Below are 56,421 nucleotides of genomic sequence, written 5' to 3'. Positions count from 1 at the left end.
CGTCTGCCGAAGAACAAGGCTCCGGTGCAGTGGTCCAAGAAGTCCGGAGTGGACGGACTTCACCGCAAAGCCTTCAAGGGGGCGGAGCGAGGACTGGCACAGCAGGCACTCGAAAACCTGATCACCGCCGGACAGGTCGTTTCCGACCCGGGGCGTACGCGGATCGGCCTCGCATGATTTCAGGACTGCACAGCCCGAAAGCTTTCCCCAGTTCCCCCACTGACCTGCGGGGGAACTGGGGGAACTGGGGGAACAGTTCCCCCGACCCCCTGCATGCGCTCTATAGGGACATGAAAGAAATCTATCTATTTATGCAGGTAGAGCGATTACACGCCTTCCGTGTGTTGTCCGAATTCTCAGAATCACACGCGGGCAGAGTTCCCCCGGTTCCCCGTTCCCCACCCACGGGCTGCGTGCCTTGTGCTGCGGGACGGGCGGACGGCTGCGCACTCACCCAGACCCCTCAACCAACTCACAGTGGCATGTCACATACGACTGATCGGAGCTGCGCAATGACCCTCACCGGGACCACGGCCGTACGTGCCCGGCTGGCAGCGGAGAGTGATGCTCTGCTGTCCGGCCCGAGTCTGATCGAGGAGGAGCTGCGGAACCGGCTGAGCGCGCTGGCGGCGCAGCTTCACCGGCCCCGGGCGGCGGCGCCCGTCCCCGGCTCTGTGCCTGCCGTCCAGCCCGTACGCGACCCGTTCGCCGCTACGCCCCGGATCGCAGTCTTCGTCCGGGATTCCCTGGCTGTGGAGTACGCCGTGCGGACCGCTGAGACACAGGCGCTGAGCCGGGTGATCCGGGGACTCACGAGCGACCCCACGGAGGCCCGGTGGTCGTCCCGCGATCAGTGCTGGCGGATCGCCTCCTACCTCTCCGGCCGGTTGGCGGAGCGGCTGCGCACGGACGGCTGGGTAGTCGCCGGTGATCGCACATGGTGAGCGAGCACCGGCCTCCGGGGCAGCGCCGTATCCGGATTCCCGGGACCCCGGAGGAACGCACGCGGGCCGTCGCGAAAGAGCGCGGGCTCTGGCCGCTGCTGAGCCCCGGGACCCCGTCGGAGAGCGACCCGGAGACCGAGCACCCCACCCCGTAACGCGAGTGGCCCCGGGCGCTGCGAATCGCCCGGGGCCGGAACCCACACCAGAAAAGGAACCCTGACCATGATGCCCTCTACCTACGCCCCGCCGGTCACCGAGCCGATCGACTTCGGAATCTGCTGGCTGCCGTCCTACTGCCCCGACTGCTTGCTGTACGGCTGCGGGTACAGGGAGGCGGCGACCTCCGAGTCCGCCATCACCTGGCGGCCGGGCGCGAAGCAGGTGATCTGCGACTACGAATGCCCGCGCTGCGGCCACACGTGGACCGACCGCTGGCCGTCTACCTGCGCTTTCCCGGCCGAAATTTCCTAGCCGAGACGTCAATCACATCTGTCAACCAATTGCACGAAGGGACACAACATGTTCACGAACGTCGATGAGCGCGGAGTGCCGACCACCGACCGGGCCGGATTCCCGATCCGCCGCCGCGCGGTGGATATCCGGCCCCACGACCATTCCGCGGATTCCCTCAAGACCCAGCGCGACCGCCGCCGCCGGGGCCTGAGCGTCGTCTATGACGAACGGCTCAGCCTGAGCGCGGAAGTGGCAGCGGCCCTCTCCGGAATCCCCGCGCAGATCACCGCCGACCCGAGCCCGGCGCGCTGGGCCGGGCGCGTACGGGAGGCCGGGCACGCCATTGCTGAGATTCTGGCCGCCGTCGCGCGGGAAGTCCGCCGCTCCGCACCGGATGTACCGGAGTCCGGCCCCGATTCGGTCCTGAGCGGCGCGTGGGCCGTGGCACTGGTAGATGCTGCCCGGACGCTGGATGAGGCGCTGAGCGGCGAGCTGGCACGGCCGAACCGAGTGGTGGCCGGTGACCCCATCGGCGTGTGGCTGGTGGACCGGCTGCGGGATATCGACCGGGAGGCGCGGGCCCTGCGTAATGCGCTGAAGGCTGCGCACACCACCGACCGGCCGGAACCGCCGAGCGATGAGGGCCGCGCGTTCGAGGCGCTGCGGGACCGGCACTCCGCCGAGCTGGCGGAGCTGCGGGAGCGGCACCGCGCGGAACTCGCAGCGTTCGCCGATGCACGGCAGGCCCGGAAGATCGGCGGCAACACGATGGAGGTTTCCCGATGAATCCGACCCGACGCCCCGGCCGTCCGGCGCAGAGCGCTGCCGAGATCGGGGCCGCACTTCAGCGGTTCCAGCAGAACCTCGGAAGGGGCAAGAGCACCATGTCCATGACCGCCGCTGCCGGACCGGTGAAGCCTCCCGCCGCCCCGCGCTCCGTGAAGCCTGCTGGCCCTCGCAGGCTGTCCGATCTGAGTGATGCCCAGTACGCACGGGTGGCGAACTGTGTGCATGAGGCAGGGCACGCGGTCATGGCGGTGCTGGCCGGTGCCCGGATCACCGAGTGCCTGGCATCGGCCGACGAGGGCCGCGTGGCCTTCACCGACGCCGAGCCGCAGCACCATGTCGGTATCGGCTGGGCCGGACCGTATGCCGAACTGCTGTTCGTGCACAGTGGCGAGCCGCCGCAGGACGCGGTCACGGCCACGCTGGCGGACCTGAGCACGGAGGACAAGGCCCTGATGGGCGGCCGGAGGCCGAGGGAGATCGAGAGCGCTGTCCGGTTCGCTATGCCTGCGATCCGGCGGCTGGCCGCGCACCTGTACCGCAACGGCTCCGCGCGGAACCTGGATATCCACCTGGCTCTCGGAGTCCGGCCCGGCGTCGATCTCGACTTGGTGCGCTGGGCTCACCGGCAGCGGATCGACCCGGCCACGATTCGGCCGGCAATCGGCGGACGGGCCTGCGGCGTGAGGTCCGCGCAGCCGGAGGACGAGGAGGTCTGACCATGGCCAAACCGGATATCGCGCAGCCGGAGGAGCGGACCCGGCAGACCGAAGCGCTGAGGCTGCGTCTCGCCGGGCTTGCGTATGACCAGATCGCGGAGCGTCTGGGGTACTCCGACAGGAGCGGCGCATTCCGGGCGGTGCAAGCCGTCCTCGACCGGCAAGAGTCCCATGCGGCGGAGGAGTTGCGGAAGATCGAGGATGCGCGGCTCGATCTGCTGTGGCTGAAGGCGTTCCCCGGCGTGATGGCCGGAGACGTGAAGTCCATTGAGGTCGCCGCCCGGCTGCACGACCGCAGGGCCCGTCTGCACGGCCTGTCCGCCCCGCAACGGGTTCAGGTCCAGGCCGAGGGCGTGACTCAGCTGGAGCTCACCACGCGCGTGCAGGCGGATATGCGCGAACTCGGCCTAGACCGGGCGTTCGCCGCACCGCCGCAGCCGGACGACCCGGCCGAACCGTGGGCGAACACCTGAAGCCGCAGAACACCCCGGCCCATCATCATCGGGCCGGGGTGTTCTGCTGTTGACCAGGGCCGATCCAAAACCTCAACCATCGTCTAACAACCGGTAAGGTTCACTTACCGGAGGCTAGGAATCCGTGCTTTAGGCCGCCGGATGCCGGGGCCGGTACGGCTGCGCCTGGACCTCCGGCCGGGCGGTATATCCCTGCCCTTGCGCTGCCCGGCGTGCGGCTTCTCCGGAGGCTAGACCTGTGGTTGAGGGTTGGCCGTTTTCGGCCCCCGGGGTCAGCCCCGGGCGATGAGGTGCAGGGAGAGCGTCGAGGGGATAGCCGGAGTGCCTAGGGTGGACGCTCCGATATTGCGGGCAGCCCCGGGCAGCGCGATAACGGAGATGCTGGACCCGGCCTCAAGGGGCAGTTCCCCCACGGCGATCGAGGACGGCCACACGATGCCGGAACTCTCCACATACCGGCCCGCGATCACGGTGACGCCATCGACCCGGATGCCGATGGTGGCGGCGATACTGCCTACTTCCCAGTGCACGGTGGAGGAGAGCTGGTAGACCCCGGAGATCGGCACCGTGATGGCTTCCACGACCTGAGTCCCGCTGCCGCCGGAGGTCCATTGCCCGATCTCGGACAGGCTGCCGTCCCACTGCACCAGTGCGCCCCCGGCCGGGATGGCTTGCAGTGCAGTGCGGGTCATCGTCACCTGCGCCACGTCGGTAGTGATGGCATCCGGGTCTGCGGTATCACTCGGCGCGGGCGGCTCGGCCAAGATCAGGCTTCCGCCGTTCACATTGCTCGCGATCAGTGCTCCGGTGTCCGGATGGGTAGAGATGGTCCATGCACCCACCCGCATGGAGGTCGGGTGCTCCGCCGAGTTCAGCCGCTTCTCGGTGTTCCGCGCCCACTCCGCGTTGTTCTTGGGCGGCTTCACTTTGGCTGTTCCCGTCATGGGCACAGCCTGGCGACCGACCCTGAACAGCCCGGCGTCCTTTCCGGGTATGGGGGTCGAAATCGCCGCCCCCGTTCCGCCGGACCACGACGCGGTAGCGCTTTCTCTCCGCGCTCAATTCTCGGATTCGATTCCGATCGCGGCCGGGTAACAGCAGAACGCCCCGGCCCTGATCATCAGGGCCGGGGCGCTTGGAGGGCGGTGGGTCAGCGGGTCAGGTCGATCACGCAGGTATCCGCGAGCTGGACCAGCTCGTCATTCGGGAGGATATCCAGCACGGCGGACACCTTCGGGAAGATCGAGCCGTGCCGCGCGCCGCCGGTGGAGGCGTATACCGCTCCGTCGCGGATTACCCATACATCGGACCGGTTCACCATCCGGCCGGAGGCCTCGACGGTCGTCGCGCCGAAGAAGGTCACGCCGCTGCCCTCCACCACGGTTCCGTTGGTCAGGCTGTGCCCGGCCTCGGTGAGCCCGTCCGCGACCAGGGCCACCACGGCATCACTCGCCGGAGCGCACCGGGGATCGGAGTACGTCCCGGGCACCGGGGCGGCGGTGACCGGCGGCGCCTTCGCCTCGAGCGGTGCCTCCGGGGCGGCGGATACCTCCGTGGCCGGTGCGGGCGGCTGCTCGGCCGCATCGGTCGGGCTGACCAGCGCGCCGAATCCGGCGCAGAGCAGGAGGGCGGCGAGCAGTACGCCGAGCACGATCAGGATGTTGCGGTTGGTCCGCCTGCGCCGGGCCAGCTTCGCGGCCTGCTTGTCGTTCATGGCGTGTGTCTCCTCTGTTGTCTGGTTAATCTCTGGTGGCGGAGACACGGCCGGATAGCTCCCGGCCGTGCCTCCGCTCTGTTTCCTGCACGGGCTGCACTACCTCCCTGGCGCGCGGCGTGCCGTGATGGGCCGCTCCGCGATGAGCCAGTTCCCGGCCGTGGTCCGGCGGGGTACGTCCGGCGCTCGCCGCGCCGCGCTGCCGGTCCCGTGGTACGGCATGACGGCGGACCACGCCAGGACCGCGACAGGGAGCGCAGCAGCGGTGGCCAGTGCGGCAATCAGGCTCAGCACGATCCGGCCTCCGCGACGGCACCGGCAATCGACCAGCGGGCGAAGGACAGGCGCGGGTGCACCGTCTCCACGTCGGCAATCTCCATGACCCGGCTCAGCTCCAGTGGCCCGAGGTGATCCGGCGCGGGCATCAGCACCGTGTCTGCCCCGAGGCTGTGGAGCTGCGCGGACACCGGCAGCACGGAGATTTCATCCGGCCACACCAGCCGGTACCCGAGCCGGTCGGCCAGCTGCTGTACCGCCGCCTTGTCCCGGTCCGGTGCGGCGCTCACGTCTGCGTTGATCCAGCCCAGCGCGGCGGGGCGCGTGTCCAGCGGATGGACTCCGCCCATGTCTTTGTCGGTCATCGGTGAAACTCCTGTCTCGATCGCATATCGAACACGTATGAGTATTCACCGGCGGATACGAATACGCACGGAATCCGTTACATATCAGGCGACGCACGTATAGATGCGTAGACCTCAAGCGACCGAATGGGCACAGTCAGATGCACCATGTCTGATCCCCTGCGCGTCATCGTCGGGCGCAACGTGCGCCGCATCCGGGTAGCGCGCGGCTTCAGCCAGGAGCGATTCGCCGATGAGGTTTTACGGGTCAATCGGACATATGCGAGCCGAATGGAGCGCGGCCTGACGAACCTCTCGCTTGACGCCCTGGAGCGGCTGGCGGAGACGTTGGACGTCGACCCGCGCACACTGCTGAGCGAGGGCATGACGGTCACGGTGACCGTCGCGGACGGCCGATAACCTTCACCGAATTCGGCCGGCAATCGCCCGGACCTACGGAGTCGGATCGATCTGCACGGCCATTACTGCGCATTCGTAGGCCACGGTGATGATGCGCTCCGAGAGCGCGTAGACGCTGTTGTTGAACTCCGGGGTACCGCTGCTGCCTACCGTCACCACGTGCTCGAACGGCGGATACCGCCAGACGAACAGCTGACCGGTGGCAATGAGGGTGTCCCCGAGCGCGTCCGCGTAGCCGCCGCCGAACACCCAGGTGTTCTGAAGGTTCGTGCGCATCAGCGCGCCGCTACCGGTCGCCTTCAGGTCGCCCGCTGCCGCTGCCCAGCGCCGTGCCGCGTGGATGTACCCGGTGTATCCCTGCTCGCCCAAGAACTCCTCGAGCACGCCGACAGCGGTCGCCAGATCGGGCACCACGGTGGGCGCTCCGGCGTCGGTCAACAGCCGGGCGGCGAAGGCGGATTCGACGAGCAAGGGCTCATGGAGGCGGCGGGTATGCGCGGCCCGGTCCATGACTTCCTGCTCCGTCTGATCCGGAGAGCACTCGGACGCGGCGTAGACCACCATCGGGTTGAACACCAGCGGTTCGCCGCGCTCCCCGGCAGCCTTCACCGCCGGATCGTCGTCACACAGGTCGGCGCTGTACGTCCCGGCCCCGGTGTCGCAGTTGTACGGCTCTACGCGCACGCCGCCCAGTAGCCGCGCGGGTTCGTTCAGGTCGAACACGGTGGCTGCGGCGTACAGCCCGTGCCCGGCGGGTGCGAGCGGCGGTGCCTCGAATCTCACGGCGGGCAACGGGTTCGTCATGGTGATGGCCTCCTGGTCTCTTGCCTGGAGGGTATGAGCGGATACCGCAGCCGCCGGAGGACGAGAACGGGCGCGGCCCCCGAGACAGAAGGAGAGGGATGGTAGGCCGCGCCCTGCACCGGACGGTACGGCCGGGCTGCGCAGAGACCCCGGGCACGCAAACGGCCTCCGGTCCGTGAAGGACTGGAGGCCGTTCGGGCTATCCGGCAGCGCTACCGATACATATCTGAACTCGGAGCAATCCTGAGTCTAGGCGGCGGGGGTGCGATGGCGGACGAACGAAGGCCCGGAACCCATCGTGGCGTCCCGGGCCTTCGCCCCTGTGTTCGATTTCGGAGAGCCGAGCCCTGCGGGCCGGTAGCGCTGTAGCTACAGAGACCTGCGTACTACCAGTTCAGCGCCATATTCGCTGACTACAACGTGACTACAAACTAGCCTCACACTGGCTAACACCGGCTCACACCTGTTCACATATTCGCCCTGGTAGAGAGGGTTTTGACACCGGGTCCGCAGCTCCCGAATCCAGGTGGACCGCTCTCCTAAAGCGGGTGTCGCAGGTTCGAATCCTGCCGAGGGCACAAACCTGCGACAGCGTTTCCGCAGGTCAACAGGATTTTCCGATCCTCAGCAGGCTTGTGAATAAACACCAACGAATTCGGCGAACTCCTCGACGCACGCACGCCCCCACCCCTGACCCGGGCCCGGCCCGGAAGTCACCTACCGGCCGGGGTCGGCGATATCGCGGTGGGCGGGGAAGCAGCACCGTGGCGGCCGCCGCCACCATCGCCACCGCGATCACGGGAACGCCCGGTTGTAGCCCTCCAGACCACCTGGGGCCCACCGTGATCAGCACCGCCAACCCCAGCGCCGCGCCGATCTGCTTGGTGGTGGTCATCAACCCCGCCGCCGGCAGCCTCGGGCTGCTCGAGCACGGCACCGGCCACCAACGGCAGGTCCAGAGAGAAGCTGACTGTTCAACCCACCTCCGGCACCGCCGGTATAGCCATTCGAGCACCGGATAAACGTCCCCCGGTCGGCGTCCACTTCCCGCGCGCCCGGCCACACGCCCGCTCCCGAAGCAGCATTCGGACGGGCTGCCGCGTGGGGCGAACTCGTGTAGCAGGGGTCTCCCGGATGTGTTCCCGGATCAGTGGTTCCGTGCACGCCCTGGCCGTCGCGCAGGTCGAGTGACCTCCCAGTACGAGCCGTCCAGGAAACGCAGAACATGGGCAACCGGGGAGTTCACCGCCGCTCCGGAAAAAGCCCGTTCATTGTTCCGAATGGTCCGCGACGGGGCGGACGGCGGCGCGCATCTGCGCTTCGGCGCGGGCCGCAGTTGTGGCGGGATCGATCACCAGCAATCGTAAGCACCGATCGTGCAGGCCGAATACGTACATCACCGTGGCCGGTTGGTCCGGCAGAGGTCCGGTGACCTCGATCCCGTCGGGCGCATCGATGCCCCGCTGGGACAGGCTCAGTGCATTCCAGTCGAAGGCGATCCGTGTGGTGACCCCCAGTCGTGTGGTGAGGGCGCTGATCAGATCGTGCAGTTCGGTGGTGAGGTTGTCGGTTCTGGGCCACCATGCACCGTCGACGCCTTCGGGACGTTGCGCGGGCGCGCCGAGCAGTAGACGCGGTGTGCGGGTGGGTGTGGCGAACGGTTGTCCGCCGCCTGTCGTGGCCTGGAATCGACCGGAACCTGTGGTCTGCGGGTCATATTTCATACCGACCTCCTCGGAGTCACCTGAGTGAAGGTGCTGCCCGCCGGGACCAGGACTCGGCCACCTTCGTCGTCCCAGCGGAGCAACGCGTCCGCGTTCTGCGTGTGCTCGAGCATCTGCCGACCGGTGTCCGCCACCAGTTCGCGGGCGGTGAGTTCGTTGCCGGGCCGGGACGCGGCGGACAGCAGCGCCTGCGCGGTCGCGGGCCCGGTGAGCGGGGGTATCACCAGCAGCACGAGGCGGGTCCGGTCCACACCGAGGACACAGACGGTATGCGCGGGTAGATGCCGATAGCCGGCCAGACGAACCGAACGTCCGCTGAGCGTCGTCCGCTTCGGCGCGGGTTGCCAATCGTCGGTGTTGTACATGATGCGATCGACCGGGCGAACTCGCCCGCGCTGTAGCGCCTCGACATCGAGAGCGGCCAGTTCGGCGACCAGATCGTCGGTGTGCGGCCACCAGGCACCGTGCACTGTCCCGCGTCGCGGTGTCGGTCGCCGCCGCGATGCCGGCTGCGGGCCGGTGCAGAGGGAGAAGCGGGTAGAGCGATCCAGACGGATCTGCTCGTGTTGCAGCGTCATCGCGACGCTCCTGACCGGGACCGAGGGGCCCCTGCTCATTGAAGGGTGGGTGAAGCTCCGAGGAAGATCACGCGAAGTGCCCGGCCTCGGATGAGATCTCGGTACGACGGGTGGCCGACGGGCCTCGGTGGCCGGGCTTCCGCGCCGCGCGGAGCGCCCCGGCTATCGAGTGCCTGCTCGACCGAAGATCTGGCTCAAACCGCGGCGGCGGTGTGCGGGCTGAGGACCGGAGTACGGTGCGGCGGCGTAACCGGGCCCCTCACCAGCGATATCGGTGGTACCGGTGTGGGTGTAGTAGGTGGGGGCTCCCCGCTCCGCGCCGATCGGTGGGCGCGCCTGGCCGGCAGAGTTGTCGCGACGCGCTGCTTCGAGTTCGCGGCGGGCGGCACGTCCACGGCGGGCGCTACGGCGAGCCCCGGCCAGCAGCAATGCCAGCCCGGCGATTCCGACACCGCCGACCACGATGCCATAGAGGAACAGCACCCCGGTGGAGCCGGTGACGTGGTAGCCGAACACCGCGAAGTTGTCGGTCAGTGTGTGCGCAGAGCCGCTGTTGGCGAACACTCCCGCGACACCGACGAGTACAGCGGCGACAAGGATGAGGAGTCCGATGATGACGATCATGGCGATCCCTCGGATCTGTTGGGTACTTCCAGTAGACTCCGCTCCGACCCTGGTGTCAACAGTGTAGGTCTACGGTGCGCAGCCGACCCCACCGCCCGTATGGGGTCCTGTGGACAGAACGCGGCTCACGCCGTCGTCCGCCGGCCGGCGCGACGCGGCGGGCCCGGCCGATCTCGACAGCGCCGGACACTGCCGCATACCGGCGCCGACGCCCGGAAGTCGGGCCGCCGCAGGGTCCGGCCAGCTCACGGGCCACTTTGCGGCGCAGCTTTCCGCCGCGCCCTCAGCCATCCCTCGATTTCGGGCCCTGCCCCGCTTCCGGAATCCCTAAGCGGCCGCCCCGCGCTCGTGGCGGCGACCGGAGTGATGAGCCGAAGGGTCAGCGTAGCGCCGTCCCCGACGATATCGAGAGTGCGCGCCTGCCGGCGCCGGTAGCCGTCGAGTCGAACACACCGGCCGCCGCTTTCCAGTTCACCTGGTGCGGTGGACCACTCGTCGATGTGATAGAGCACGCGCCGGACCGGCCCGAATCCGGGCTGCAGCGCCGCGAACAGACCCGCGAGTTCGGCGACGAGGTCGCGGCTGTGCGGCCACCAGACACCATCGGCTCTCTCGTCGGCGGCACCCAACTCCAGCCGTACGCGGCGGGTCGACCACTCCTGCCGACGAGCGTCGAACGCGTTCGGTTGTGACGTCATGATCGACACTCCTGTCGCGGCCGTGCTGCGGCCTGTCATGGTGATTCGGTTCGGGACCGGCGCGCGTCCGAGGCGTCTGATCGACAGGCGAGGGATTGCCGGTCCGCGCATCGGTTACGACGGCTCTGGCGCCAACCGCCGAGCTTGCTGCTGAGTAGAGAGCAGCGCGAGTGTCGCCTCGGCGCCCTGGTTTTCGTTGCGTCCCGTGCGCTCCAGCCCGTCGGAGCAGCCGTTGCTCTCCGGATCGAGCAACGAGATACCGATATCGTTCGCGCCACGAAACCACGCCTCACACAGCATGACGGCGGCCTTCCAGCGTTGGTCGCCCGTGGCGTCGTAGGCCCGGGCGCAGGCATCGGCCAGGCACGCGACCTCGACGGGCTGCTGATCGAAGCCGGGCCGGGGCTCCCTGGTCGCCCAGCCGTCGACCGGAGTCACGGAGAGGTGATCGCCGGCCGTCTCGGTCTCGAGCAACCAGCGCAACATCGCCAATCCATCCGCCTGTATACGTTCTCTGCCGGGTACCGAGCCGACCGCGAGCAACGCCTCTGCCAGTACGGCGTTGGCGTACTCCAGCCGCGGCTCGGGCCACCGCCAGTCGAACCTGCGAGTCGGCGCACCGATCAACATCGCCGTATCGTCCAAATAGTCACGGGCACAGTGGTTCACCGGATCAACACGCAAAACCTCGGCCGCACCCAATGCGCCGAACGCCATCGCACGAGCAGACGCGGGCCGCTGCCGGGCAGCGGCCGTGAAACGCGCCAGCGCGGTCCGCGCCAGATCGGGCCGGTTCGCGACGACCGTTCCCAGGGCCCACAATGCGCGGCCCCAGTGGTCGTCAAGGCTCGGTTCGTCCTGCCAGTGCCGGTCCGATCCGCGCCGATTGTGACAACGCCCGTCCGGAGTGAGCGCATCGACTACGAAGTCGAAGTACACCTTGGTGAGGTCGAGCAACTGTTGGGTGGGTTCGGTTTCGCGAACGGCGACGACGAGACCGCGGGCGACATCGTCGACACAGTAGCCGTATTCGACGAGGGGCTCGATGAGCCTCGCGTGCTCGAAGACCCCGCATTCGTCACTGAGCCGGAACAGATGGGCGTAGGAAACGGTGATCGTATTCATGCGTACTTCCTCACCCCGTCGCGCGATGAACACCACGGGCCACCGCAGGTTTCCGGGTAGGTACCGGGAGGTCCACCTGTTCGAAGCTGCGCCTTTCCGCCTTTCTTCGTCTGCCGGGCCTCGACTGCGCCGCCAACGCGCGCAGTGCCGAGCGCAGGCCACGTCGGCCGGTCGCACCGAGTTCGCTGCTGCCGGATCGGCCGTCCCCCCGGGCGTCGTGACCGTGGAACTTCTTCTCCGAGGCCGTTTCGGGCGCATCGTCGCTCGTTGCGGTCAGGAAGCTGTCCGGCAAAGCGAGTTTGAGGATGGTGCGCAGGGTGAGTAGATATTGGCGCAGCAGGGGGCCGGTGGTGTACGGGAGGTCGTACTCATCGCACAGCGCCCGCACCCGGTGACTCATCTCGGCGTAGCGATTGCTGGGCAGGTCCGGGAAGAGATGGTGTTCGATCTGATAGCAGAGGTTTCCGCTCAGGAACGCGAGCATCGGCCCGGCGTCGAAGTTGGCGGTACCCAGCATCTGTCGCAGATACCACTCCGCCTTCGACTCCGCCTCGACCACGGCGGGATCGAATTTCTCCGCACCGTCGGGAAAGTGGCCGCAGAAGATCACGACATACGCCCACAGATTGCGCGCGGTGTTGGCTGCCGCGTTCGCAGCGAGGGTCCGCCGCCACCGCCGCCCGCTCAGCGCCGGGAACAGCACATAATCCTTGCCGACCTGTCTGCCGATCTTCTTCACGAACGCCCTGGTCTCCGCAGCCTTTCCCCTGGGGGTGGCGACGCGATCACGTTCGGAATACAGGTCGTGCAGAGCGATACCCCATTCGAACACCGCCGCCAGCAGAAGATTCTGGAACGGCTGCAACAGTAACCGGGGCCGCCACGGCTGGTCTCGGGTCACCCGCATCACACCGAAACCGATATCGTCGTCCATACCCAGCACGTTCGTGTACACGTGGTGGCGGAAGTTGTGGGCGTAGCGCCATTGCGAGGACAACCCCGCCATATCCCATTCCCAGGTGCCGGAATGAATTTCGGGATCGTTCATCCAATCCCATTGGCCGTGGCAGATATTGTGGCCGAGTTCCATGTTCTCGATGATCTTGGCCACCGCCAGTCCGGCGGTTCCCAGCGCCCAGCACACTGCGCCCCGGCCGAGGGCGATGACCACACGAGAGGTCCCGTCCAGCCCGCGCTGTAGGGCGATGGTGCGGCGGATATAGGCCGCGTCCCGCGCGCCTCGTTGCGCCACGATGTCCCGTCGGATCGCGTCGAGCTCGAGGCCGAGCGCTTCGACATCAGCGGGGCGGAGGTGCGCGTAGACAGCGACTTCGGTGATTGCCATTGTTCATCCCCTCGAATCGCCGGGAGTTGCGCCGTGGCCGAGCCGACGCCGGGCGCCTGCACCCATTGCCCGCGCGCAAGAAGCGGGTCAGCGCTCGCACATGTTCGCCTTCGCTGCCCGAACTCGGTGGGTGATCTTGCTTGTCGTGGCCATCGAAATGGTCCCGTCTCCGGATGCGTATCGGGCCGCGGCCGTCCGGATCGTCCGACCGGTCGACGCATGAACCCGGCTATGTCCACAGACTAGTCTGGAAATACATCGTCTGTCTACGATGTAGAATTACGTTGTTATCAACAGAAGGTGGACAGGCGGCGTGTGCGATGAACGAGACGAGAGCCGGGCCGTCCGACGGGCGGGACCGGCCGAACGATCATACGGAGAATCGCGGTGCACATCCGCTGACCCGCCCGGCCATCCTGGCCGCCGCACTCGACATCATCGACCGTGACAGCATCGACCGGTTGTCGATGCGACGCCTGAGCAACCGCCTCGGCCACCACCCGACCGCGCTCTACCGGCACGCCGCCAACAAGGCCGCACTCCTCGACGGCGTCACCGAGTTCGTGCTCGAGCAACTGACTGTCGACTCCACCGACCCCGACTGGCGCCACCAGCTCCGCCTGGTCGCCCGGGATTTCCGCAGACTCGCGGTGGCGCATCCGCGGGTGGTGCCGCTGCTGGTGACCCGGCCGCTGGCGACCCCCCTGGGGCAGCGGCCGCCGACGGTGGTGCGGCCGCTGGAGGACATGCTCGCGCTGCTCACCCGAGCCGATTGCAGCGGAAGCGACGCCCTGCACATCTATCGGGCGCTGTTCGGGTTCCTCTACGGGCACATCCTGAACGAAGTACAGGAGATCGTCGACCGGCCCGAGGAAACCACGGACCTGCTACGACTCGGCCTGCACCATTTACCGATCGGCGAGTTCCCACTCCTGCGCGGACTCGCATCACAGTTGACCGCCTACGACGGTGTCACCGAACTGGAACGCGGCCTGGACGCCCTGCTGGCCGGCCTCGCCACCACCATCCGCCCGGCTACACCACGCCAGAAGTACCCGGGGTGACCCGTCGTCACCCGGCCGCGGGCGCATCGCCCGGACCCGGCAGGACTGCGTCACCCGGCCGCAGTGCCGCGGGATGCGGCCCGGGCATCGTCGCCGCGAGGCCGGCCAGCAGGATGTCCAGCCCACGTTCGAGTTCCACCGCGCCGTCATAGGCCGCGAGCACCGGCGCCAAACCCCGGACGAGCGGGAATTCACCGATCGGCAGCCGATACAAACCCAGCCGAAGCAGGTCATCGGTCTCCTCCGGGCGCTCCACGATCTCCTGCAACTCGTTGAGGACGTGCCCGTAGAGGAACCCGAACAGCGCGCGATAGATGTGCAACGCGTCGACCACGGTGTACCCGGCTCGGGTGAGCAGCGCGAGCATGTCCTCCAGCGGCCGCACCACCGCCGGCGGGCGCTGCCCCAGGGGGGTCGCCAGCGGCCGGGTCACCAGCAGCGGCACCACCCGCGGATGCGCCAACGCCACTCGCCGGAACTCCCGGGCAACGCGGCGCACTTCGGCGACCCAATCGGAGGCCGTGGCATCGACCGACAATTCGGCGAACACCACCTCCGCGACACCGTCGAGCACCGCCGCCTTGTTCGGCACATGCCGGTAGATCACCATCGGATCACGACCCACCGCCTCGGCCAGGCGCCGCATCGACAACCCGTCGATCCCGTCGCGGTCGACGATCACGAGCGCCGCATCAAGTACAGCCGCCCGGGTCACCGGACTGTCCCGGCGGCCGGCACCGGCTTTCCTGCGGCTGCCCGAGGGGTCGGCAATCACGAAGGCGCTCCATTCTCCGGGTTGATATCCGAAATGTAGATCTACAACGTAGGCACAGGATGGGCGCCGCGTCCAGCGCCGGTAACCGCCGACCGTCGGCGCCGAGCCCCGGCATCAGCTGCGTGGCGGTGACAAGTTCGGCGAGCAGGTACCCGAATACAGGGTCCACGCAAATCCCGCCGCGAGATGGCGAAACCCATTCCCCGGCACCGGGGGACGAGGAACGGTCCGTGACGGCCCGAGTGCGATCGGCGCGTATCCGATCCGGCCGGTGCCGTGCGCGGTGATGCTCATGAGCCAACACCTTCGCGCTCGGTGACGAGTTTTCGGCACGATCATGTGAAGGCGCCGGGAGTGCCGATGCCGTCGCCGTCGTAAACGGGGCGGGAGCCCCGTCGGACAGCCCTGAACGGGTCGTATAGCCCTGAGTCGACAGCCGCCTCGCCTTGTGAAAAATCATTGCCATCAGCCATTGTAGGCCTACATAGTTGACGCCGGGTTCTGCGCAGGGTTTACTTGGATTGATATCGACTCGAGGACTATCGGCCCGCCATCTTCTACACGGCTGATACAGGAGCCGATATCCGCTGGGGTACCGGCGGCATGGTCAGTGATCTCATACCGCGCGCATCGGCGAGACCCGCACTGTTTCGAGCGGTTTCCTCCGTTCGCCGCACTCGCCCGGCCGAGCGCCGGCGTGACGCGAACCGGCGGAGCATCCGGACCGGCCCGCTCCGGTTCAGTTCGACGTCGGGTTCGGTTCGAGGTAGTCCCCCGCAAGGGGTCGCACCGCAAGTCCCGCGTCTGGCGGGCATGACAGGAGAACGCAGTGATACGCGACAAGGCCGATACCGTTCGAGGCGGCACATCCAGCGTTGTGACAGGTGCTGAGCCGGCCGTAGTGCGCTGGCCCGAGCCCAGCCCACTGGCCGGCTGGTGGGACGAAATCATGCGCCACGACCACCCGATCGCCGCCGATTGATTCGACGGTCCATAGCCTTTTCTGTTCGCGTTGCCTGCACTGGCCCACCGTCGCCGAGGCGCCCCATGATTACAGCCTTCCGTGACAACCTGATCGATACATGCCCTGACCAGCCGGTGTCGTCACATCCGGTAGGTGCCCACTATGACCAGGCGTTTCCCACTTGCCCATGTTTTGCGAATCCCGCCGAGGGCACAACCTGCTACCGCGTTTCCGCAGGTCAACTAGATTTCCCGATCCGCGAACGGCTGTGAACCGTCGACAGAAACGAATATGTGCAGGTCAAACGGTGGCGGTCTGCGCATACAGGGCCTGGCTTCCCTGCCTGCCCCCAAGGCCGACAGAAGCTGGTGGACAGCGCGCCGGGACATGTCGCGCACGTGCACCGACTTGTGTTCGACCCGCTGACAGCCGTGTAACGCCGCCACCTCGGTGCGACACTTTCCAATATCGCTCACAGCGTGCCCGAGGGACCGTCAGGTAAGCGCACCGCCCGTCGCCGCACGGCGGGAGCGATACGGCCATGCGGTTGCGGCAGCAAAGGGCAGCGGCGCTGCCGACCGCCCTTAGCGACGGTCTGTTCGGCTGAGGCCGGATGCGTTGTCGGGCAAACAATCCGCGCTCGTCGAGGAAACCCTCGAGTGCCGGCTCGCCTCGCTCTGCCCGGGCTGGAACCTTCCGGAAGCGTACTGTCGAGGGAACGAGACCGCCGAGGTCTCGCAAACAAAGGATGCCCAGTTGTCCGATAAATCTCCGCGTAGCACGATGTCCAAAAAGCAGGGGAAATCGCTCAAGGAGAAACGAGCGGAGAAGAAGGCCAAGTCAGCCGCGACCGAATCCGGTGTCGAAGCCCTGGAGAACAGGGGCAAGAAGCGCAAATAGACATACCCCTCTCCGTCGTCGGAGCTCAGCCCTCCCGGCTCGGCTCCGACGCGGGAAGATCGATGTCGTGCCGGGTCGACGAACGAATCCTTCCCGGGGTCGTCACGGCCCGGATCAAGCCCACGGGTACGCGCCGGCGACAATGGAGGAGGCAGCGGTACCGGGGGGCGTTGTCCACTCGCCACGAAGACGTGGACGCCCGAGCGAGAAGTCGTGGCGCAGAAATCGCCTCGATTGCCGGAGTGGTCAGTGCTTCGATCTCGGTCGCGTCGACGCGAATTGTTCTCACGGTTTCGGCCAGCGCTCATGTGCGGACTGCCGGGTAGTGTGCGCGGCGCGGCGGCATCGCTCCAGGAAGCTCCGTCTGCACGGGTCTGGCACACAGCTTCGATGCGCTGGTGTTCGGCTTCGACGATTTCGTCGGTGATTACCTCGATCTGCTGGAGCGCTTGGAACGGGCATGCCGGCCTTGCCTGACAGGATCTCCGAATGTGCCCGAGTCCTCGGCTGATCCGGGACCATTGTTGAAAAAATAGTGCCTGAATTTCGTGACAGCTTATCGGCTGCCAGGAAATCCTGGCAGCCTTCCGGGAGTGGATCTCTCCACAATCACGCCACCGACCTTGATCGCCGCCTCGACGACAATGCAGCGGGCTGCGTGCTGTCGTTGTTGTTCTGGTGCGTGCCGGCGGAGGTGCGGGCGTGCTGCGCGAGACCTGGACCGGACACCACCCGAGTACAAGACGATTGCCGCGGGTGTGCTAGAACTGGTTCCTATCAAAGGGGCCTCCGCTGCACCAGCTCAGTCTCGGCGTCATCGCGCGTTCACGAAAAGAGAACGAACAGCGGTTGCCGATCCACCCACACCACCTCGACCGGATCGACGCGGATCTCCGGAAATCCATCTACCTCGAACACGGCTACGGTGAACCCTTCGGCGTGCCCGACGAACAATTGGCGGGCACGATTGCAGGGATGCGCACACGCGAGCAGCTCATCGCCGAGTGCGAGGTCATCCTGCTGGCCAAGCCGCTGCGGGACGACGTCGCCGAACTGCGGACCGGCCAGGTGCTGTGGGGCTGGCCCCACTGTGTGCAGGACGCCGAGCTCACCCAACTTGCCATCGACCGTCGACTGACCGTGATCGCGTTCGAGGCGATGAACCACTGGCGACGCGACGGCTCGTTCGGACTGCACGTCTTCCACAAGAACAACGAGCTGGCCGGCTACTGCTCGGTGCTGCACGCCTTGCAGTTGACCGGGTCGACCGGGGACTACGGCCGCCGACTGCGAGCGGCGGTGATCGGGTTCGGGGCAACCGCGCGCGGCGCGGTGACCGCGCTGAACGCCCACGGGATCCACGACGTCAGGGTTCTCACCGCCCGTGGCCTCAGCACCGTCGGTTCGCCGATCCATTCGGCCACCATGGTGCATTTCGACCACGACGCGAACAACCCGGGCGACCCGCGTCGCAGCTACGCACACACCGAACCCGGCCGGGTGCCGTTGGCCGGGTTCCTCGCCGAGCACGACATCGTCGTCAATTGCGTGCTACAGGACACCGACGCGCCGCTGACCTTCCTCATCGAAGACGACCTCGCCGCTTTTGCTCCGGGTAGCCTCATCGTCGACGTCTCCTGCGACGAAGCCATGGGCTTCAGCTGGGCGCAGCCCACGACCTTCACCCGGCCGACCTTCCCGGTCGGCGACGGGATCACCTACTACGCTGTCGATCACAGCCCGTCCTACCTGTGGAACTCGGCGACCTGGGAGATCAGCGAAGCGCTGCTGCCGCACCTGCGGTCGGTCCTTTCCGAACACTCCACCTGGGACGATCACGAAACCGTCCGACGCGCGATCGAGATCCGCAACGGCACGATCCAGAACCCCGCGATCCTGTCTTTACAACAGCGCCTACCGCAATACCCGCACCACCGCCGCTGAACACCGGAGACCGGGCCGACGCTGAACTCGCGGTGTTCCCCATAACGCTGGACAATTGCGGCTGGGCCCGCTGCCGGCCTTCAACCGTCCGCAGAACCATTGCCTCTATTCGAGATAATCCCGAAGCAACTGTGCGCGCGACGGGTGACGTAGCTTAGACATCGTTTTCGCCTCGATCTGCCGGATCCGCTCACGGGTGACGCCGTAGACCTTCCCGATGTCGTCGAGCGTTCGAGGCTGCCCATCACCCAGGCCGTAACGCAGGCGCACGACACCGGCTTCGCGCTCGCTGAGCGTGTCGAGTACCGACCGCAACTGCTCCTGCAGCAGGGTGAACGCTACCTTCTCGACGGCTACGACAGCCTCGGAGTCTTCGATGAAATCGCCGAACTGGGTCGTGCCCTCGTCACCGAACGTCTGGTCCAACGAGATCGGCTCCCGTGCGATTTGCCGAACCTCGAGAACCTTCTCGGGGGCGATACCCAATTCTGCCGCAAGCTCTCGGTCTGTTGCCTCGCGGCCCAGCTGCTGAAGCAGTTCGCGCTCCACACGGCCGAGCTTGTTGATGATCTCCACCACGTGCACGGGGATTCGTATGGTGCGTGCCTGGTCGGCCATAGCGCGAGAAATCGCCTGGCGAATCCACCATGTGGCATAAGTCGAGAACTTGAAACCTCTGCTGTAGTCGAACTTTTCGACCGCCCGCACCAGACCCAGATTGCCCTCCTGGATCAGGTCGAGGAAGGCCGTGCCCCGCCCGGTGTACCGTTTTGCGATCGACACCACCAGCCGCAGGTTTGCCTCGAGCAGATGATCTTTGGCCGCGATGCCGTCCTGTACGATCCAGGTCAGATCTCGGTGACGCGCGAAGGTGACACCCGCGGGCCCCTCGCATTCGGCCTGCAGTTTCTGCACCGCATACAGGCCGACTTCGATCCGGACCGCGAGATCGACCTCCTCGGCCGCGGAGAGTAGCGGAACTCGCCCGATCTGCTTCAGATACGCCCGTGTCGAGTCCCCACCGGCGGCGAACTCGGCTTCCTTGCGCGCCCGACGCAGCGCCGGAGACTCGTCCTCGTCCCAGATGTCGTCCGCAATGTCATCTTGCTCCGCCGAGGTGCCGGTGGAATCTCGGCCATTTGTTTTGCCTGCTGTAGTTGCCACATTCGCCTCTCCGAGTGATTCGGGCGACATCGCGATTCGAGAAAACAGGACCGCGGAGAGGCCTCGAGGGGCTCGGCAATCACCGGGACCAATGACCAGCGTACTGGTCGACACACGAAGTGAGGCGACTACCGGCACCAGCCCATACCTTCCAGTCCGGTGGCAATCCGCCATTGGGTCGACGTGTCGAGTCTCGGCGGCGTAGGCGCAGGCTGCGTTGGAGCCGCGCCGGATGAGCAGTGCCATGGACAGCGTGCGGCGGCTCGTTCGGCAGCGACCGGTTTTCCCAGTTGACTGAACTCAATGCTTTATCGTTGCAGGTAACCGCGATTTCCTGACAGCTTTCCGGGCTGGACGTGATGAGAATGTCGAGCAAGGTCCATCGAAACTTGCCGGGCTGGAAGCCGGTCGGCCGGAGCGGCCCTCGAGCGCATCAGGGGCGCTTCCGACGGAATCGATATCGGTTATTTCCTGGCTATTGCTATGGCCGTCGTGCCGGAGGAGTGTGGGGGCATCGGTGGTGCCACCGGGGCGCTGCCCTGAGCACAGAGGGAGTGGGTCGTGTACGCACGTTCTACAACATTTCAAGCGAAGCCCTCCGCGATAGACGCCGGCATCGCGCATACCCGTGACCGGTTGATGCCGGCCCTGGAGGCCATATCCGGCTGTATCGGGATGTCGCTGCTGATCGACCGGGCGTCAGGTCGCTGTATCGCGACGACATCGTGGGAGTCCGAGGAGGCGATGCGCGAGAGCGCCGATCAGGTGCAATCGCTGCGTGACCGCGCCGTCCAACTGTTCGGTGCCGATTCGGCGCAGGTCGAGCAGTGGGAGGTCGGGGCCATGCACCGTGACCATCGCATACGCGAGGGCGCGTGCGCCCAGCTCACGTGGGCCAAGGCCGACGATCCGGGCCGGTTCGGCGCAGCGGTCGAGACCTACAAGTCCATGGTGGCGTCGCAACTGGAACAGATGCCGGGATTCTGCAGCACGAGCCTACTGATCGACCGGGCAACTGGACGCGGCGTCGCATGCGAGACGTTCGACAGCTCCGACGCGATCGAACGAAACCGCGAACAACTCGAGACCCTACGCCGCGAAGGTACCCGCCAAGCTGGTGTCAATGTGCTCGAGGTCGGCGATTTCGAGATCGCGCTCGCCCATCTGCGCGTCCCCGAACTGGTCTGAGGGTAGATGACGCCGCGACCAACGGCTTGTTCGGAGAATAGCCGCCCCGGCGACGGTATGGGCGCTTCCCGTACTGCTCCGCGGCAGCAGTCAATCGGGGCCGAGGGCTCACAGTTTCAGATCCTGCAGGTGTTGCGTCACGATCTGTCTTTCTGCGAGATGGTTGAACGTTCGATGGTGAAAGTCAGAGCTGTTCTGGTGCGGCCATCCGGTAGACGAACTGGCCGAGCCCCGGAGTGCGCGATCGCGGACATCGTCGCGGCCAGACCTTCCTGAGTGGCGGCCATGCTCAGGTCGCAGTAATGCTTCGGCGAGGCCGATTGCTCGGGTGTTGACGTTGCGAAGTCGTTCGATGAGTTCAGCGGTGTTGCTGTCGGCATCGTTGCCGGCCACGTCGAGAAATGCCTGTGTGATCGCCAGCGGGGTGCGTAGTTCGTGGGAGGCGTTGGCTGCGAATCTCCGCTGTTCGGCTACATGGGCTTCCAATTGGGCGAGCATGGTGTCGAAGCTGTCGGCGAGTTCGCGGAACTCGTCGCGGGGGCCCGGCAACCGGATCCGCTGGGAAAGCGATCCGCTCGCGGCCGTCCGGGTGGCCTCGGTGATTCGAGTCGGTGGGGCCAGCACGCGCCCGGCGAGAATCCACCCGCCTACGAGGCCGAACACCAGCAGGAACCGCAGCACGAGCACTGCCGCCGGGACGAAGACAGCTGCGCCGAAGTTGCCTGGATCGAAGGCGCGCCGGAAGTCGGACAGATCGGGAACGAATAGGGCATTCGACCTTCCTCGTAGAAGGAACATCCACACAGCAGCGAGCAGCAGGGGTGCCGGCGAGCATGAGAAACCCGACATAGCTGAGGGTGAGCTTCATGCGGACGCTCAACCCTTGACGCCTATCCACGCTCCGCTCCCCGGCCGCCGGCGTCCGGTCCGGTGTCGATGCGGTAGCCGACGCCGGGCACGGTGGCGATGAGCCACGGTTCGCCGAGCCGTTTACGCAGGGCCGAAACGGTGATACGTACGGCGTTGGTGAAGGGATCGGCATTCCCGTCCCACGCCCGTTCCAGTAACTCTTCGGCGCTGATGACGCCACCTTCGGCAGCGACGAGGACTTCGAGCACGGCGAACTGCTTGCGGGTGAGCGCCACATAGCGACCGTCTCGGTAGACCTCGCGGCGGAACGGGTCCACCCGCAGACCCGCGACATCCCGCACCGGTGGCCTGTTGTGGACGCGCCTGCGGTCGAGCGCCCGGAGCCGGAGGGCGAGTTCACGGAGCGCGAACGGCTTGGTGAGATAGTCGTCGGCGCCGAGCTCGAAGCCGGAGGCCTTGTCATCGAGCCGATCGGCAGCGGTGAGCATCAGTATCGGCATGCCGCTGCCGGACGCGACGATGTGCTCGGCGATCTCGTCCCCCGAGGGCCCCGGGATATCGCGGTCGAGGACCGCTATGTCGTACGTGTTGATGCTCAGCAACTCCATGGCCGTGTCGCCGTCACCGGCGATATCGGCCGCGATCGCTTCCAATCGCAGCCCATCACGGATGGCCTCTGCCAGGTAGGGCTCGTCCTCTACGACCAGCACACGCATGCTCTCGATGCTACGAGGCGCAACATATCGCCGGCATATCGAAAACGGCATACGGGCCGGCAACACCGCTGTGCCTTGACTGACGGTATGAGTCGAAGAACCGGATTACCACCAATGACCCGCAGGCCGGCTGTGACCGGCCTGCTCGTCGCCATTGCCGCGATCATCGGCGCTCTGGTCTATCAGTCGGCACCATCGTCGGTTCGTTCGGTCGGTGACCTACTCCACGGCGCCCGGGCTGTCCCGGACGATGGTGGTCTCCCGAACGGCGTCACAGTGTTCGCTGAGGGATATCCCGGCGTAGCCAACCTCGCACCCGGTCTGATCGGCGCCCTGCGCGCCGCGGCGGCCGACGCCGGCGACGATGGCATCGAGTTCCACGTCAACAGTGGCTGGCGTTCCCGGACATACCAGGACCGGCTACTTCGCGCGGCGGTCGCGAAGTACGGCTCGACGGAGAGAGCCGCCCGGTGGGTCGCCACCGCGGACACTTCCGCGCATGTGTCCGGTAACGCGGTCGACCTCGGTTCCGATGCCGCGGCGTGGCTGTCCGCACACGGCGCCGCATACGGACTGTGCCAGGTCTATCGCAACGAGCCCTGGCACTACGAACTGCGCCCGGAGGCGATCGAGCATGGCTGCCCTGCCGTGTATCCCGACCCGGCACACGATCCCAGGATGCGGTCGTGAAGACGGACGGAACCCTCACCACCGAACGACCGCAGCCGGCTCGGCGAGCGCGGTGGAAACCACTCACCCGTATCGCGTTCCGGTTCTGTTTCCTCTACTTCGGCTTGTTCTCTTTATTGACTCCGCCGATCGCCTTCGTGCTGACCGGTCCGCTCGGCCGCCGGCTGGGCCACGACGCACAGTTCTGGCACATCCGGAAACTGCAGCCTGTCCTGAACTGGGTGGGCCGGGAGCTGTTCGGTACCGACGTACAGCTGTATCCGACCGGAGTCGGGGATCAGACGATTTTCTGGGTGCTGTTGTTCTGCATCCTGGTCGTGGCGGTGGCCGGATCAGCGGTGTGGTCGGTACTGGACCGGCACCGTGGGCAATATCGCGCACTCGCGGGCTGGTTCCTCCTCGTCATCCGGATATCGTTGGCCGGTCAGATGTTGAGCTTCGGCTTCGCCAAGACGATTCCGACGCAGATGCCCGAGCCGTCGCTCACCACGCTGCTGACCAAGTACGGCGACCTCACGCCGATGGCCGTGCTGTGGTCGCAGGTAGGTGTGTCGAGACCATACGAAATGCTGCTCGGCGCGGCAGAAATCACCGCGGCGATCCTGCTGTTGATCCCACGGACCGCGCTGCTCGGCGCGACGCTGGCGCTGATCGACACCCTGCTGATCGTCGTGCTGAACATGACCTTCGATGTGCCGGAGAAGATCTCGTCCACCCATCTTCTGCTCATGTCGTTGATACTGCTGGCGCCCGAAGCGCGGCGGCTGACACGAGTGCTGCTGCTCAACCGCGCCACCGGCCCGTCCGACGCACCGTATCCGTTCCATGCCGGGAGATCTCGCCGGATCGCGGCACTGATGCAGGTCACACTCGGCATCTGGATGACGGTGGCACTCGTGCAGGGCGGCCTGCACGCCTGGCATTCCAGTGGGCCCGACCGTCCCAAACCGCCGCTGTACGGCATCTGGACGGTGTCGCAGTACACCCGCGACGGACAGCCGGTGCCACCGCTGACCACCGACACAACTCGATGGAAAACCGTGGTGTTCGACTATCCGGGTACCGTCAGCTTTCAGCGAATGGACGACACCTTTTCGACGGTTCCCGCCGACGTGGATGCCGCGTCCCGGCGGATCCGGCTGCTCGAGGGAAGACCGAAATCCAGACCGATGGCGAAATCCGAGCACACCCGAAACCCCCTGGGCACCCTGAACTTCCAGCAAACCGGTACAGAAACAGTCGTGCTGACCGGCGAACTGGACGGCCACCAGGTCACCCTCACGCTCGACCGGATCGACCCGGACAGCTTCCCGCAGCGGAGCACACCGTTCCGCTGGGTACAGAACCGCCCGAATTTCTGATCGAACACAAACCGGAGTATCCACCGGCGACGGCCATACTCCGAACACCCGCATCGCAGCTCAGCCCAGGGCGAGATTCGCTTCGACTACCAGTCGGCCATAGTAGTTCGCAGGTCACCCGTGTTCCCGTCTTCGATGTGCCCCGCCGAGGGCACAACATCTACGGTTGCCGCCGAATTCGGCCGACCGTACCCGACAGGACTCCCGCAGTGGCACACGAATCGGCCGAGCCCCGATGAGCGCCGTCGTCGTCTCGGCCGGCAGCCCACGGCCCGGACTCAGGGCTCAGCCGACCGCCGCCAACGCCCTCCATGGTTTTCTGGAACGCGATCGGGCCCGCGGAGCGGCGCATTCGATTCGCCGGCGCGCCTCGGAGGTACTGATCCGCAGCAGATCACTCAACAGCTCCGCCGTGTCGCGGTAGCCGGTGTCGGCGGCGAGACCACGGCGCTCGGCCTCGGCGACCGCGGCGACCATGGCCGCACCCAGTCGCCGCCGGTGGCGCTCGGTTTCGACGAGAGTGCGAAGCAGGTCGACATCGGCCAGTTCCGACCATCTCCGCGCCGGCGCATGCGGTGCCGGTGCAGTCGAATGTGTGTTCACCCCGCCGACCCTACCTCACGCATAGAACATATGTTCGATAAATCGGCCTGCTGGGTTATGCGTGTCCGGGCAGGCCGCGAACGCACCGCCAGAACTCGCCACCGAAACCGTCATGAACGGCACCACGCTGCCCACGCCCGCTGTATGCCCGCCGGCCGCGCCGGGGACCGTTTCCACGTCGGACACGTCCATTCCTGCGGCTGCGGAAGGCCCTGGTTCGGCTCTGCCGATGCTGGGCAGCCGCTATCCCGTGGACGGTCTCCCGCACCGCCGGGTGCAGTCTGGTCTGCCGTGGCGCGGTTGCCCGGGCCTTGTTCAGGGCGACCAGCGCCCTGTCCGGTTTCCCGGCCATCAACCAGGCGCGGGCATTGTCCTGCCAGTGGTGGCCCGCCCGGGGCACAGCCATATCCGAAGGCAGGCGGACGGCTGCGCCGTCGTGAGCTGCCTCGCCCGAGTCGCCTGCCTCTAGTTCGATCGCACCCGCGTGCACCGCGACATTGCCCGGACCGAAGTCGGTCGTGTACAGGCGTGGTCGCTATACCTTGCTGTTGTTCAATCCACGGCGGCCAGGCGAACCGACCCGTGTGGGAGCGTCGGAAGGATGTTCGCGACCCTGGCCAATTGCTCGGTGAATGCAGTGGAGTCGACCGCGCCGATCCGCAGCAGGATATGCCGCGCACCTGCCTCGACGAACCGCCCGAGCCGAGCGGCGATATCCGGACCGGACATCATCACCTGGATCTGCGCGACGGATTCCAGCGGCATGCGATAGGTGGCCCGGCAGTAGTCGTCCAGCGCCTTCGCGCCCCGCTGCGCGTCGTCGTCCACGAAGACGGTCGCGAAAAGGGCCGGGGTGACCGGCCGCGTCGCGGTGTCACGGATCGTGGCCGATGCGGTCGCGTAGTCCGCGGGGTCGGGCGGGTAGGGCAGCCAACCGTCGTAGAGTCGGGCGGTGCGCCGCAGCGCGGCCGGGGTGATCCCGCCGAGCCAGATCGGCGGGCCGCCCGGACGTGCGGGCGCAGGCACCTCGGGCAACCAGTCGTAGTGCAGTACCTTGCCGTGGAACGACTGCGGCTTCCCGGTCCACAGCTCACGCCACAGCGCGACCGTATCGTCGAGCCGGGAGAAGCGTGTACGGAAATCCACCCCGACGAGCTCCAGTTCTTGCTCACTGAAGCCGGGGAAACCGGCGCCGACGCCGACCACGAGGCGCCCTTCCGACAGCAGATCCAGTGAGCTGAGCGTCACCGCGGCGTGCACCGGATGCCGGTAGGCGGGCATGAGCACCGCCGTGCCGAGCGTGATGCGTTCGGTCGCCTGCGCGACGGCGGTCAGCACAGTGAGCGGTTCGATCCGGGCGCGGACGAGCGAGTCGCCGGCCCAGACGGAATCGAATCCGAGCCGCTCGGCTTCCACAGCGATCTCGACCAGGGCCTGCGCCGAGCCGCCCGCGTCGAGCTGGGCCTGACCCGCGGGTAGGAGAAGTCCGTATTTCATGTGGTCAACCGTCGCCGAACGGGGGTATGCACTCAATTCCCTGCAGGGAATATGCTTCGCTCGCCTCATGAGCGGTTTCGGCGCGGCATTGAAGGAATGGCGGACGCGGCGGCGGCTGTCGCAGCTCGAACTGGCGCTGCGGGCCGGCACCACGCAACGGCATGTGAGCTTCATGGAAAGCGGCCGTTCCATGCCGGGGCGCGGGATGGTGGTGCGGGTCGCGGAATCACTGCAACTGCCGCTGCGCGAACGGAACGCATTGCTGCTGACGGCCGGCTACGCACCGAGCTACCCCGAAACCGACTTGGACGATCCCGCGCTGCGACCGGTGATGGACAGTCTGCGGCGGCTGCTCGACGGGCACAGTCCGTACCCGGCGATCGTGGTGGACCGGTTCGGCGAGCTGGTAGCGGCCAACGACGGTCTCGGTATCCTCACCGAGGGCGTAGCGCCGGAACTGCTGGAACCACCGGTGAACGTGCTACGTCTGGCATTACATCCACGCGGTATGGCGCCGCGCATCCTGAACTTCGACGACTGGGCACAGCACGTGCTTGAACGGCCCAGGCAGGACAACGCCCGTGCCCCACACGAGCGGCATTTGGCGATGCTGGCCGAACTGGAGGGTTATCTACCGCATCCGCCGCCGGTCGCCACGGATCATTTCGGTTTCGCCGTCCCGCTACGCCTTCGATCCAGTCGCGGCGAGCTGAGTCTCATCACCGCGATCACCACATTCGCCACCGCCGTGCACGTGACGATTTCCGAGCTACGGCTGGAAACTTTTCTGCCCGCGGATTCTTACACCGCGGAAGCACTCGAGCGGAATACCCGAGAGTCAGGGCGCTTGTGAGTTCCGGTCCCCGGCGTCGGGTCAAGGAAGGAATCACGGTCGGGCGGTGAGTAATTCGATCAGCGCGGTGATGCTCTGATCGCCGCGGCCCTCGGCGACGGCGCGGCGCAGCAGGTCGTGCATGGGGGCGTGCCAGGACAAGTCGACACCCGATTCGGCGGCGAGCTGCCTGTCGTCGGCGAGTGCGTTGTGGAACAGCTCGACGCTGGAGCCGAGAAGGGTGTAGTTCCCGGTGTCGATCTCCTCGGCCAGGACCGGCAGCAGCGACTCGATCATCCGCAGCCATTTCACCGAGTACGGGACCATCGTATGCGCGGGCAGACCGCGGGAGGCCAGCATCGCGGCGCCCTCGAGGAAGCCGAGCAGGGCGGGTAGCAGCGTCGCGCCGACCGCGGATTCGTAGAGTGCGGCTAGGTCGGTTTCCACGCCGAGGAAGTCGAGCTCGCCGCCGAGGACACGCAGGGTGCCGGTATGCGCGTCGAAGACGTCGCGGTCGCCGCCGAAGTACAGCAGTGTGTTCCGGTCGCCGACGGCCGCGGGCACATTCTTGATCGCGCCGCCGAGGAAACGCGCGCCGGCGCAGCGCACCCACTGCGCGAACTCTCTGGCCTGTGCCGGCGTTCCGCTGTTGAGGGTGATGATATCGCGGCCCGCGAGAATCCCGGTGGACGGCGACAGACTCGCATGCGTGGCGGCGAAGGTGCTCAGGCACGCGATGATCACCGGACTCGCCTCGACGGCATCGGTGATATCGCGGTGCGCGGTCGCGCCGGCGGCGACCAGTTCCGTGGTTCGCGCCGCACTACGGTTCCACACGTGTGTCCGGTACCCGGCGGCGAGGAACGCGCGGGCGAGCGCGCTGCCCATGGATCCGGTGCCGAGCACGGTCACCGATGCGCGTTGCTCTGAGGTCATCTGCGGCTCCGATCACTGCGCGGCGATCCGGGTGAACGCCGCGGCGCTCCGAGTGTCGGCGCGCGGTGCGGCGGCCGACAAGTACGCACTTTTCCCGCCGGTTGCTCACCTACAGGTAATGCACCAGGTCGCAACGGTGCGCTGCGACACGCCTGGGCCGGGCGTCTCGGCACGGCTGCGGGCTCGCGCCCGGATACCGCCGGCAACGGCTCCGGCCCGGCCGCCGAGCGAAGACGACCGATCGGCACTTCTCGGGTGAGAGCCTTGCCCTCTTCACCCGCCCGAGCAGCCTCGGGCCCGGCTCAGACCGGCACAACCGTGACGGCGGTCCGCCCGCAGGGTGCATCGACAAGTGGTTGCGCGCCGCCTCGACGGATCGAGAAGACGTGCTCACGCATTCGCCAAGTCAGTACGGGTAGTCCCGGAACGTCATGACACCGCCGACAAGTACCAGCAGCACGGTGAGGATGTAGACCGTGACACGGAACCACATCGGTCCGTAGTAACTGACCGCCAACGACGCACCGAGCGCAGCGAGGATCAGCACTATCCCGTAGAAAGGTGTGCGTTGCTCCCTGTCGGCCATACCCCCAGTGTCCTCCGGTGCCGACGGCGGTGGCAACGCTGAGCAGAGTCCCGGCACCGCGCCGAGACGTTACATGCACATGCCATGCGCATGTAACCTGGCTACATGAGTGTCGCAATCCAGATCAAGGATGTCCCCGAGGAAGTTCGTGACGCCATAGCGCGCCGGGCGGCCGCCCGGGGACAATCCACCCAGACCTATCTTCGGGCCCTGCTGGAAAGGGAGTTCCGCGCCGAACGCAACCGGCAGCTGATCGAGAGCCTGGTGGGACGACGTTCCCTGAGCATGGACGCCGATGCGGTGGTCGCGGAAATCCGTACCGGCCGCGAGGACGACGAGTGATCGTCGTAGACGCCAATGTCATGGTGATGGCGCTCGCCGGTCCCTCCGACCGAGGAGAGGCGGCGCGCGCAGCGCTTTTCGCGGACGACGAATGGGCCGCACCCGCCCATATGCCATTGGAAGTCGTACGCACCCTGCACAAAGCGGTCTCGACGAATCAATTGGCCGGCACCGATGCCGACGCCGCTTTCCGGGCGCTCACCGCCATGCAGATCATGTACGTCGAAACAGACTCGCTGCTACTGCACACTGTGTGGAAACTGCGCCACAACGTCTCCATCTACGACGCCGCGTACCTCGCAGTCGCCGCAGTGCACGACGCACCGCTGGTCACCTTCGATGCGCGGCTGGCCAAGGGAGCGCTACAGGCGATACCCGAGGTCGCGGTCACTGTTCTCTAGATGCCCGGTCAGGCCTACTATCCGACCGTGGGACTGCTGTTCGGGACGCGGGCGTCGGATTCGCCGTGGGTCGAGTCCGTATGGACCTGTCGCAGCGAGCACGTCTCGGAGATGACCTCGGTCGCGTCCGAGACGTGGGGACTGGTGTTCTGGGAGCAGCAGGGGCGACCGTACGCGGCCGTCACCGGTCCGGAGAGCCGCAGCGGGACCGCGCCCGTACCCGAGGGTGCGGGGTTCGTCGGTATCCAGTTCGCGGTCGGGACGTCGCTGCGGGCGACGGCGACATCGAACCTGGTGGATGGCGGTATCGTACTGCCCGATGTGACCGGCCGGACCTTCTGGCTGGACGGCGCCCACCGGGAGACCCCGCGACCCGACGACGCCGAGGCGCTGGTCGACCGGCTCGTCCGCGAAGGAGTCGTGATCCGCGATCCGCTGGTTTCGGCGACGCTGCGCGGGTCGCCGCCGGAGGTGACCGAACGGACCCTCGAGCGTCGGTTCCGAGCGGCGACCGGGCTCACCCAGGGCGCGGTCCGGCAGATCGGCCGCGCACGGAGCGCCGCCCTGCTACTGACCACGGGTGAGACCCCCGGCGATGTCGTCGACAAGCTCGGGTACTACGACGAACCCCATCTCGCCCGGGCGCTGCGCCGGTACGTCGGGCGGACGGCCCGGCAGCTGCGGGCCGGGGACGGTGGCGCGATCGCGCTCGATCCCGGTCAGCGCACCACGTCGTAGACGAGCTTGGTCACACCGTTGGAGTAGGTGGCCGAATCCCGCACCCGAAGGGTCTGCTTGTCCCGGTCGGCGCGGCTGAACAGGCTCTTGCCCGCGCCCAGCAGCACCGGGAACACGAGCAGGTTGTATCGATCGATGAGATCGGCGTCCGCGAGGCTGCGGGCCAGTTCGGCGCTGCCGTGGATGTAGATCGCGCCGCCGTCGGTCTGCTTCAGCTTCGCGATATCGTCGGCCGTGCGCAGGATCGTGATCGGGCCCCAGCCGTCGATCAGGGCGTCCTCGCCCAGACCGGACGAGACGACATATTTGGGCAGGTCCTTGTACGCGGCGTGATCATCGGAATCGCGCCAGGTCGGAGCGAAGGCCTCGTAGCTGCGGCGGCCGAACATCAGCGCGGTCGTATCGGCGAGTTCTTCGCCTTTGAGCGCGAATGCTTCGGGCACGAACTCGGTGTCCATCACCCAGCCGCCGCTGCGGTGTCCCTCGACGGTGCCGCCGGGCGAGTCCACGACGCCGTCCAGCGACATGAAGCCCGTGTAGACGAGTTCGCGTGTCATCTGTTCCTCCTGAGTACGGGCCTCGGATTCGGCCTGAGGTCAGCGTAGGAACAGCGGCCGCCGTTGTCTTGGACGAAACCGACACGACCGCTGCCGAACGTGAGGCACTGCCGGATGCCGGTACGGGTTCGCGCCCTGGCCGTCGGTAGCACCGGTGAAACCGCGGGGCCTGACCGCAGCTCCCCCGCGGGCTCGGGGCCTCGACGCCGTCCGCAGGGCGAGCAGAAACAGTCCGCCGGCCGGACAACAGCGAGGACCTCAGCGGCCCGGATCCTGTTCGCGGCGCGCGGCGAGGAACTCTTCGAAAGTGATCCGTCCGTCCTTGTGGTCCGGAGCGAGCTGGAGCCCGGCGCGGAAGTCGCGCATCGCTTTACCGGGCAACGGAACCGCCAGTACCGGTCTGCGGCGCCCGGCGGCTCGCAGATACGCCCGGGCCAGGTCGGTCGCGGCGCGTATCTCCGGTCCGCCCAGGTCGGGTACCCGGCCGCTCGCGGTACCCGCCGCCAATGTGGCGAGGCGATCGGCCACCTCGGTGACATCGACCGGCTGGAAACTCACCTTGGACGGCATCGCGAGCAGCGGCAACAACCGCTGGTAGTCGCATATCTCGGCGATCAGGTCGTGGAATTGGGTGGCGCGCAGAATCGTCCACGGCAGCTCCGACCGCTCGATCAGACCTTCGCACTCCACTTTCGCGCGGTAATAGCCGAGTGCGTGGTGGTCGATACCGACGATCGACAGGTACACCAGATGTGGGCGGCCGACGGCCTGCGCGGCCTCGACCAGCGCACGGGTCGTGGTGATGTCACCGCGGCCGTTGGTGGTGGCCAGGTGGACGATCACCTCGATACCGGTGAGCGCCTCGCTCAGCCCGGCTCCGGTGCTCAGGTCCCCCACCGCCCACCGATGGGCCGCCGGTGCGCGTTCGGAACGGGTCAGAACCCGCACATCATGGCCGGCGGCGAGCAACCGGGGCACGAATACGCGCCCGAGCCGACCGGTACCGCCGGTGACCAGTATCCGTTTCGTCATCCGTCTCTCCGTCCTCGGTGACCCCACCGGTTCGCCGGACCACGACTCGGAACCGAGCCGCTCCACGGAAGCATCTCATCCGACCCGGCCGGCGCCGACTAGGCTGACGGAGCAATGTCCGGCGAACGGGAGCGCACGAATTGAGCACCTACCCCGGCGGGTGGCCGCCCCCGCAGAACCAGGGATCGAATCGCCGGCTTCTCGTGATCGCGACCCCCTTCGTGGTGTTGCTGGTGGCCGCCGCCGCGATCGGTATCGGACTGCTGGCGCGAAGTGCTGCGGCAGAGGATGTTCCCGGCACCCCGACAGCGACGGCCGGCGATTCGGCTCCGGCGCATGTGCTGGCCGACGGCGCGGTCCGGATCGGCGAACCCGGCGCGCAGGTGACCGTCCGCGTCGTCATGGACCTGCAGTGCCCCGCCTGCAAGGCATTCGAGGAGGCCAACGGCAAGGTGCTGGAGGACGCCGTGCGCGACGGCACCGCGGCGGTCGAATACAGCGTCATCACCTTCCTGGACCGCGCCAGCACAACCGAGTACTCCTCCCGGGCGGGCAATGCGGCATTCTGCGTCGCGAATTCCGGCGTGGACGACTATCAGGCCTGGCTTTCCGATATGTTCACCCGGCAGCCCGAAGAGGGCGGTGCCGGCCTGCCCGACAGCGCGTTGATCGATATCGCGGAATCCGCCGGCTACACCGATCCCGCGGTGGCCCAGTGCATCACCGACCGCGAGTACGACACCTATCTGCGCACGAAGACCGACGAGGTGCTGAACAGCGGCGTGAACTCCACCCCGACCGTCACCGTGAACGGCGAGCAGGTCACCGACGCGGCCACTCTCATGAGCCCGAACGGCCTCGCCGCGGTGATAGCCGCCGCGCGCTGAATCGGGCCACCGGTTCCACAGCCCGCCGCGTCGGTCTCCGGCCGGTCCCCCGATCTCCGCCGCGACCCGGCGGTAGGCGTCGGCGGCGCGGGCGAAATAGTCGAACAGTGGTTCGCGCTGCCCGGGGAGGGGCGGGGTTCGGCGAACCTGTCGCGTGTTGCGAAGGCCCGGAACGGATCAAAGGCATCGAGTCGCTGTTCCTACCCCGCCGAAGCCGCTGATACGTTACCTGTTCGCACAGCCCGTTCTGTTCGGCTGTATGAAGGAGACCGCCCGATGAACAAGGCTGCGAAGTGGCCGATCGACCGGGGAACACGCAAGATCTGGATCTCGGTGCTGCTCGTGGTGGCGATGGGCATCGCGGTGGTCGTATGGGTGGGGCGGTCACCGGACGAGCCGCGGCAGGCCTCCGTGCTCGCCGGGCGTTTCCTGATATCCGCACGGCTCGACTCCGCTCCGGTGCCGCAGTGGACTCTGCGCGCTGCCGACCTGTCCGACGAGCCCGGCGCGGTGCTGTTGGCGGCGCCGCAGAATCTGGACAGCTATTACGGCTACGGGGCGCCGATGGATGCCGGGACGGTGATCGTCGCGGCGACCGCGGTGCCCGGCGGGCCGGGAGCGGGCGAGAATTCCGGGGCGACTGTCGGTCCGGTTCGGATGCACGGCATCGATCCGGATACCGGTCACGTGCTGTGGACGACCGATGTGGGCGAACTCGACGGCTGCCGGGAGCGGGTGTCCGGCGGAAGGCTCGCGTGTCACGGCACGCACCGAGTGGTGATAGTCGACGCGGCCACGGGCGCGATACTCGGGGACCATCCGACCGACTTCGAGGTCACGGATGTCGCGGTCCGCGATGGTGTCGTAGCGGTGACCGGCCGGACCGAGGACTGGATGACGGCGGTCGTGACGCGCGGCACGGTATCCGATATCGACGCGATCTGGCGGCGGACCTATCCGACGCCTGTCGCCGGCGACCCGGTGACCCCGCGGATCGACGGGACCGCCCAGAACTACTTCCTCGACGGGCACGACCACAACGTTCGCGTCTACGATCTGCACTCCGGCGAGCCGCTGTTCACCGGTCCCGTCGCCTACACCTTCGACGGCGGCCTCATCGCGTCGCAGGTGATCGAGCGCGGCGGGAGCGCGGGGCGGCTCGCGCTGCTCGAGCGCAGCGGCCGGCCGATCATCGAGGTCGGCAATGCGAGTTCCATCCTCGAGTGGTATCCGACCGCGACCGCGACACCGCCGCCGATCCTCACCGGCGAGAGGGCCTACGAGCGGAGCTCGGGCCGGGTTCTGTGGACGAACGCGCAGATCGGCATCGACGAGCCCACCGGTCGTTCGAGCGCGGTGGAAGGAGTGGTGGCCGATACCGTGATCGTCCGGTCGCCCGGTGGAGCGGAGTTGATCGGCCTCGACCTCACCGACGGGCACCGGGTCTGGGCGCTGCCGACGCCGTTCTCGAACACGCTGCGCTACGACGGCATTACCGACGCGAGCCACCTCATCCTGTCCGACGGCACCACTGTGCACGCGATCGTCGCCGGCGACGGTGCGGTTTCCTGGTCGATGCCGTTGCCGCCCAGTGGCAGGCCCGCCTTCCACACGGCGGTGCGGGCGATGGGCGGACATATGGTCACGGTGACCGCCCAGGAGTTCACCGGATACGCCCCGGCGTAGTGGACGACCCGGCCCGTCACCCGGGACCCCGTGTCATGGCCGTATCAGCTCGGCATCAGGGCGATATCAGCCGCCGCGCCGACAGTACTTCCCATGAGCAATTCGGCAATCGCGGCCTCGGGGCTGCGGAAGGCGTACGGGGACAGAACGGTCCTCGACGGTATCGATCTGAACATCGGCGCCGGCACGATCTTCTCCCTGCTCGGTCCCAACGGGGCCGGCAAGACGACCACGGTGAACGTGCTGACCACACTGTTGAAGGCCGACGGCGGCACCGCGCGGGTCGCCGGGCACGATATCGCGACCGAGACCAAGGCGGTACGGGCGGCGATCGGGGTCACCGGGCAGTTCGCCGCGGTGGACGATCTACTCACGGGGGAAGAGAACCTGGAGCTGATGGCCGATATCCATCGGCTCCGAGGTGAGGGGCGCAAGCGGGTGGTCACCGAGCTACTGGACCGGTTCGACTTGACGGAGTCGGCGCGGAAACGGGCGGCGACCTATTCCGGCGGTATGCGGCGGAAGCTGGATCTGGCGATGACGCTGGTCACCAAGCCGGAGATCGTTTTCCTGGACGAGCCGACCACCGGGCTGGATCCGCGCAGCCGGCGCACCATGTGCGGGGTCTGACGGATCAGGGCGTGACGATCTTCCTCACCACCCAGTATCTGGAGGAAGCCGATCAGCTGGCCGACCGGATCGCGGTGCTCGATCAGGGGCGCATCGTCGCCGAGGGCACGCCCGGCGAACTCAAACGCCAGGTCCCCGGCAGCTATATCCGGCTCCGGTTCACCCACCTCGGCGAACTGGACGCGGCGCAGCGGGTCCTGCCGGGTTCCACCCGGGACGACGAGGCACTGACGCTGCGGGTGCCCGGTGACGGTGGCTCGAAATCATTGCGGCAGGTGCTCGATCGGCTCGACGATGCCGCGCTCGAGGCGGCCGAGGTTTCTGTCCACACACCCGATCTCGACGATGTGTTCCTTTCCCTCACCGGCCACGCGACCACGGAGGTCACCGCATCATGAGCACCATCACCGCACCGCTGGCCGATTCGTCGATCATGCTGCGGCGCAATTTCAAACATTCCACCCGGAATCCGGTCACCATCTTCAACGCGGCCTTCATGCCGGTGGTGATGATGTTGATCTTCGTGTACGTGTTCGGCAGCGCCTTCGACGTCGGCGGCGAGTACATCGACTACGCGACGCCGGGCATGCTGCTGCTGGCCATCAGCTACGGATTGTCGGGCACCGCGGTGGCGGTGAGCTCGGATATGTCGAAGGGCATCATCAACCGGTTCAAGGTGATGGATGTGTCCCGCAGCGCCGTCCTCACCGGCCATGTCGTGGCCACCATCCTGACCAATGCGGTCGCCGTCGTGGCAATCCTCGCGGTGGCGTTCGCGCTGGGCTTCCGGCCACCGGCCACCGGGCTGCACTGGCTGGGTGCCCTCGGCATCCTGGCGGCGACCTCGTTCGCCGCCGCCTGGCTCACGGTCGCGCTCGGTATGGCGGCGAAAACCCCCGAGTCCGCCGGTATGGGCGTGGTGCCGCTGATCATGCTGCCGTTCGTGAGCACCGCGATCGTGCCGGCCGAGAAGATGGGCCAGGGGGTGCGGCAGTTCGCCCAGTACCAGCCGTTCACGCCGATCATCGAAGCACTGCGCGGATTCCTGGCCGGTCACCCCTCCGGCGGTTACACGGCCGCGGCGCTCGCCTGGTGCGCCGGGTTCGCCCTCGTCGGATACGTGTGGTCCCGGGCCACGTTCAACAAGCGAGCGTGACGGCGGCCAGTTCCCGCCAGTCCGCTTCCGCGCCCTCCCGCATCGCCTCGGTGAAGTCCGCTTCACCGAGGCGATCTCGTACTGTCCGCTCGATCCGGGCCGCGTCCGGCTGGGAGCGATCGGGCATACCGTGCACGGCGCTGCTTGCCGCGAGCAGCCGCGCGGCGTCGAGAGCGCGGTCCGCGCGCAGCGCCAGATCCGCGACCCCGACAATCACCTGGGCGACCAGCACCGAATGCCCGGCCTCGGCCGCCGCCCGGAAGGCGGTGCCATGGTGGGACCGGGCCTGTTCCGGATCGGTGGCGAGGTAACCCAGCATGGTGTGGATCATGGCGGCCAGATGGGGCGTCTCGGCTTCGCTGCCCAATATGGTCGTCGCGACCCGGATCTGCTCGTACGCCTCCTCGGCCGCACCGCGCCAGCGGGCCAGCTCCGCCTTCGCCAGCGCCAGTTCGGCCAGCGCCACCGGCCAGGCGACCCGGGCCGCGCACCGCTGCGCCTCGGCCAGCGCGGCCGCACTCGCCTCGGTATCACCCGCCAGCCAATACAACTGGGCCTGCCGCGACAGCAGCCCGACGATGTCCTCGGTCGAGCCGATCTCGGTGACCACGGCATTCGCCTGTTCGAAAAGTTCACAGGCCACCGCGAATTCGCCGCGGGTGGCGTGTCGGTTCGCCGCCTCGGTCAGCGCGAACGACATCCCCCACCGCTCACCGAGGGCGCGGAACTCGGCCAGCGCGCCCTCGAGATAGCGGTCCACTTCCGGTCCGTCCCGGCCCAGCACGATGCGCATCTTGCCCATCTGCAACCGGGCCAGCGCACGCACCCAGGGGTCGGCGGCGGTGAGCAGCGGTTCGAACGCGGCCGGCAACGCTTCCGGGCCGTGCAGCATCCGTTCCAGCGCGGCGATGAACGCCACCGCCGGATGCCCGGCCCGCACATCGCGGCCGACGCGGTGGGCCTTGCGGATCCATTCCCCCACCTGGTTCGCGTCGTTGCGCCCCGAACTCAGGAAATGCACGACCAGCGCGTACACCATGGCGCGGGTCTCGTCGTCCACGTCGGCGGGCGCGTCCGCGACCGCGGAGAGGAACTCCAGACCTTCGGCCTTGTACCCGCCGAGCCACCAGTACCAGCCGGCAGCCGCGGCGAGCCGCAGCGCCCCGGTCGTATCGCCGGCCGCGAGCGCGCCGCGCATCGCGACAGCGATATTGTCGTGCTCGGCCCCCAGCACGGCGAGCCACTCCAGCTGTTCGGCGCGGCGCAGGTGCGGTTCCGCGGTCGCGGCGAGATCGGTGAAATAGGCCAGATGCGCTCGGCGCGCCGCGTCCGTCTCCCCGGACTCCTCCAGCCGGTCGCGGGCGTACTGCCGGATCGTATCGAGCATCCGGTAGCGCGGCTCGGTCTCCGCCGCGGTGAGCAGGAGCGATTTCTCGGTGAGCGCGGTGAGCAGTTCGAGCACCTCCCACTGCTCGACCCCCGTGTCCGGGCCGGCGCCGGGGTCCGCGCACACCTGTTCCGCCGCCGCCAGACTCGCGCCGCCGGCGAATACCGCGAGCCGGCGCAATACCGTCCGTTCCGCGTCGGTGAGCAGCTCCCAGCTCCAGTCGACCACCGCGCGCAATGTCCGGTGTTGCCGGATCGCGGTGCGGCTGCCGCCGGTGAGCAGCCGGAACCGGTCGTCGAGGCGGTCGGCGAGCTGGTCGAGGGACATGGTGCGCAATCTGGCCGCGGCCAGTTCGATCGCCAGCGGTATCCCGTCGAGCGCACGGCAGACGCGGCCCATGGTCGCCAGGGCGCGAGGGTCGTCGGCGAGTTCCTTGCGCACCGCTCCGGCGCGGTCCCGCAGCAGTTGCACCGCCGGGGACGCGGCGATCTCGCCGGGGTCCGCATGCGCGGCGGGTAGCGCCAGCGGCTCGACCTGCCACAGTGCCTCGCCGGTGATACCGAGCGGTTCCCGGCTGGTGGCGAGGATCCGCAGCCGCCGGCACTCCCCCAGGACCCGGTGGGCGAATACCGCCACCGCGTCGATGACGTGCTCACAGTTGTCCAGGATCACCAGCGTCTCGCGGTCACGCACCGCCGCGACGAACCGTTCGATCGGTTCGGCGTTCGGGGCGCCGCCGAGCAGCGCGTCGCGCAGGCCGAGCGCGGCGATCGCCGATTGCGCCACGTCACCGTTCGCCTCCACGGACGCCAGTTCGACCAGCCAGGCGCCGTCGGGGAGATCGTCGAGCAGGGTCTGTGCGGTTTCCACCGCGAGCCTGGTCTTTCCCGAACCCCCGGGACCGGTCAGAGTGGTGAGCCGATGATTGGCGATGAGGTCGCGTACGGCGGCGATATCGGCGTATTTGCCGATGTATCCGGTGAGTTCGGCACGCAGATTGGTCCGGCGCTCGGTGTTCTCCGGGCCCACCTCGCCGCGCAAGAGGGCGACGTGCAGCTCGGACAGTTCCGGGGAAGGATCCACGCCCAGTGTGTCGGCGAGCGCTTCCCGCGCCTCCTGGTACACCACCAGCGCCTCGGATCCACGGCCCGCGGCGCCGAGCGCGCGCATCAGCGCCGCGACGAGCCGTTCCCGCACCGGATACCGGGTCACCAGCTCGGTCAGCTCGCTCACCTGCTCCGCGGCCCGGCCGAGGCGGATCTCCGATTCGTAGAGGTCCTCGGTCGCGGCCAGACGCAGCCCCTCGAGCCGGGTGAGCACCGCCTCCACGGCCTCGTTGTCGCGTACTTCCACGTCCTGCATCGGCGCACCGCGCCACAGGCCGAGTGCCTCGCGCAGCAGCCGGGCCCGCTGCGCGTCGTCACGGCCGCGGGCCTCGTCGAGGAGCTGCTCGAACCGCACCGCGTCGACCGCGCCGGGGCGCACGGTGAGCCGGTATCCGCCCGCCTGTCCCTCGAGCGATCCGTCCGGGAGCAGCCGGCGCAGCCGGGAGACCAGCGCTTGCAGGGCGTTCGCGGCATCGGCGGGCGGCTGCTCACCCCAGATCCAGTCGACCAGGGTGGTCCGCGGGACCGGGCGGCCGGTTTCCAGGGCGAGGGCGATCAGCAGCGCCCGTAACCGGACGCCCGGTACCTCGATGGATCCCCCGTCGTCTGCTCGGATGTCGAGCGGTCCAAGCAACGCGATCTGCACCGGACCATTCTGCCGCAGCGGGTCACGCGGTCTCTCCGCGAGTGAATATCACCGCTCTGAGCAGCGCGGATACCACGTCAGTGGGTATGTCAGCGCGGTATCAGGCCGGTATCAGCGGGCCCGGCGACAGTTCTCCCATGACCAGATCGGCAAAAGCGACCACGGGCCCGGACAGCCCCGTGGCCCGGCGGGAGGGAGTAACCATGGAACTCGCGGTCGACCGGGAACGCTGCATCGGCGCCGGTATGTGCGCACTGCTCGCTCCGGAGTTGTTCGACCAGGACGACGCCGACGGCCGGGTTCTGCTCCGCGACCCCGTGCCCCCGGCCGCACACCACTCCGCCGCCCACGAAGCCGCCCACAACTGCCCGGCGGCGGCGATCACTCTGCTCGGCCGGGCGTCCGCACCGGCACCGGACCGGCACACCGGCGACTGACGGCGGCGGCACGTCCCGGCTCACCGGAGCTCCCGCCCCGAACACCCACCCCACCGATCACCCTTGTCCCGCGCAGCCCCGGGACCTCGAACGACAGGAAATACGATGAGCGACACCGCCTCCGTCCCGCATGGTCTCCCCACCGCACGTGATGCCGGCCCCTTCGTTCCGCCCCGGGAGATCACCCGGCTGCGCGAGGCGCGCCCGGTGAGTCCACTGATCTTCCCCGACGGGCACGCCGGCTGGCTGGTCACCGGATACGAGGAGGTCCGCGCGCTCCTGGCCGATACCCGCTTCAGCTCCCGCCAGGACATCGGCATTGTGCACGCGCTGGACGCGAATCCCGATATGCCCGCTCAGACCGAACCCTCGCCGCAGATCCCGGGACTGTTCGTCGCCATGGACCCGCCGGACCACACCCGGCTGCGGCGCAAGCTCATCGGCGCTTTCACCGTCCGGCGCATGAAACAACTGGAAGAGCACATCGCCGAGGTCGTGGAGCGGCAACTCGATGAGATGGCGGCCCTGACCCCGCCGGTCGATCTGGTGCGTGCCTTCGCGCTGCCGGTGCCCTCGCTGGTGATCTGCGAACTGCTCGGCGTCCCCTACGCCGACCGCGAGACCTTCCAGACCAACTCCGCCAAGTTCCTGCTGCGGGACCAGCCGCTGGAGGAGAAGATGGGTGCCTACGGCGCGATGATGGGCTACCTGGCCGAACTGGTGACGGCCAAACGCGCCGAACCCGGCGAGGACATCCTGTCCGACCTCGCCCGCGACGCGGACCTCTCCATCGAGGAACTGACCGGCATCTCCTTCCTGTTGCTGCTCGCCGGCCACGAGACCACCGCGAACATGCTGGCGCTGGGTACGTTCGCGTTGCTGGAGAACCCGGAGCAGCTGGCCGAACTGCGCGCGGACCCGGCCCTGATGCCGGACGCGGTCGAAGAACTCATGCGGTACCTGTCGGTCGCCGATATCTTCTACCGCTACGCCACCGAGGATCTCGAACTCGGCGGAGAGACCATCCCCGCCGGGTCCACCGTCGTGGTCTCACTGCTGGCCGCGAATCACGATCCCCGGCGTTTCGACGACCCCGACACCCTCGACCTCCGTCGCAGCGCCCGCGGTCACGTGTCCTTCGGGCACGGTGTGCACCAATGCCTGGGCCAGCAACTGGCCCGGGTGGAGATGCGCGCCGGTTTCGCCGGACTGCTGCGCCGCTTCCCGGCCCTGCGGCTCGCCGTGCCCGCCGGGGAGGTCCCGCTGCGCACCGATATGAACATCTACGGCGTCCACGAACTGCCGGTCACCTGGGTCTGAGCAGCCCGGTAGACCCTCCGCCGATCGCGTGATCGGCCCGCCCACCGAACCCTTTCGCACACCGAGGAGCACCGCCATGCCCACATTCGAAACACCGGAACCGATCGCCGTCACCGTCGAAGTACTGTCCGGCGAAGTCACGGTCGTCGCCACCGAGCGCACCGACACCGTGGTTACGGTCCGGCCGGCCGACCAGACCAAGAAGGGCGATATTCGCGCCGCCGAACAGACGCGGGTGGATTTCACCGCCGGCGCCCTGAGCGTGATCACCCCGCGCGATTGGCGGACCTACACCCCGTTCGGCGGCAATCCGTCGATCGTGGTGACCATCGAGGTACCCGCCGGCTCCCGGCTGAAGGGCACCGCCGCGGTGGGCCGGCTGGTGGGCACCGGCGAACTCGGCCGGTGTGACCTGGAGGTGGCCGCCGGCGATATCGTCGTCGAGCGCCCGACCGGTTCGGTGACCGCGAAAACCGCCAAGGGCGATATCCGTATCGGCGAGGCCGTACGCGGAGAACTGCGATTGGAAACGTCCATGGGCGAGCTCGAGGTGGGTATCAGCCCGGGCAGCGCGGCCCGGTTGGAGGCGGGCGCCCTGCACGGGACAGTCCAGAACCGGATACAACCGGTCGACTCGGCCGTGAGCACCGGGGACACCGTGCACGTGTACGCACGTAATTCCTACGGCAACATCATCGTCGGGCACGCGAGCGTCGTCTGAACATTCGGTAGGACCGGTGCGGCGGGCCTTCCCCAGGGGAAGGCCCGCCGCACTGCTGTGTATCACCTCACCCCGGCGGAACATTCGTCCAATACATCCCCTTCCGCCGCGGCGATGCTGGCATCGGTGTCCGGGAACGAGCCGTTCCCGGACCGGGACCGGTCGCGACCACCGCCACCGGACTGCACAGCAGGAGAGCTATGAACGACTTCAGCGCCCGCGTTCGACCCCCGTGGGACCGGGCGGCAGGACCCGGTCACCGTTGCCACGCCGGCCCGATGGTGGTGCGGCCGTCCGGGACGGATCGGCGATGACCACCGCCACAGTCGCAGTGGTCGGCGAACATCCGGCGCCGCCCGTTCCGAGTCCGGACCGCGCCGCGGGACCGCTGCTCGGTCCCTATCTGGGAAGTTTCGCGACCGTGGTAGTGCTCCACATCGTCGGCGCGATAGCCGGTCTGGCGCCACTGTTGGCGGTTGTGGAACTGGGCCGGGCCGTGCTGGCGGCCGGTCCGCTCGATCACGCGCATGTGCGGTTCGTGGTGATCGCGGGCGCGGGCGGTCTTTTCGTGCGGCTGCTGTGCGAGGCAACCGCTTCCGGGATCGGGCATCTACTGGACGGCCGGGTACAGCTGGCCCTGCGGCGGCAGCTGGCCCTGCGCCTGGGCCGGGTGCCGATCGGCTGGTTCTCCCGCCGCCGCACCGGCGAACTCGCGAAGGTGGTGGGCGAGGATGTGGCCACCGTCCATCCGTTCATCGCCCACACTCCCGGTGAACTCGTCACCGCGTTCGTGGTGCCGCTGGTATCGCTGGTCTATCTGTTCACCGTCGATTGGCGGCTCACCCTCATCACGCTGATCCCGGTGCTGCTCGCAGTGGCGGTGGTGCCGTTCATGATGACCCCGGCGCGGCAGCGCGAACACGAAGAGTTCGACGCGGCCATGGGCCGGATCTCGAACTCCGTGATCGAATTCGTCCAGGGCATCGCGGTGGTGAAGGCGTTCAGCGGGACCGAACGCGCGCACCGCGAATTCCTGGTGGCGGCCGATGCGTTCGTCGCGGTCTTCCGGCGCTGGGTGCGCGGGATGTCGGTGCTCGCCGCGGCCATGCAGCTGGCCCTGTCCCCGCCGTTCGTGCTGGCCGTCGTCCTCACCGGCGGTGCCGCGCTGATCACTTCCGGCGGCCTCGCACCGGCGGACCTGGTGCCGTTCCTGCTGCTGGGACTGGGGCTCACCGCCCCGGTCGCGGCGCTGGGGCACGGTTTCGACGAGCTCCAGGCCGCCCGGCGCGCGGTCACCCGGATCCGGGAGGTGCTCGCGCAGCCGGCGCTACCGCAGCCCGCGCGGCCCCGCCCACCGGCCGGTCACCGGGTGGAGCTGCACGGAGTCCGCTTCGGCTACGAACCCGGCCGGGAAGTACTGCGCGGTATCGATCTGGTACTCGAACCGGGCACGGTCACCGCGCTGGCCGGGCCCTCGGGCAGCGGGAAATCCACGCTGGTACAGCTGCTACCGCGCTTCTTCGATCCCACCCACGGCGCGATCACGCTGGGCGGGGTCGATCTGCGCGAGATGGACGCCGCGGACCTGTACCGGTCGATCTCCTTCGTGTTCCAGGATGTCCGGCTGCTGCGCGCGTCGGTCGCGGACAATATCGCGGTGGCGGTGCCGCACGCCGATCTCGACGCCGTGGTCCGGGCCGCGCGGCTGGCGAACATTCACGATCGCATTCTCGAACTGCCACACGGATACGAGACCGTCATCGGCGCCGAGGCGGGGCTGTCCGGTGGTGAGGCACAGCGGATCGCGCTGGCCCGCGCACTGCTCGCGGACACCCCGGTACTCGTGCTCGACGAAGCGACCGCCTTCGCCGACCCGCGCACCGAACAGGCGGTGCGCACAGCGCTGGCGGCCCGGCCCGGCGAGCGGACGATCCTGGTCATCGCCCATCGCGCGGAGACCATCGCCGACGCCGACGCCGTCGCCCTGCTGGAGAACGGGGCGATCGTGGAGTACGGCAGTCCCGCCGAACTACTGGCCCGGGGCGGGAAGTTCGCCGCGTACCAGCGGTCCCGGCACACCCTGTCCGCTGAGAGCGTCACCGTCGGTGACCTGGCGCGAGGAGATCGATCCCGATGATCCGGATGCTGTTACGGGTGCTGGGCCCCGAATACGCCCGGCCGGTGCGCCGCACCGTGGCCCTGATGACGGTGACCGCGTTCGCCGAGGGACTGTCCTACGCCCTGCTGGTCCCCGTGCTCCGGGCCCTGTTCGGGAGGACTCCCGCGACTGCGTGGCCCTGGCTGATCGCGTTCGCCGGCGCCGTCGCCTGCTACGGTGCGCTGCGCTATCTCAGCGATCTCCGCGGTTTCCGGGTCGGCACCGCCCTGCTGCTGGGCCTGTACCACCGGCTCGGCGACCATCTGGCCCGGTTACCGCTCGGCTGGTACAGCACGGGCCGGGTCGGTCAGGTTTCGGTGCTGGCCGGGCGCGGCGTACTGGACGCGATGGGAGTGATCGCGCATCTACTCGCACCGTTCGTCTCCGCCTGTGTGACACCGCTGACCATCGTGGCGGTGATGCTCGCTTTCGACTGGCGCATGGGCCTCGCCGCGCTGGCGGCCGCACCGGTGGTGGCGGCGGTCCAGCTGCGGACGGGACGTTCCGCGGCGGCCACCGACGCGGAGCGCCACAGTCGCGACCAGGAGGCCACCGCGCGAGTGGTCGAATATCTCCGGGCCCAGCCGGTGCTACGGGCGGGCGGACGCAGCGGGGAACGCTTCGGGCTGCTCGACGATTCACTGCGCGGGATCGAGCGGGCAAGCCGGCGTTCCACCCTGGCGGCGCTGTCCGGCGCGGTGGGCGCCTCGCTCACCGTGCAGACGGTCTTCACCGCACTTCTGGCACTCGGCGCCTACCTGGCTCTGGGCGGCGAGATCGGGGCGGCCGAACTGCTGACGATTCTGGTGCTGGCCGCGCGCTGCGCCGAGCCCCTGCTCTCGCTCTCCGAGATCGGCGGCCGGTTGCGCAGTGCCCGTTCGGTGCTGGCGAGGTTGGATGAGCTACTGCGCACCGAACCGCTGCCGGAAGCCACCGAACCGGTCCCGCCGGCCGGTCACGGCCTGGAGTTCGATTCCGTCGTCTTCGGACACGGGCAGCGGAGGGTGATCGACGAGCTGTCGCTGTCGGTGCCGGAGGGGCAGCGGCTCGCTGTCGTCGGCCCCTCGGGCGCGGGCAAGAGCACGCTATTGCAGCTCATCGCACGGTTCCACGATGTCGATTCCGGAGCGGTGCGGGTCGGGGGTGTGGACGTCCGCGACCTCGACAGCGCTGTCGCCAGAACCCAGTTCGCCATCGTCTTCCAGGATGTCCGCCTCTTCGACGGCACCATCGAGGACAACGTCCGGCTCGGCCGGCCCGACGCCACCGCGGCCGAAGTCCGGGCGGCCGCCGAGGCGGCCCGGCTGGACGAGGTGATCGAGCGGCTGCCCGGTGGCTGGGCGGCCGCCGTGGGCGAAGGCGGCGGGCTGCTCTCCGGCGGCGAACGGCAACGGGTGTCGATCGCCCGAGCCCTGCTGAAGGACGCGCCGATCGTCCTGCTCGACGAAGTGACCTCGGCGCTGGATCCGGTGAACGAGGCGGCCGTGCACGCCGGTATCGAACGACTCGTGGCCGGACGGACAGTGGTGATGGTGGCGCATCGGCTGAGCACGGTCCGGCGGGCGGATCGGATCGTGTTCCTGGACAAGGGGCGGATCGTGGAAGCGGGGAGCCACGAGGAACTGCTGCGACGGGGCGGTCGCTATGCCGACTTCTGGGCGGTCTCCGACAGGGCGGGCGGATGATCGGCGGGGCGGCCGCCCTAATCGACCGGGCGGATCGACGGACTGCACCCCTGGGTCATCGTGACGTAGGCGGCGAGATCCTCGATGCACATCATCTCGGGATGGCTGTAGTAGATCAGTTCGAAACGGCGCTGCCGCCAGGACGTCGGGTCCATCCGGCCTTCATGGCTGGTATCGCACAGCGCTTCGAGCCGGCCCAGATCGAACGGCTCCTTACCGCGGGCGTGCGCGTCCGCGCGGACGGCTGCCAAGCGCTCTGTACGTGTCAGATCCGCTCTACCCCACACCCCCGCCGCGAAACGGCGTGCTTCTTCGAGGTCCACTGACGCTCTCCTACCTGCCCGCGGGCCCGGTCCCAGCCGGAAGGCTGGTTTAACCACGAGAAGTTCTGGGTACGAGTCTAGGCCGTCGACAGCGGTGCCGCATCGCCGATTCCCGAGTACGCCTCGAAAGACCCGCGCACCCTGGGGATTCTACGGTTCACCGGACGAGGTCTCCGCGTATTCGCCGGAGCCGCACCGGAAACGAGGGCCGCACGCCCGAGGGTACCGATGCTCATATCGCCGGCGGCCGACAGCGCCCGCCCGGTCGCGTCCCGGACGGGTCCGCCGGTGGATCATCGGCGCTCCAGGCGGACCTCGCGCCACGGAGGCGCACTGCCCAGCAGCTCCGGGCGTCCCCCGGACAGGAACCGGTCGAAGAAGGCCAGGGTGTACGCGGCGACGATCTCGTGGCCGCGCGTACCCCCGATGGGCCCCGACAGACCGAGTCGCTCCGCCAACGGTGTCCACGCGGGCGCGTCGGTGAAGTTCACATGGAACATCCCCGGGATCTCCACGTGGTATCCGTGTCCGGGGGGGCTCGCGGCGAACACCTCACGCTGGGTGGTGATCGTTTCGGTGATCTCGCGGTCGGGCCAGCCGCCACTGCGGTCGCGTTCGAGGAGAATGGATTCGGCGTCACGGGTCAGCCACATACTCGGCTGCCGCAGACCGTCACGTACGACATCGGCGGTCATCGCGGCGTCCATCATCGAGCAGGCGCGCAGCCGCCGATCGGCGTGGCAGGCCTGGCCGACCGTCATCGCGCCGAGGGAGACCCCGAACGCCCCGGCCCTGTCCAGGTCGAGGCGGCCGGTCAGCACGCCCTCCGGATCGGCGGCGTTCAACCGGGTCAGCTGATCGAGCGCGAACCCGATGTCCTGCGCGAGATACGGAACGAGACCGCCGGGCAGTTCGGCGTAACCGAGCGCGGGAGCGGGAGCGGCCGGGGTGAGGCTCTGCTGGACCGCCGGATACACCCGGTCCTTCACCAGGCCGGCGACCGTACGTCCGTCGGGGAACACGGTGGCGGCCGACGTGTACGGCTGGTCGAGGCCCACTACGACGAAGCCGTGCGAGACCAGCCGCTCCACCTGGAACATATTGGATTGCCGGAATGCGTTGAGGCCGGATACGAACACCAGTACCGGATAGGCAGGGTGCGCCGCCGCCACCGGAGGACGCCGGGTGGCGTGGGTGGGGACCTCGTCCCAGAAGTCGAAGACGAAACCCGGGGCACCGAGCAGCGGGCCCGCCGCGGCCGAGAGTTCCCGCGCGTCCTCCACATAGGGCGCGGTGGGTGCGGCGGTTCCGGCCTCGGCCGGATACCAGACCTGCGCCATCAGCTCGCGGCGGGCGGCCGGGTCGGGGTCGAAGATCTCCCGGCGAGCATCGTCACGCCAGTGGTAGGTCACGGTGCCGATCACGTACGGACCGCCGGGCTCCGGCAGTCCGAACACCGGGACCGCGACAGGTGTCGCCACCGAGACCGCGAAAAGGGCTACACCCGAGCCTGTTCCGAGTACGCGCAGCCGGCGGGCGGGACTTCCGGTACGGGCGACCCCCAGCGCCCACACCACCGCCAGGGCAACCGACAGGGCGTAGGCGGGAACCATCGGCCAGCGATAGCCGTCGGCGGCCGCCTGGGCGACGGCCGCGAGCGGCGCGAGCAGGGCGATATGCCGCGACAGGCGGCGCGGCCCGCCGCGCCGCGCTACCGCCGGCGCGATCAGGCCCGCGGCGTTCGCCGCCCACAGCAGGATCTCGGCCGCCATCGACTCTTCCTTCCGGCGAATCGCGCCGGAGGATCCGGCCGGCGCGGACCCACTATTGAACGGCGGGGTCGGGGCGATCTAGGAAGAATGTTCCCCACGCCTGGTGGCGGCGCATCGAGAACGGGTTCAGTACCTTGCGCGTCAGCGTCGCGGGCGTGACACCGACAAAGCTCGACATATCCCGGCCGAGATGGGACTGATCGGTATACCCACAGGACGCGGCGATATCGGCGGCGGACCCGCCGGCCACCAGCCCGTCGACCGCGTGCCGGAACCGGACCAGCATCGCGGCCCGTTTGGGAGTCAGCCCGATCTGGGCGTCGAATCGCGCCCACAACCGTTTCCGGCTCCACCCACACGCTTCGGCGAGTTCACCGACCCGGACCTGCCCGCGACTCGTGACGATGCGCTGCCAGCTGACTGCCACCTCCGGGTCCACCGCCCGGGCCGGATCGTCGCGTCCGGCCAGAGCCGCCTCCATGAGCGCGAACCGCTGTTCCCAGGTCGCGGCGGCGGCGAGCCGTTCCCGCAACTGCCGCGCCCGCGCTCCCCACAGATCGGTCAGCTCGACAACGGTCCCGTCCAACTCGGCGGGCGCCGCCCCCAGCAGCGAGTACGCCTGGACCGGCGACAGCCGCACCTCGACACAGGCGGGCCGGTCACCACTGACCCGCATGACACCACTGGCGCAGCCCGCGACGAAGGCGGTGAGTCGCCGCCGGCCGCCCGGGCCTTCGACGCCGAGCCCACCACCTCCGAATTCGACCACCACGGTGACCGCCGGGATATCGGCGACCCGCAGGTCCAGACCGGACGCGCTGTGGTCACGGAAGCCGATCATCGCCGCCCGGCGCCCCGGCACGACACGCGACGGTGGCCCGATCTCCCACTCGACACCCGTATCGCTGTCGGACGAACTCACCTGCACACCACCAGGCTAGCGGGGCCTGCGCAGGTGAGGAGCCGCTCGGCTCGCCACTCCTGCCCATGGGCGATCCGGGCGCAGCCCGGTGATCCGCCGATCGGCCCGAAAGGCGCGGTGCACATGGCATCGGATATCCGGCAGCCGCCGGCGTGCGCGACCACTCCTGTGGACCGCGGTCACGGCAGCAATCCCGGAACCCGGGGTCAAGTGGTGGACCGGCGGGCCGGCCCGGGTGAGCCGCCCCGCCGGTCGCGGGCAGTCGGCGGACGCGCACCGGGCGTACGCGAAGTCCACCCGGGCCTGCGAGCCGCCGATGGGTTCAGTTCCGGGCAGTACCGCTCGTCGCGGTACCGCGCCCGCCGAAGGGCCGTCCGCCGGATCCGGCGATGGGACTCACCGCCCGGCACTCGATGCACGACCGGCTCGTCCGCTCCGGGACATGCTGCCCGGGCGGATATATCGCGGATACGGGCGGAGAATCCGGCGAGAAAAGCGGCATCCCTCTCTCCTGTCCAGGAGCGGTGCGTGCGTTCTGCGGCGATATCCGATCATTGTCCGACCAGTAGCCAATATCTCCTCCCGGCTTACGGGTGTCAAGCGAAGGAGAGGTTGCGGAACGGCCACGGGTCGACCAAATGCCATTTGAACGGCCAATAAGCAAAGTCGAAGCCCGCACCACCGGCCCGCGACAGTAGATTGCCTATTGTTAGCTCACGCAATGTAGCCGAGTTTGTCCGGGTTGGTGACCGAGTAGATCCCGGCGACGGTTCGATCGGCGGCGATGTCCAGCACGATCACCGCCAGGGGCGATCCACCGCTGAATACGACCGCCCCCGGGTCGCCGCTGACCGTACGCCGGCGCACCTGGACATCGGCCAGTCCCCGCCGGGCGATATTCGCGAAAAGCTCGGCCACCGCCGGTGCGCCGCGCACCGGCCGCAGACTGGTGCGCGGCCCCTTGTCACCACCGTCGGTCCACAGAGTGACATCCGGCGCGAGCACCGCCAGCAACTCCTCGATATCACCGCCCATCGCCGCGACGACGAACCGTTCGGTCACCTCGCGGCACTCGCGCGGATGGGCCCGGGTACGCGGTCGGCGCGCCTGCACGTGTTCGCGGGCCCGGTGGGCGATCTGGCGCACCGCGGCCGGGGCGCGATCGAGCATCTCGGCGATCTCGGTGTGCCGGTACCCGAACACCTCGTTGAGCACGAAAACCGCCCGTTCCAGCGGAGTCAGCGATTCCAGGACCACCATGACGGCCATCGAGAAAGCCTCGGCGCGCAGCACTGCGTCGGGCCCCTCGTCACCGGATGCGGCGACCAGCGGTTCGGGCAGCCACTGACCGATGTACTCTTCGCGCCGTCTGCTCAGCGCCTCTCGGCGCACCAGTGCGTGGTTCACCGCCATCCTGGTCAGATAGGCCCGCGGGTTGTCGATCGGAGCAGCGCCGGACCCGCCGGCCCGCCGGATCCAGGCCAACCACACCTCCTGCAACACGTCCTCGGTGTCGGCCACCGTACCGAGCATCGTGTAGACCACCGAGAACAACAGTTCGCGGTAGCCCAGAAACATATCGGCCGCCACGTCCATATCGGTGTCCCGATCCCGCGCGGACCCGGTCACGGTCGCGCCCTCTCGGCCGTGCGCTGCCCGGGTCCCATCCCGCGGGCGAAGCGTGTTGCGACGCCGTGCATCTCACTCGCCTCCACCACTTTCCGCCGCGGTCGTACCGGAATGCGGGTCCCGGTGCCGCAGCACCTCGCTCGACAGGAATTCGGCCCGGTGTTCTCGCGTGCCCAGGGCCGGGCGGTCATCACCGGTGCGATCCCGGTGCCAGACAACGCTGTCCACGAAATGGTTGTCGAACCTGTCCTGCGTGTCGAGGATTTCGCGGGGATCGGCCGCACCCTGGCGTATCCGGTCGCCGAGCCGAAAGTACTCGAATCGCTCGATCCCCGGGGTGAAGGTCACCAGCACGTGCGCGGGGCCGTCCGCGGTCGCCGCCCACGCGTGCGGCATATACGGAGGGATCAGCAGGAAATCGCGCGCCGCCAAGTCGACGATCTCGTCTCCGGCCAGCACCCGCAACGTTCCGGCCAGGACGAAGAACAGTTCCGCCGACCCGGTGTGGAAATGCGGCGGCGGCCCTTCGGCCCCGGCTGGAAGAAATGTTCTGTTGGCGCTGAACCGCCCCCGGGTCGTCTCGTGGTCGGCGTAGAGCCACACACCCATCGTGTCCAGCCGTTCGGCCTCGGCGGCGCGAACCAGTAGCGCCGGCTCCCGATCGCTCGGGTTCATTCGTTTCTCCTGTTCGTTCGGTCGTGGGTCACGGTTTCGGCCGACCGGCCCGGCGCTCATCCGCGCCGCTCCTGCCGGACACCGCGCCGCCAGACATCGGCGATATCGCGGGTGACGGAGATATCGCCGAGCGGATCTCCGTCGACCAGCAACAGGTCCGCGCGCAGCCCCGGGGCGATCCGGCCCCGATCGGTCAGCCCGAAACAACGGGCCGGCCCGCTGGTCGCCGCGGCGAGTGCCGCCCGGTTGTCGAGCCCGGCCTCGGTGAGCAGCACCAGTTCCCGATGCAGCGCGGACCCGTGCGGCGGGTCGAAGGGGGTGGCGTCGGTCCCGGCGAGCAACGGCACCCCGGCCGTGTGCAGTGCCCGCGCCGCGGCCAGCGCAGCGGTCACCGATCCCGGCGGCGCGCAGCCACTGCCCGCCGCCCGCCCCTCGGTGCCGGCCTCGAAGTACGCCAGGGTGCTCACCACGAAGACGTCCGCGGCGCGGACTTTCTCGGCCAGCCGATCGGCGGCCCGGTCACCCGGGCACAGATCGGACCAGACGTGCGCCAGCCCATCGGCTCCTATATCGAGCGCGATCTCGGTTTCCCGGGCGGTGATCGCGTGAGCGATGACCAGCAGCCCCGCCCGGTGTGCCGCGTCGGCCAGCGCGGTGAGAGTCGCGATATCCGGCACCGGCAGCCGTGTGTTGTGGACTGTTCCGTCGTCGATGACGATTTTGAAGTAATCCGCCCCCTCACGGACCCGGGCGGACACGAAATCCACCGCTCGCGCCGGCGAATCGATGGTGTCGACCTTCGTATCCGCGGTGATACCCGGAATGCCGGCCGCGCCCATGAGCGCGATCAGCTGGGTCGGATGTCCACCGGTGGCGGTCGCGAGGGTGCCGGCGCTGCGCAGATCGGCCACATCGTCGCGGGTGGCGGCCAGATGCCGCTGTGCGGGCAACACGGTCGGCGGACAGAACATATCCAGTTCGGTGGTGACCCCGAAGGTGAGCGCTTGCGCGAGACCGCCTTCGAAGACATGGGTGTGGGCATCGATCAGGCCCGGAAGCAAAGTCTTGCCGGTACCGTCGACCACCGTGTCGACGGGCGCGCCGTCCGGTTCGGCGAGGGTGTCCCCGACGATCAGCACATCGGTTCCGGACCGCACCCGGTCGCCATCGAAGACCTGGGCACCGCGCACGAGGGTGCGGTGCCGCGGGGCGGCCGGGGCCCCGGACGTGGACCCACAGCTCACCGCAGCCGTGGCCGCGGCGAAAGCGAGGGTGTTGCCGATGAACCGCCGCCGGTCGATCCCGCTCAACGCGCGACATCCAGTTCCGGCACCTCTGCGACGACGCGGCCGGCACGGCCCACCGGAGCCGTATGCGCCGGCCTACGTACCGCGTGAGTTCGCCCGACAGAGCCAGGGCGGTCGTGGTGGCCCGGTATGCCGGGCTTCGGTATCTGGATCATCACTGGACTCCTCAGGGGTTTCCACCAAAGACCCGGCGGGCACCGAGAGCGTGATGTGCAGTGATGCAGATCACATCATGACGGCTACCGGCCACGCCTCCCGCGGTGCCTCGGCCGGCCCGGTCCGCGCGAGTGCGGATATTCCGCCGGAAATGGCGGATGTCCCGCCGCCGCCATTGCCCTAACTTTCACGACGACGGCCGCGGAACAGAGAGGGATCCCATGGCTTTCGCACCTACCTTCGATATCCAGCTCACCGACGCCGATCTGCGCGAGCAGTTGCGCACCGATGTGCTCTGGGGTCTGTCCGGCCCGCGGAAATGGCTTCCGCCGAAATGGTTCTACGACGCCCGCGGAAACGCTCTGTTCGACCTCATCACCGGGCTGCCGGAGTACTACCCCGCCCGCACCGAACGCGAATTGTTGCGTACCGCGGCCGATGAGATCGCCCGGTACGCCTCGGGCGCGACCGAACTGGTCGAATTGGGTTCGGGTTCCTCCGAGAAGTCCCGGCTGTTGCTGAACGCTCTCACCGCCCACGGCTCGTTGTGCTCCTACGTGCCACAGGATGTCTCCGAAACCGCGTTACGGGCCGCGGCCGATTGGACCAGCGGCCAATTCCCGCATCTGGCCGTACACGGCGTCGTCAGCGATTTCACCACCATGCTCGCCGCACTTCCACACGGCGGCCGCCGGCTGGTCGCGCTGCTCGGCGGCACCCTGGGAAATCTGCCGCCGTTCGAACGCACCGCATTCCTCGGCGAGCTGCACCGGGTGCTCGCTCCCGGCGAACAGTTGCTCGTCGGGGTGGGGCTGGTCACCGACCCCGCCGTGATGATTTCGGCCTACGACGACGCCGCCGGGGTGACCGCGGAGTTCAACCGCAATATGTTGCACGTCCTGAACGACCGGCTCGGCGCCGATTTCGATCCGCTCGCATTCGCTCATCTCGCGGTATGGGACCCGGATCTGGAATGGATCGAAATGCGCCTGGCGGCCACCGAGGCGATGCGGGTGACGATCCCCGATCTGGGTCTCGTGGTCGATTTCGCCGCCGGCGAGCAGTTGCGCACGGAGATCTCGGCGCAGTTCCGGGTGCCCGGCCTCCGCGCCGAGCTGGCTGCCGCCGGGTTCCGCATGCGCCATGCCTGGACCGACCCCGCCCAACGGTTCGCGCTGGTACTGGCCGACAGGTGACGCGGCCGCGCCACCGCAGCTCCCGCCCTCGATGTCGTCTGAGGGGCTCCGGCGCGCGCGGCGCCGGCGGGCGGGCCCGGCAACGCCGGGTGATCGCGTGGAGCCGGAACGGACCGCCTCATCCACGAACGGCGACCTCGCCGGGCGTGGCGGGCACCCCGCGCTCCCGATACCAGATCATCCCGCTCAGCACCGCCCCGGCAGCCGTCACCGCCGCGGCGACCGGATAGATGTGCCGCAGTCCGGCGGCGTCCATGGTGCGGCCGCCGAGCCAACCCGCCGCGGCCGCCGCGAGCTGGTAGGCCGAAGCGTTCACCGCGATCGCGAGCGTGGGTGCGCCGGTGGCGGTCTGCAGGATGCGCGCTTGCATACCGGGCACCACGGCGAACGCCATGGCCCCCAGGACGAAAACCAGCACCGCGACAGCGCCGGTGATCCCACCGACCACCCAGGTGAGCAGCAGTGTCGCCACCGACAGCATGAGCATGGCGGGCTGCGAGGACAACAGCGCCCGATCGGCGATCCGGCCGCCGAGCAGATTTCCGGTGATGGCGCCGACCCCGTAGACGAGTAGCAGGACGGGTACGGCTCCGGCCGCGAACCCGGCGATATCGGTGAGCAGCGGTGCGAAATAGGTGAACACCATGAGCGCCCCCGTATTGCCCACCGCGGTGACGGCGATGGCGAGTTGCACTCGGCGATCGGTGAACACCCGCAACTCGGTCGCGACCGGGGACCGCGAGCCGGGCACATCGGCGACCCAGCGCGCCACCAGCAGCAGGCCGGCGAAGCAGACGGCGGCTATCGCGGCGAAGGTGGCCCGCCAGCCGTAGGTGGTACCCACGACGGTGCCCAGCGGCGCGCCCAGCACCATCGCCAGGTTCATGCCGAGGACCAGTTTCGCGACCGTCGAACCCTGCTTCTCCGGTGGCTGCGCCGAGGTCGCGGCCACGATCGCGGTGGCGAAGAAGGTGGCGGTCACGAAGGCGGTGACCACCCGCGCGACGAAGAGCAGTCCATACAGCGGCGCCAGTGCCGACGCCACGTTTCCCGCGACGGCCACCGCGAGTAGTGCCAGCAACAGCGGTTTTCTCCGGAATCGCGCGGTGAGCGCGGTGAGCAGCGGACCGCCGACGATCATGCCGACGGCGTAGGCGGTGACGAGCAACCCGGCGGCGGGTACGGACACCGCCAGATCATCCGCGATATCGGGCAGGATTCCGGCGACCACGAATTCACCGGTGGTGATTCCGAAAACACAGAGTACGAGGGAAAACAGATTCGGCTGCACAGCGAACCATCGATCCGTTCTTGCGTTTCCGCACGCGCGGAAACGACAGCAGTTGACAGGGGATTGCTCAGCTGAACACCGCGCCGGTCGATTCCGGCGCGGTGTGGATCCGCTTCCCAGCTTGCCCCGCGCCTTCACCCGGCGGCAACGACCCGGCGATTCGCATCGGCGTAGATTGATAACATGCCGGTTATCGATTCTTCGGATACAACGGTGACGAACGGCGACGATCCCACCCCGCACCAGCTCCGATTGCTGCTGACACTGGCCGAGGAATTGCATTTCGGGCGCGCCGCGCGCCGCCTCTATCTCACCCAGCCGGCGCTGAGCCAGCAGATCCGCGCGCTGGAGGACCGCTTACGAGTCCGGGTGTTCCAGCGCACGAGCAGACACGTCGAACTCACCGAGGCCGGACGGGAACTGCTCCCGTACGCCCGCCGCGTGGTGACCGCCGCCGACGACCTGCGCCGCGCGGCATATCACCTGACCACCGGCGACGACACACTGCGGATCGGGGTGTGCGAGAGTTTCGGCTCGCTACCGGAGATCCGTGCTGTGCTGGACGCCTTCGCGAACCCGCAGCCGCAGGTGCGGGTGCTGGATACCTTCACCGCGCAGCTGACCGCCCTCGAACGCGGCGAAATCGATGCCGCCTTCGTCCATCTCCCGGTCCCCGCGGGTCTCCACGCCCAACCGCTCGTGGTGGAACCCCGCCTGGCGTGCCTTTCGGCCACCGACCCGCTCGCCACCCGCGCCACCCTCTGCCTCGCGGACCTCGCGGAGCACCCGGTCGCGGAGATGTCACCGTCCACCTTCCCCGAGGGCCGCGGGTTCTGGACCGCGGATCCCCGGCCGGACGGTGCCCGCGTCCGGCTCGCCGGAAGCCACGGCCGCACAGTCGAATCCCTGCTGAGCACGGTGGCGCTCACCCGGGCGGTCGCCTTCGTCCCCGCGACGGCAGCCCGGCTGTATCCCCGGCCCGACCTCGCGTATATCCCGGTCACCGACCTGTCACCCTGCACCTTCGCCCTGGTCTGGAGCGAGATGACCGCGCAGCTGCCGCGTTCGGAGCGGCTGCGCGCGGCGGTGGCCACGATCGCCCCACGCGGCTGACGTGCCCTCGTATCCGGACCGGTCAGCGGAA

The 56,421-nt window shown here is 68.2% G+C and carries 55 protein-coding genes, 1 tRNA gene and 2 pseudogenes (1 of these 58 only partly in view); 29 read left to right on the top strand and 29 right to left on the bottom strand.

The window, feature by feature from the left end; genetic code table 11:
- The 6 genes from ON38_RS29800 to ON38_RS29775 all read left to right on the top strand — a co-directional run.
- Positions 1-177 carry the final stretch of a hypothetical protein gene (locus ON38_RS29800; protein ID WP_039828405.1) on the top strand. Its footprint begins 1,548 nt before the window's first position, so 177 of the gene's 1,725 nt are visible here — the last part of the coding sequence; its start codon lies beyond the left edge, outside the window; the stop codon is at positions 175-177.
- Positions 178-512: 335 nt separating this feature from the next.
- A complete protein-coding gene (locus tag ON38_RS29795) occupies positions 513-944 on the top strand; it encodes a hypothetical protein (protein WP_039828404.1) in 432 nt (143 codons plus the stop codon).
- A 222-nt stretch (positions 945-1,166) separates the two neighbouring features.
- Positions 1,167-1,415 (top strand): hypothetical protein, encoded by a 249-nt coding sequence (locus ON38_RS29790; RefSeq protein ID WP_039828403.1) that lies wholly within the window; start codon positions 1,167-1,169, stop codon positions 1,413-1,415.
- A gap of 48 nt (positions 1,416-1,463) precedes the next feature.
- Positions 1,464-2,183, top strand: coding sequence for a hypothetical protein (locus ON38_RS29785; protein ID WP_039828402.1), 720 nt, complete (start codon positions 1,464-1,466; stop codon positions 2,181-2,183).
- Positions 2,180-2,902 carry a zinc metalloprotease gene (locus tag ON38_RS29780; protein WP_157181995.1) on the top strand — a complete coding sequence of 241 codons (723 nt, stop codon included), beginning with the start codon at positions 2,180-2,182 and terminating at the stop codon, positions 2,900-2,902. The genes ON38_RS29785 and ON38_RS29780 overlap by 4 nt, the downstream gene beginning before the upstream one ends.
- A gap of 2 nt (positions 2,903-2,904) precedes the next feature.
- Positions 2,905-3,375, top strand: coding sequence for a hypothetical protein (locus ON38_RS29775; RefSeq protein WP_051165464.1), 471 nt, complete (start codon positions 2,905-2,907; stop codon positions 3,373-3,375).
- A 272-nt stretch (positions 3,376-3,647) separates the two neighbouring features.
- On the opposite strand, the gene ON38_RS29770 is transcribed toward ON38_RS29775, so the two are convergent.
- From ON38_RS29770 to ON38_RS29750, 3 genes are all read right to left on the bottom strand, one after another.
- Positions 3,648-4,319 (bottom strand): hypothetical protein, encoded by a 672-nt coding sequence (locus ON38_RS29770; protein ID WP_157181994.1) that lies wholly within the window; start codon positions 4,317-4,319, stop codon positions 3,648-3,650.
- A gap of 206 nt (positions 4,320-4,525) precedes the next feature.
- A complete protein-coding gene (locus tag ON38_RS37770) occupies positions 4,526-5,089 on the bottom strand; it encodes a hypothetical protein (RefSeq protein ID WP_245564398.1) in 564 nt (187 codons plus the stop codon).
- A 287-nt stretch (positions 5,090-5,376) separates the two neighbouring features.
- Positions 5,377-5,730 carry a hypothetical protein gene (locus tag ON38_RS29750; RefSeq protein WP_051165463.1) on the bottom strand — a complete coding sequence of 118 codons (354 nt, stop codon included), beginning with the start codon at positions 5,728-5,730 and terminating at the stop codon, positions 5,377-5,379.
- Positions 5,731-5,877: 147 nt separating this feature from the next.
- On the opposite strand from ON38_RS29750, the gene ON38_RS29745 reads away from it, so the two are divergent.
- Positions 5,878-6,129 (top strand): helix-turn-helix domain-containing protein, encoded by a 252-nt coding sequence (locus ON38_RS29745; protein ID WP_051165462.1) that lies wholly within the window; start codon positions 5,878-5,880, stop codon positions 6,127-6,129.
- Between the two features lie 33 nt (positions 6,130-6,162).
- On the opposite strand, the gene ON38_RS29740 is transcribed toward ON38_RS29745, so the two are convergent.
- The gene (locus tag ON38_RS29740) at positions 6,163-6,933 is read right to left on the bottom strand and encodes a hypothetical protein (RefSeq protein WP_039828397.1); all 771 of its coding nucleotides are present in this window, start codon (positions 6,931-6,933) and stop codon (positions 6,163-6,165) included.
- A 512-nt stretch (positions 6,934-7,445) separates the two neighbouring features.
- Between ON38_RS29740 and ON38_RS29735 the strand changes: the two genes are divergently transcribed.
- Positions 7,446-7,511: transfer RNA gene (locus ON38_RS29735), tRNA-Ser, on the top strand.
- Positions 7,512-8,201: 690 nt separating this feature from the next.
- Here the strand turns inward: ON38_RS29735 and ON38_RS29725 are convergent.
- The 6 genes from ON38_RS29725 to ON38_RS29700 form a co-directional block, all read right to left on the bottom strand.
- Complete coding sequence (locus ON38_RS29725) at positions 8,202-8,657, bottom strand: DUF5994 family protein (protein ID WP_039828395.1); 456 nt, start codon at positions 8,655-8,657, stop codon at positions 8,202-8,204.
- Positions 8,654-9,235 (bottom strand): DUF5994 family protein, encoded by a 582-nt coding sequence (locus ON38_RS29720; RefSeq protein WP_157181993.1) that lies wholly within the window; start codon positions 9,233-9,235, stop codon positions 8,654-8,656. Before ON38_RS29720 ends, ON38_RS29725 begins: the two co-directional genes overlap by 4 nt.
- A 162-nt stretch (positions 9,236-9,397) precedes the next feature.
- Positions 9,398-9,859 carry a hypothetical protein gene (locus ON38_RS36900; protein ID WP_174372472.1) on the bottom strand — a complete coding sequence of 154 codons (462 nt, stop codon included), beginning with the start codon at positions 9,857-9,859 and terminating at the stop codon, positions 9,398-9,400.
- 245 nt (positions 9,860-10,104) lie between these two features.
- Positions 10,105-10,557, bottom strand: coding sequence for a DUF5994 family protein (locus ON38_RS34490; protein ID WP_051165459.1), 453 nt, complete (start codon positions 10,555-10,557; stop codon positions 10,105-10,107).
- Positions 10,558-10,671: 114 nt separating this feature from the next.
- Positions 10,672-11,682, bottom strand: coding sequence for a hypothetical protein (locus ON38_RS29705; protein WP_039828421.1), 1,011 nt, complete (start codon positions 11,680-11,682; stop codon positions 10,672-10,674).
- A gap of 10 nt (positions 11,683-11,692) precedes the next feature.
- On the bottom strand, positions 11,693-13,027 hold the full coding sequence (locus ON38_RS29700) for a fatty acid desaturase family protein (protein WP_039828394.1): 1,335 nt from the start codon (positions 13,025-13,027) through the stop codon (positions 11,693-11,695).
- A 320-nt stretch (positions 13,028-13,347) separates the two neighbouring features.
- On the opposite strand from ON38_RS29700, the gene ON38_RS29695 reads away from it, so the two are divergent.
- Positions 13,348-14,091 carry a TetR/AcrR family transcriptional regulator gene (locus tag ON38_RS29695; protein WP_039828393.1) on the top strand — a complete coding sequence of 248 codons (744 nt, stop codon included), beginning with the start codon at positions 13,348-13,350 and terminating at the stop codon, positions 14,089-14,091.
- A 7-nt stretch (positions 14,092-14,098) separates the two neighbouring features.
- On the opposite strand, the gene ON38_RS29690 is transcribed toward ON38_RS29695, so the two are convergent.
- The gene (locus tag ON38_RS29690; RefSeq protein WP_373281262.1) at positions 14,099-14,806 is read right to left on the bottom strand and encodes a TetR/AcrR family transcriptional regulator C-terminal domain-containing protein; all 708 of its coding nucleotides are present in this window, start codon (positions 14,804-14,806) and stop codon (positions 14,099-14,101) included.
- 889 nt (positions 14,807-15,695) lie between these two features.
- On the opposite strand from ON38_RS29690, the gene ON38_RS36720 reads away from it, so the two are divergent.
- Positions 15,696-15,848 (top strand): hypothetical protein, encoded by a 153-nt coding sequence (locus ON38_RS36720; protein ID WP_169333313.1) that lies wholly within the window; start codon positions 15,696-15,698, stop codon positions 15,846-15,848.
- Positions 15,849-17,522: 1,674 nt separating this feature from the next.
- Positions 17,523-18,674, top strand: coding sequence for a N(5)-(carboxyethyl)ornithine synthase (locus ON38_RS29685; RefSeq protein WP_039828392.1), 1,152 nt, complete (start codon positions 17,523-17,525; stop codon positions 18,672-18,674).
- Positions 18,675-18,779: 105 nt separating this feature from the next.
- Here the strand turns inward: ON38_RS29685 and rpoD are convergent.
- A pseudogene (rpoD, locus tag ON38_RS29680) lies at positions 18,780-19,766 on the bottom strand (RNA polymerase sigma factor RpoD); the annotation flags it as partial.
- 633 nt (positions 19,767-20,399) lie between these two features.
- Here rpoD and ON38_RS29675 point away from each other — a divergent pair.
- Positions 20,400-21,026, top strand: coding sequence for an antibiotic biosynthesis monooxygenase (locus tag ON38_RS29675; RefSeq protein WP_039828391.1), 627 nt, complete (start codon positions 20,400-20,402; stop codon positions 21,024-21,026).
- A 108-nt stretch (positions 21,027-21,134) separates the two neighbouring features.
- On the opposite strand, the gene ON38_RS29670 is transcribed toward ON38_RS29675, so the two are convergent.
- Entirely contained in the window at positions 21,135-21,875 is a 741-nt protein-coding gene (locus tag ON38_RS29670; protein WP_281004647.1) for a sensor histidine kinase, read from the bottom strand.
- Positions 21,876-21,916: 41 nt separating this feature from the next.
- Positions 21,917-22,612, bottom strand: coding sequence for a response regulator transcription factor (locus tag ON38_RS29665; RefSeq protein WP_039828390.1), 696 nt, complete (start codon positions 22,610-22,612; stop codon positions 21,917-21,919).
- 114 nt (positions 22,613-22,726) lie between these two features.
- Here ON38_RS29665 and ON38_RS29660 point away from each other — a divergent pair, with 114 nt between their 5' ends.
- Positions 22,727-23,302, top strand: a complete 576-nt coding sequence (locus ON38_RS29660; RefSeq protein WP_039828389.1) for a D-alanyl-D-alanine carboxypeptidase family protein — start codon at positions 22,727-22,729, stop codon at positions 23,300-23,302.
- Positions 23,299-24,663 (top strand): hypothetical protein, encoded by a 1,365-nt coding sequence (locus ON38_RS29655; protein ID WP_051165458.1) that lies wholly within the window; start codon positions 23,299-23,301, stop codon positions 24,661-24,663. Before ON38_RS29660 ends, ON38_RS29655 begins: the two co-directional genes overlap by 4 nt.
- 285 nt (positions 24,664-24,948) lie before the next feature.
- On the opposite strand, the gene ON38_RS29650 is transcribed toward ON38_RS29655, so the two are convergent.
- The 3 genes from ON38_RS29650 to ON38_RS29645 all read right to left on the bottom strand — a co-directional run bounded on the left by ON38_RS29650 (position 24,949) and on the right by ON38_RS29645 (position 26,763).
- Positions 24,949-25,266, bottom strand: a complete 318-nt coding sequence (locus ON38_RS29650; RefSeq protein ID WP_245564396.1) for a DUF222 domain-containing protein — start codon at positions 25,264-25,266, stop codon at positions 24,949-24,951.
- A 15-nt stretch (positions 25,267-25,281) separates the two neighbouring features.
- A complete protein-coding gene (locus ON38_RS37765) occupies positions 25,282-25,452 on the bottom strand; it encodes a hypothetical protein (RefSeq protein WP_245564395.1) in 171 nt (56 codons plus the stop codon).
- Between the two features lie 366 nt (positions 25,453-25,818).
- Complete coding sequence (locus tag ON38_RS29645; protein ID WP_039828388.1) at positions 25,819-26,763, bottom strand: LLM class flavin-dependent oxidoreductase; 945 nt, start codon at positions 26,761-26,763, stop codon at positions 25,819-25,821.
- A gap of 67 nt (positions 26,764-26,830) precedes the next feature.
- Here ON38_RS29645 and ON38_RS29640 point away from each other — a divergent pair, with 67 nt between their 5' ends.
- On the top strand, positions 26,831-27,616 hold the full coding sequence (locus ON38_RS29640; RefSeq protein WP_039828387.1) for a helix-turn-helix domain-containing protein: 786 nt from the start codon (positions 26,831-26,833) through the stop codon (positions 27,614-27,616).
- Positions 27,617-27,649: 33 nt separating this feature from the next.
- Here ON38_RS29640 and ON38_RS29635 read toward each other — a convergent pair whose 3' ends face one another.
- Both ON38_RS29635 and ON38_RS29630 read right to left on the bottom strand, forming a co-directional pair.
- The gene (locus ON38_RS29635) at positions 27,650-28,531 is read right to left on the bottom strand and encodes an NAD(P)-dependent oxidoreductase (protein WP_039828386.1); all 882 of its coding nucleotides are present in this window, start codon (positions 28,529-28,531) and stop codon (positions 27,650-27,652) included.
- A gap of 406 nt (positions 28,532-28,937) precedes the next feature.
- Positions 28,938-29,117, bottom strand: a complete 180-nt coding sequence (locus ON38_RS29630; RefSeq protein WP_039828385.1) for a hypothetical protein — start codon at positions 29,115-29,117, stop codon at positions 28,938-28,940.
- Between the two features lie 105 nt (positions 29,118-29,222).
- Between ON38_RS29630 and ON38_RS29625 the strand changes: the two genes are divergently transcribed.
- From ON38_RS29625 to ON38_RS29615, 3 genes are read left to right on the top strand one after another with little or no spacing between them, the layout of a single operon-like run.
- On the top strand, positions 29,223-29,459 hold the full coding sequence (locus ON38_RS29625) for a FitA-like ribbon-helix-helix domain-containing protein (RefSeq protein ID WP_039828384.1): 237 nt from the start codon (positions 29,223-29,225) through the stop codon (positions 29,457-29,459).
- Entirely contained in the window at positions 29,456-29,860 is a 405-nt protein-coding gene (locus ON38_RS29620) for a type II toxin-antitoxin system VapC family toxin (protein WP_039828383.1), read from the top strand. Before ON38_RS29625 ends, ON38_RS29620 begins: the two co-directional genes overlap by 4 nt.
- Positions 29,861-30,598, top strand: a complete 738-nt coding sequence (locus ON38_RS29615; protein ID WP_245564393.1) for a helix-turn-helix domain-containing protein — start codon at positions 29,861-29,863, stop codon at positions 30,596-30,598.
- On the opposite strand, the gene ON38_RS29610 is transcribed toward ON38_RS29615, so the two are convergent.
- Both ON38_RS29610 and ON38_RS29605 read right to left on the bottom strand, forming a co-directional pair.
- Positions 30,580-31,155 (bottom strand): dihydrofolate reductase family protein, encoded by a 576-nt coding sequence (locus tag ON38_RS29610; protein WP_039828382.1) that lies wholly within the window; start codon positions 31,153-31,155, stop codon positions 30,580-30,582. The genes ON38_RS29615 and ON38_RS29610 overlap by 19 nt on opposite strands.
- A gap of 258 nt (positions 31,156-31,413) precedes the next feature.
- The gene (locus ON38_RS29605; RefSeq protein WP_039828381.1) at positions 31,414-32,187 is read right to left on the bottom strand and encodes an SDR family oxidoreductase; all 774 of its coding nucleotides are present in this window, start codon (positions 32,185-32,187) and stop codon (positions 31,414-31,416) included.
- A gap of 140 nt (positions 32,188-32,327) precedes the next feature.
- Here ON38_RS29605 and ON38_RS29600 point away from each other — a divergent pair, with 140 nt between their 5' ends.
- The 4 genes and pseudogenes from ON38_RS29600 (at position 32,328) to ON38_RS29585 (ending at position 36,546) form a co-directional block, all read left to right on the top strand.
- Positions 32,328-33,074 (top strand): DsbA family protein, encoded by a 747-nt coding sequence (locus tag ON38_RS29600; protein WP_051165457.1) that lies wholly within the window; start codon positions 32,328-32,330, stop codon positions 33,072-33,074.
- A gap of 276 nt (positions 33,075-33,350) precedes the next feature.
- Entirely contained in the window at positions 33,351-34,760 is a 1,410-nt protein-coding gene (locus tag ON38_RS29595; protein WP_039828380.1) for an outer membrane protein assembly factor BamB family protein, read from the top strand.
- 93 nt (positions 34,761-34,853) lie between these two features.
- A pseudogene (locus ON38_RS29590) lies at positions 34,854-35,788 on the top strand (ATP-binding cassette domain-containing protein).
- On the top strand, positions 35,785-36,546 hold the full coding sequence (locus ON38_RS29585; RefSeq protein ID WP_039828379.1) for an ABC transporter permease: 762 nt from the start codon (positions 35,785-35,787) through the stop codon (positions 36,544-36,546). Before ON38_RS29590 ends, ON38_RS29585 begins: the two are co-directional and overlap by 4 nt.
- Here ON38_RS29585 and ON38_RS29580 read toward each other — a convergent pair.
- Positions 36,530-39,685 (bottom strand): AfsR/SARP family transcriptional regulator, encoded by a 3,156-nt coding sequence (locus ON38_RS29580; protein WP_039828378.1) that lies wholly within the window; start codon positions 39,683-39,685, stop codon positions 36,530-36,532. The two genes, ON38_RS29585 and ON38_RS29580, sit on opposite strands and share 17 nt — an antisense overlap.
- 137 nt (positions 39,686-39,822) lie before the next feature.
- Here ON38_RS29580 and ON38_RS29575 point away from each other — a divergent pair, with 137 nt between their 5' ends.
- The 5 genes from ON38_RS29575 (at position 39,823) to ON38_RS29555 (ending at position 46,006) form a co-directional block, all read left to right on the top strand.
- Complete coding sequence (locus ON38_RS29575) at positions 39,823-40,122, top strand: ferredoxin (protein ID WP_245564391.1); 300 nt, start codon at positions 39,823-39,825, stop codon at positions 40,120-40,122.
- A gap of 105 nt (positions 40,123-40,227) precedes the next feature.
- Positions 40,228-41,442, top strand: coding sequence for a cytochrome P450 (locus ON38_RS29570; RefSeq protein ID WP_039828376.1), 1,215 nt, complete (start codon positions 40,228-40,230; stop codon positions 41,440-41,442).
- Positions 41,443-41,518: 76 nt separating this feature from the next.
- Positions 41,519-42,163, top strand: coding sequence for a DUF4097 family beta strand repeat-containing protein (locus ON38_RS29565; RefSeq protein ID WP_039828375.1), 645 nt, complete (start codon positions 41,519-41,521; stop codon positions 42,161-42,163).
- A 310-nt stretch (positions 42,164-42,473) separates the two neighbouring features.
- Positions 42,474-44,300, top strand: a complete 1,827-nt coding sequence (locus tag ON38_RS29560) for an ABC transporter ATP-binding protein (protein ID WP_039828374.1) — start codon at positions 42,474-42,476, stop codon at positions 44,298-44,300.
- The gene (locus ON38_RS29555; RefSeq protein WP_039828373.1) at positions 44,297-46,006 is read left to right on the top strand and encodes an ABC transporter ATP-binding protein; all 1,710 of its coding nucleotides are present in this window, start codon (positions 44,297-44,299) and stop codon (positions 46,004-46,006) included. Before ON38_RS29560 ends, ON38_RS29555 begins: the two co-directional genes overlap by 4 nt.
- A 17-nt stretch (positions 46,007-46,023) precedes the next feature.
- On the opposite strand, the gene ON38_RS29550 is transcribed toward ON38_RS29555, so the two are convergent.
- The 6 genes from ON38_RS29550 to ON38_RS29525 all read right to left on the bottom strand — a co-directional run bounded on the left by ON38_RS29550 (position 46,024) and on the right by ON38_RS29525 (position 52,637).
- On the bottom strand, positions 46,024-46,329 hold the full coding sequence (locus ON38_RS29550; RefSeq protein ID WP_157181992.1) for a hypothetical protein: 306 nt from the start codon (positions 46,327-46,329) through the stop codon (positions 46,024-46,026).
- 293 nt (positions 46,330-46,622) lie between these two features.
- Positions 46,623-48,101 carry an alpha/beta hydrolase family protein gene (locus ON38_RS29545; protein WP_085995515.1) on the bottom strand — a complete coding sequence of 493 codons (1,479 nt, stop codon included), beginning with the start codon at positions 48,099-48,101 and terminating at the stop codon, positions 46,623-46,625.
- Between the two features lie 52 nt (positions 48,102-48,153).
- Positions 48,154-49,023, bottom strand: a complete 870-nt coding sequence (locus ON38_RS29540; protein ID WP_039828414.1) for a helix-turn-helix domain-containing protein — start codon at positions 49,021-49,023, stop codon at positions 48,154-48,156.
- A gap of 714 nt (positions 49,024-49,737) precedes the next feature.
- Positions 49,738-50,652, bottom strand: a complete 915-nt coding sequence (locus ON38_RS29535) for a sigma-70 family RNA polymerase sigma factor (RefSeq protein ID WP_245564389.1) — start codon at positions 50,650-50,652, stop codon at positions 49,738-49,740.
- Positions 50,653-50,724: 72 nt separating this feature from the next.
- Positions 50,725-51,327, bottom strand: a complete 603-nt coding sequence (locus tag ON38_RS29530; protein WP_083873206.1) for a cupin domain-containing protein — start codon at positions 51,325-51,327, stop codon at positions 50,725-50,727.
- Between the two features lie 56 nt (positions 51,328-51,383).
- On the bottom strand, positions 51,384-52,637 hold the full coding sequence (locus ON38_RS29525; protein ID WP_245564387.1) for an amidohydrolase family protein: 1,254 nt from the start codon (positions 52,635-52,637) through the stop codon (positions 51,384-51,386).
- 374 nt (positions 52,638-53,011) lie between these two features.
- Here ON38_RS29525 and egtD point away from each other — a divergent pair, with 374 nt between their 5' ends.
- On the top strand, positions 53,012-53,986 hold the full coding sequence (gene egtD / locus ON38_RS29520; RefSeq protein WP_039828371.1) for an L-histidine N(alpha)-methyltransferase: 975 nt from the start codon (positions 53,012-53,014) through the stop codon (positions 53,984-53,986).
- Positions 53,987-54,104: 118 nt separating this feature from the next.
- Here the strand turns inward: egtD and ON38_RS29515 are convergent, their stop codons facing one another.
- Positions 54,105-55,277: an MFS transporter gene (locus ON38_RS29515; RefSeq protein ID WP_039828370.1), complete on the bottom strand. Its 1,173-nt coding sequence runs from the start codon at positions 55,275-55,277 to the stop codon at positions 54,105-54,107.
- A 213-nt stretch (positions 55,278-55,490) separates the two neighbouring features.
- Here ON38_RS29515 and ON38_RS29510 point away from each other — a divergent pair, with 213 nt between their 5' ends.
- Positions 55,491-56,390 carry a LysR family transcriptional regulator gene (locus ON38_RS29510; protein ID WP_051165456.1) on the top strand — a complete coding sequence of 300 codons (900 nt, stop codon included), beginning with the start codon at positions 55,491-55,493 and terminating at the stop codon, positions 56,388-56,390.
- Positions 56,391-56,421: the final 31 nt, after the last annotated feature.

It is taken from the genome of Nocardia testacea NBRC 100365 (assembly GCF_000308775.1).
In the GTDB taxonomy this organism is placed as follows: domain Bacteria; phylum Actinomycetota; class Actinomycetes; order Mycobacteriales; family Mycobacteriaceae; genus Nocardia; species Nocardia testacea.
Note: the sequence above shows the minus strand (reverse complement) of the source record. Positions and strands in the feature narration are given on the sequence as shown.

Excerpts from the sequence above, each read along its gene's own strand:
- ON38_RS29795 (WP_039828404.1), top strand. The coding sequence starts at position 513 with ATGACCCTCACCGGGACCACGGCCGTACGTGCCCGGCTGGCAGCGGAG.
- ON38_RS29790 (WP_039828403.1), top strand. The coding sequence starts at position 1,167 with ATGATGCCCTCTACCTACGCCCCGCCGGTCACCGAGCCGATCGACTTC.
- ON38_RS29785 (WP_039828402.1), top strand. The coding sequence starts at position 1,464 with ATGTTCACGAACGTCGATGAGCGCGGAGTGCCGACCACCGACCGGGCC.
- ON38_RS29780 (WP_157181995.1), top strand. The coding sequence starts at position 2,180 with ATGAATCCGACCCGACGCCCCGGCCGTCCGGCGCAGAGCGCTGCCGAG.
- ON38_RS29775 (WP_051165464.1), top strand. The coding sequence starts at position 2,905 with ATGGCCAAACCGGATATCGCGCAGCCGGAGGAGCGGACCCGGCAGACC.
- ON38_RS29770 (WP_157181994.1), bottom strand. The coding sequence starts at position 4,319 with ATGACGGGAACAGCCAAAGTGAAGCCGCCCAAGAACAACGCGGAGTGG.
- ON38_RS37770 (WP_245564398.1), bottom strand. The coding sequence starts at position 5,089 with ATGAACGACAAGCAGGCCGCGAAGCTGGCCCGGCGCAGGCGGACCAAC.
- ON38_RS29750 (WP_051165463.1), bottom strand. The coding sequence starts at position 5,730 with ATGACCGACAAAGACATGGGCGGAGTCCATCCGCTGGACACGCGCCCC.
- ON38_RS29745 (WP_051165462.1), top strand. The coding sequence starts at position 5,878 with ATGTCTGATCCCCTGCGCGTCATCGTCGGGCGCAACGTGCGCCGCATC.
- ON38_RS29740 (WP_039828397.1), bottom strand. The coding sequence starts at position 6,933 with ATGACGAACCCGTTGCCCGCCGTGAGATTCGAGGCACCGCCGCTCGCA.
- ON38_RS29725 (WP_039828395.1), bottom strand. The coding sequence starts at position 8,657 with ATGAAATATGACCCGCAGACCACAGGTTCCGGTCGATTCCAGGCCACG.
- ON38_RS29720 (WP_157181993.1), bottom strand. The coding sequence starts at position 9,235 with ATGACGCTGCAACACGAGCAGATCCGTCTGGATCGCTCTACCCGCTTC.
- ON38_RS36900 (WP_174372472.1), bottom strand. The coding sequence starts at position 9,859 with ATGATCGTCATCATCGGACTCCTCATCCTTGTCGCCGCTGTACTCGTC.
- ON38_RS34490 (WP_051165459.1), bottom strand. The coding sequence starts at position 10,557 with ATGACGTCACAACCGAACGCGTTCGACGCTCGTCGGCAGGAGTGGTCG.
- ON38_RS29705 (WP_039828421.1), bottom strand. The coding sequence starts at position 11,682 with ATGAATACGATCACCGTTTCCTACGCCCATCTGTTCCGGCTCAGTGAC.
- ON38_RS29700 (WP_039828394.1), bottom strand. The coding sequence starts at position 13,027 with ATGGCAATCACCGAAGTCGCTGTCTACGCGCACCTCCGCCCCGCTGAT.
- ON38_RS29695 (WP_039828393.1), top strand. The coding sequence starts at position 13,348 with ATGAACGAGACGAGAGCCGGGCCGTCCGACGGGCGGGACCGGCCGAAC.
- ON38_RS29670 (WP_281004647.1), bottom strand. The coding sequence starts at position 21,875 with ATGTCGGGTTTCTCATGCTCGCCGGCACCCCTGCTGCTCGCTGCTGTG.
- ON38_RS29665 (WP_039828390.1), bottom strand. The coding sequence starts at position 22,612 with ATGCGTGTGCTGGTCGTAGAGGACGAGCCCTACCTGGCAGAGGCCATC.
- ON38_RS29660 (WP_039828389.1), top strand. The coding sequence starts at position 22,727 with ATGACCCGCAGGCCGGCTGTGACCGGCCTGCTCGTCGCCATTGCCGCG.
- ON38_RS29645 (WP_039828388.1), bottom strand. The coding sequence starts at position 26,763 with ATGAAATACGGACTTCTCCTACCCGCGGGTCAGGCCCAGCTCGACGCG.
- ON38_RS29640 (WP_039828387.1), top strand. The coding sequence starts at position 26,831 with ATGAGCGGTTTCGGCGCGGCATTGAAGGAATGGCGGACGCGGCGGCGG.
- ON38_RS29635 (WP_039828386.1), bottom strand. The coding sequence starts at position 28,531 with ATGACCTCAGAGCAACGCGCATCGGTGACCGTGCTCGGCACCGGATCC.
- ON38_RS29630 (WP_039828385.1), bottom strand. The coding sequence starts at position 29,117 with ATGGCCGACAGGGAGCAACGCACACCTTTCTACGGGATAGTGCTGATC.
- ON38_RS29625 (WP_039828384.1), top strand. The coding sequence starts at position 29,223 with ATGAGTGTCGCAATCCAGATCAAGGATGTCCCCGAGGAAGTTCGTGAC.
- ON38_RS29615 (WP_245564393.1), top strand. The coding sequence starts at position 29,861 with ATGCCCGGTCAGGCCTACTATCCGACCGTGGGACTGCTGTTCGGGACG.
- ON38_RS29610 (WP_039828382.1), bottom strand. The coding sequence starts at position 31,155 with ATGACACGCGAACTCGTCTACACGGGCTTCATGTCGCTGGACGGCGTC.
- ON38_RS29605 (WP_039828381.1), bottom strand. The coding sequence starts at position 32,187 with ATGACGAAACGGATACTGGTCACCGGCGGTACCGGTCGGCTCGGGCGC.
- ON38_RS29595 (WP_039828380.1), top strand. The coding sequence starts at position 33,351 with ATGAACAAGGCTGCGAAGTGGCCGATCGACCGGGGAACACGCAAGATC.
- ON38_RS29585 (WP_039828379.1), top strand. The coding sequence starts at position 35,785 with ATGAGCACCATCACCGCACCGCTGGCCGATTCGTCGATCATGCTGCGG.
- ON38_RS29575 (WP_245564391.1), top strand. The coding sequence starts at position 39,823 with ATGACCAGATCGGCAAAAGCGACCACGGGCCCGGACAGCCCCGTGGCC.
- ON38_RS29570 (WP_039828376.1), top strand. The coding sequence starts at position 40,228 with ATGAGCGACACCGCCTCCGTCCCGCATGGTCTCCCCACCGCACGTGAT.
- ON38_RS29565 (WP_039828375.1), top strand. The coding sequence starts at position 41,519 with ATGCCCACATTCGAAACACCGGAACCGATCGCCGTCACCGTCGAAGTA.
- ON38_RS29560 (WP_039828374.1), top strand. The coding sequence starts at position 42,474 with ATGACCACCGCCACAGTCGCAGTGGTCGGCGAACATCCGGCGCCGCCC.
- ON38_RS29555 (WP_039828373.1), top strand. The coding sequence starts at position 44,297 with ATGATCCGGATGCTGTTACGGGTGCTGGGCCCCGAATACGCCCGGCCG.
- ON38_RS29545 (WP_085995515.1), bottom strand. The coding sequence starts at position 48,101 with ATGGCGGCCGAGATCCTGCTGTGGGCGGCGAACGCCGCGGGCCTGATC.
- ON38_RS29530 (WP_083873206.1), bottom strand. The coding sequence starts at position 51,327 with ATGAACCCGAGCGATCGGGAGCCGGCGCTACTGGTTCGCGCCGCCGAG.
- egtD (WP_039828371.1), top strand. The coding sequence starts at position 53,012 with ATGGCTTTCGCACCTACCTTCGATATCCAGCTCACCGACGCCGATCTG.